At 70.5% G+C, this 55,660-nt stretch carries 56 protein-coding genes (1 of these 56 cut by a window edge); 22 read left to right on the plus strand and 34 right to left on the minus strand.

Annotation, left to right across the window (positions count from 1 at the left end):
• Nucleotides 1-122 precede the first annotated feature (122 nt).
• Entirely contained in the window at nucleotides 123-941 is an 819-nt protein-coding gene (gene map / locus ORI60_RS03310) for a type I methionyl aminopeptidase (RefSeq protein ID WP_266033967.1), read from the minus strand.
• Nucleotides 942-1,149: 208 nt separating this feature from the next.
• Between map and ORI60_RS03315 the strand changes: the two genes are divergently transcribed.
• The 5 genes from ORI60_RS03315 (at nucleotide 1,150) to ORI60_RS03335 (ending at nucleotide 4,147) form a co-directional block, all read left to right on the plus strand.
• Nucleotides 1,150-1,704 carry an EF-hand domain-containing protein gene (locus tag ORI60_RS03315; RefSeq protein ID WP_266033970.1) on the plus strand — a complete coding sequence of 185 codons (555 nt, stop codon included), beginning with the start codon at nucleotides 1,150-1,152 and terminating at the stop codon, nucleotides 1,702-1,704.
• Nucleotides 1,705-1,769: 65 nt separating this feature from the next.
• The gene (locus ORI60_RS03320; RefSeq protein ID WP_266033972.1) at nucleotides 1,770-2,399 is read left to right on the plus strand and encodes a hypothetical protein; all 630 of its coding nucleotides are present in this window, start codon (nucleotides 1,770-1,772) and stop codon (nucleotides 2,397-2,399) included.
• 9 nt (nucleotides 2,400-2,408) lie between these two features.
• Nucleotides 2,409-2,879, plus strand: coding sequence for a MarR family winged helix-turn-helix transcriptional regulator (locus ORI60_RS03325; protein ID WP_266033974.1), 471 nt, complete (start codon nucleotides 2,409-2,411; stop codon nucleotides 2,877-2,879).
• 44 nt (nucleotides 2,880-2,923) lie between these two features.
• Entirely contained in the window at nucleotides 2,924-3,214 is a 291-nt protein-coding gene (locus ORI60_RS03330) for an antibiotic biosynthesis monooxygenase family protein (RefSeq protein ID WP_266033979.1), read from the plus strand.
• A 30-nt stretch (nucleotides 3,215-3,244) separates the two neighbouring features.
• Nucleotides 3,245-4,147, plus strand: a complete 903-nt coding sequence (locus tag ORI60_RS03335; RefSeq protein WP_266033982.1) for an LLM class flavin-dependent oxidoreductase — start codon at nucleotides 3,245-3,247, stop codon at nucleotides 4,145-4,147.
• Here ORI60_RS03335 and ORI60_RS03340 read toward each other — a convergent pair.
• Nucleotides 4,144-5,616 (minus strand): tannase/feruloyl esterase family alpha/beta hydrolase, encoded by a 1,473-nt coding sequence (locus ORI60_RS03340; RefSeq protein ID WP_266033985.1) that lies wholly within the window; start codon nucleotides 5,614-5,616, stop codon nucleotides 4,144-4,146. The genes ORI60_RS03335 and ORI60_RS03340 overlap by 4 nt on opposite strands.
• A gap of 93 nt (nucleotides 5,617-5,709) precedes the next feature.
• On the opposite strand from ORI60_RS03340, the gene ORI60_RS03345 reads away from it, so the two are divergent.
• Complete coding sequence (locus tag ORI60_RS03345) at nucleotides 5,710-7,284, plus strand: serine/threonine-protein kinase (RefSeq protein WP_266033988.1); 1,575 nt, start codon at nucleotides 5,710-5,712, stop codon at nucleotides 7,282-7,284.
• A gap of 125 nt (nucleotides 7,285-7,409) precedes the next feature.
• On the opposite strand, the gene ORI60_RS03350 is transcribed toward ORI60_RS03345, so the two are convergent.
• Entirely contained in the window at nucleotides 7,410-7,604 is a 195-nt protein-coding gene (locus ORI60_RS03350; RefSeq protein WP_266033991.1) for a ferredoxin, read from the minus strand.
• Nucleotides 7,601-8,815 carry a cytochrome P450 gene (locus ORI60_RS03355; RefSeq protein WP_266033994.1) on the minus strand — a complete coding sequence of 405 codons (1,215 nt, stop codon included), beginning with the start codon at nucleotides 8,813-8,815 and terminating at the stop codon, nucleotides 7,601-7,603. Before ORI60_RS03355 ends, ORI60_RS03350 begins: the two co-directional genes overlap by 4 nt.
• A gap of 74 nt (nucleotides 8,816-8,889) precedes the next feature.
• Here ORI60_RS03355 and ORI60_RS03360 point away from each other — a divergent pair, with 74 nt between their 5' ends.
• Entirely contained in the window at nucleotides 8,890-9,528 is a 639-nt protein-coding gene (locus tag ORI60_RS03360) for a TetR family transcriptional regulator (RefSeq protein ID WP_266033997.1), read from the plus strand.
• Nucleotides 9,529-9,578: 50 nt separating this feature from the next.
• On the opposite strand, the gene ORI60_RS03365 is transcribed toward ORI60_RS03360, so the two are convergent.
• Genes ORI60_RS03365 through ORI60_RS03400 form a run of 8 tightly spaced genes read right to left on the minus strand, consistent with a single transcriptional unit; the run spans nucleotide 9,579 to nucleotide 16,768 of the window.
• Nucleotides 9,579-9,893, minus strand: a complete 315-nt coding sequence (locus ORI60_RS03365) for a hypothetical protein (protein WP_266034000.1) — start codon at nucleotides 9,891-9,893, stop codon at nucleotides 9,579-9,581.
• Between the two features lie 47 nt (nucleotides 9,894-9,940).
• Nucleotides 9,941-10,408 carry an SRPBCC domain-containing protein gene (locus ORI60_RS03370; protein ID WP_266034002.1) on the minus strand — a complete coding sequence of 156 codons (468 nt, stop codon included), beginning with the start codon at nucleotides 10,406-10,408 and terminating at the stop codon, nucleotides 9,941-9,943.
• On the minus strand, nucleotides 10,405-11,184 hold the full coding sequence (locus ORI60_RS03375; protein WP_266034004.1) for an SDR family oxidoreductase: 780 nt from the start codon (nucleotides 11,182-11,184) through the stop codon (nucleotides 10,405-10,407). Before ORI60_RS03375 ends, ORI60_RS03370 begins: the two co-directional genes overlap by 4 nt.
• Nucleotides 11,184-12,332 carry a sulfotransferase family protein gene (locus ORI60_RS03380; protein WP_266034006.1) on the minus strand — a complete coding sequence of 383 codons (1,149 nt, stop codon included), beginning with the start codon at nucleotides 12,330-12,332 and terminating at the stop codon, nucleotides 11,184-11,186. The genes ORI60_RS03375 and ORI60_RS03380 overlap by 1 nt, the downstream gene beginning before the upstream one ends.
• The gene (locus tag ORI60_RS03385) at nucleotides 12,329-13,384 is read right to left on the minus strand and encodes a DUF1214 domain-containing protein (protein ID WP_266034009.1); all 1,056 of its coding nucleotides are present in this window, start codon (nucleotides 13,382-13,384) and stop codon (nucleotides 12,329-12,331) included. The genes ORI60_RS03380 and ORI60_RS03385 overlap by 4 nt, the downstream gene beginning before the upstream one ends.
• Nucleotides 13,385-13,443: 59 nt before the next feature.
• A complete protein-coding gene (gene cysC / locus ORI60_RS03390; RefSeq protein WP_266034012.1) occupies nucleotides 13,444-15,219 on the minus strand; it encodes an adenylyl-sulfate kinase in 1,776 nt (591 codons plus the stop codon).
• The gene (gene cysD / locus ORI60_RS03395; RefSeq protein ID WP_266034015.1) at nucleotides 15,219-16,106 is read right to left on the minus strand and encodes a sulfate adenylyltransferase subunit CysD; all 888 of its coding nucleotides are present in this window, start codon (nucleotides 16,104-16,106) and stop codon (nucleotides 15,219-15,221) included. Before cysD ends, cysC begins: the two co-directional genes overlap by 1 nt.
• Nucleotides 16,103-16,768 (minus strand): 3'(2'),5'-bisphosphate nucleotidase CysQ, encoded by a 666-nt coding sequence (locus ORI60_RS03400; protein WP_266034017.1) that lies wholly within the window; start codon nucleotides 16,766-16,768, stop codon nucleotides 16,103-16,105. The genes cysD and ORI60_RS03400 overlap by 4 nt, the downstream gene beginning before the upstream one ends.
• A 74-nt stretch (nucleotides 16,769-16,842) precedes the next feature.
• On the opposite strand from ORI60_RS03400, the gene ORI60_RS03405 reads away from it, so the two are divergent.
• Entirely contained in the window at nucleotides 16,843-17,457 is a 615-nt protein-coding gene (locus ORI60_RS03405; protein ID WP_266034020.1) for a TetR/AcrR family transcriptional regulator, read from the plus strand.
• Here ORI60_RS03405 and ORI60_RS03410 read toward each other — a convergent pair.
• From ORI60_RS03410 to ORI60_RS03430, 5 genes are all read right to left on the minus strand, one after another.
• On the minus strand, nucleotides 17,444-17,977 hold the full coding sequence (locus tag ORI60_RS03410; RefSeq protein WP_266034022.1) for a cysteine dioxygenase family protein: 534 nt from the start codon (nucleotides 17,975-17,977) through the stop codon (nucleotides 17,444-17,446). The genes ORI60_RS03405 and ORI60_RS03410 overlap by 14 nt on opposite strands.
• Before the next feature lie 30 nt (nucleotides 17,978-18,007).
• Nucleotides 18,008-19,003: a YeiH family protein gene (locus ORI60_RS03415; protein ID WP_266034024.1), complete on the minus strand. Its 996-nt coding sequence runs from the start codon at nucleotides 19,001-19,003 to the stop codon at nucleotides 18,008-18,010.
• 69 nt (nucleotides 19,004-19,072) lie between these two features.
• Nucleotides 19,073-19,975 carry a LysR family transcriptional regulator gene (locus ORI60_RS03420; RefSeq protein WP_266034027.1) on the minus strand — a complete coding sequence of 301 codons (903 nt, stop codon included), beginning with the start codon at nucleotides 19,973-19,975 and terminating at the stop codon, nucleotides 19,073-19,075.
• 17 nt (nucleotides 19,976-19,992) lie between these two features.
• Nucleotides 19,993-20,634, minus strand: a complete 642-nt coding sequence (locus ORI60_RS03425) for a hypothetical protein (protein ID WP_266034030.1) — start codon at nucleotides 20,632-20,634, stop codon at nucleotides 19,993-19,995.
• Between the two features lie 68 nt (nucleotides 20,635-20,702).
• Nucleotides 20,703-22,418 carry a S8 family peptidase gene (locus tag ORI60_RS03430; protein ID WP_266034034.1) on the minus strand — a complete coding sequence of 572 codons (1,716 nt, stop codon included), beginning with the start codon at nucleotides 22,416-22,418 and terminating at the stop codon, nucleotides 20,703-20,705.
• 206 nt (nucleotides 22,419-22,624) lie between these two features.
• On the opposite strand from ORI60_RS03430, the gene ORI60_RS03435 reads away from it, so the two are divergent.
• The 3 genes from ORI60_RS03435 to ORI60_RS03445 all read left to right on the plus strand — a co-directional run bounded on the left by ORI60_RS03435 (nucleotide 22,625) and on the right by ORI60_RS03445 (nucleotide 27,133).
• A complete protein-coding gene (locus ORI60_RS03435) occupies nucleotides 22,625-23,845 on the plus strand; it encodes an SEFIR domain-containing protein (protein ID WP_266034036.1) in 1,221 nt (406 codons plus the stop codon).
• 82 nt (nucleotides 23,846-23,927) lie between these two features.
• Nucleotides 23,928-26,030 (plus strand): ATP-binding protein, encoded by a 2,103-nt coding sequence (locus ORI60_RS03440; protein ID WP_266034037.1) that lies wholly within the window; start codon nucleotides 23,928-23,930, stop codon nucleotides 26,028-26,030.
• Between the two features lie 137 nt (nucleotides 26,031-26,167).
• Nucleotides 26,168-27,133, plus strand: coding sequence for a hypothetical protein (locus ORI60_RS03445; RefSeq protein WP_266034039.1), 966 nt, complete (start codon nucleotides 26,168-26,170; stop codon nucleotides 27,131-27,133).
• Here ORI60_RS03445 and ORI60_RS03450 read toward each other — a convergent pair.
• The 9 genes from ORI60_RS03450 to ORI60_RS03490 form a co-directional block, all read right to left on the minus strand.
• Nucleotides 27,124-29,262 (minus strand): ATP-binding cassette domain-containing protein, encoded by a 2,139-nt coding sequence (locus ORI60_RS03450; RefSeq protein WP_266034041.1) that lies wholly within the window; start codon nucleotides 29,260-29,262, stop codon nucleotides 27,124-27,126. The two genes, ORI60_RS03445 and ORI60_RS03450, sit on opposite strands and share 10 nt — an antisense overlap.
• A gap of 3 nt (nucleotides 29,263-29,265) precedes the next feature.
• Nucleotides 29,266-31,092 carry a protein kinase domain-containing protein gene (locus ORI60_RS03455; protein WP_266034044.1) on the minus strand — a complete coding sequence of 609 codons (1,827 nt, stop codon included), beginning with the start codon at nucleotides 31,090-31,092 and terminating at the stop codon, nucleotides 29,266-29,268.
• A 258-nt stretch (nucleotides 31,093-31,350) separates the two neighbouring features.
• Nucleotides 31,351-33,516: an XRE family transcriptional regulator gene (locus ORI60_RS03460; protein ID WP_266034047.1), complete on the minus strand. Its 2,166-nt coding sequence runs from the start codon at nucleotides 33,514-33,516 to the stop codon at nucleotides 31,351-31,353.
• Nucleotides 33,517-33,824: 308 nt separating this feature from the next.
• Nucleotides 33,825-34,922 carry a tetratricopeptide repeat protein gene (locus ORI60_RS03465; protein WP_266034050.1) on the minus strand — a complete coding sequence of 366 codons (1,098 nt, stop codon included), beginning with the start codon at nucleotides 34,920-34,922 and terminating at the stop codon, nucleotides 33,825-33,827.
• Nucleotides 34,909-36,744: a toll/interleukin-1 receptor domain-containing protein gene (locus ORI60_RS03470; protein ID WP_266034053.1), complete on the minus strand. Its 1,836-nt coding sequence runs from the start codon at nucleotides 36,742-36,744 to the stop codon at nucleotides 34,909-34,911. The genes ORI60_RS03465 and ORI60_RS03470 overlap by 14 nt, the downstream gene beginning before the upstream one ends.
• Before the next feature lie 261 nt (nucleotides 36,745-37,005).
• Entirely contained in the window at nucleotides 37,006-37,584 is a 579-nt protein-coding gene (locus ORI60_RS03475; RefSeq protein ID WP_266034056.1) for a TerD family protein, read from the minus strand.
• Nucleotides 37,585-37,618: 34 nt separating this feature from the next.
• A complete protein-coding gene (locus ORI60_RS03480) occupies nucleotides 37,619-38,278 on the minus strand; it encodes a TerD family protein (RefSeq protein WP_266034058.1) in 660 nt (219 codons plus the stop codon).
• Between the two features lie 8 nt (nucleotides 38,279-38,286).
• Nucleotides 38,287-39,351 (minus strand): DUF475 domain-containing protein, encoded by a 1,065-nt coding sequence (locus ORI60_RS03485; protein ID WP_266034062.1) that lies wholly within the window; start codon nucleotides 39,349-39,351, stop codon nucleotides 38,287-38,289.
• 78 nt (nucleotides 39,352-39,429) lie between these two features.
• A complete protein-coding gene (locus ORI60_RS03490) occupies nucleotides 39,430-40,008 on the minus strand; it encodes a TerD family protein (protein ID WP_266034065.1) in 579 nt (192 codons plus the stop codon).
• A gap of 412 nt (nucleotides 40,009-40,420) precedes the next feature.
• Here ORI60_RS03490 and ORI60_RS03495 point away from each other — a divergent pair, with 412 nt between their 5' ends.
• The 3 genes from ORI60_RS03495 to ORI60_RS03505 are packed head-to-tail and all read left to right on the plus strand — an operon-like array spanning nucleotide 40,421 to nucleotide 43,523.
• Nucleotides 40,421-41,332: a toll/interleukin-1 receptor domain-containing protein gene (locus tag ORI60_RS03495; protein WP_266034067.1), complete on the plus strand. Its 912-nt coding sequence runs from the start codon at nucleotides 40,421-40,423 to the stop codon at nucleotides 41,330-41,332.
• Between the two features lie 23 nt (nucleotides 41,333-41,355).
• On the plus strand, nucleotides 41,356-42,177 hold the full coding sequence (locus tag ORI60_RS03500; protein WP_266034069.1) for a hypothetical protein: 822 nt from the start codon (nucleotides 41,356-41,358) through the stop codon (nucleotides 42,175-42,177).
• Complete coding sequence (locus ORI60_RS03505) at nucleotides 42,174-43,523, plus strand: hypothetical protein (protein ID WP_266034071.1); 1,350 nt, start codon at nucleotides 42,174-42,176, stop codon at nucleotides 43,521-43,523. Before ORI60_RS03500 ends, ORI60_RS03505 begins: the two co-directional genes overlap by 4 nt.
• A 42-nt stretch (nucleotides 43,524-43,565) precedes the next feature.
• On the opposite strand, the gene ORI60_RS03510 is transcribed toward ORI60_RS03505, so the two are convergent.
• Nucleotides 43,566-44,879 (minus strand): cytochrome P450, encoded by a 1,314-nt coding sequence (locus ORI60_RS03510; protein WP_266034072.1) that lies wholly within the window; start codon nucleotides 44,877-44,879, stop codon nucleotides 43,566-43,568.
• Between the two features lie 98 nt (nucleotides 44,880-44,977).
• Between ORI60_RS03510 and ORI60_RS03515 the strand changes: the two genes are divergently transcribed.
• Nucleotides 44,978-46,120 carry a HEAT repeat domain-containing protein gene (locus ORI60_RS03515; protein ID WP_266034075.1) on the plus strand — a complete coding sequence of 381 codons (1,143 nt, stop codon included), beginning with the start codon at nucleotides 44,978-44,980 and terminating at the stop codon, nucleotides 46,118-46,120.
• Nucleotides 46,121-46,122: 2 nt separating this feature from the next.
• Here the strand turns inward: ORI60_RS03515 and ORI60_RS03520 are convergent, their stop codons facing one another.
• On the minus strand, nucleotides 46,123-46,863 hold the full coding sequence (locus ORI60_RS03520) for a DeoR/GlpR family DNA-binding transcription regulator (protein WP_266034077.1): 741 nt from the start codon (nucleotides 46,861-46,863) through the stop codon (nucleotides 46,123-46,125).
• A gap of 49 nt (nucleotides 46,864-46,912) precedes the next feature.
• Between ORI60_RS03520 and ORI60_RS03525 the strand changes: the two genes are divergently transcribed.
• Both ORI60_RS03525 and ORI60_RS03530 read left to right on the plus strand, forming a co-directional pair.
• Entirely contained in the window at nucleotides 46,913-47,275 is a 363-nt protein-coding gene (locus ORI60_RS03525) for a DUF4406 domain-containing protein (RefSeq protein ID WP_266034080.1), read from the plus strand.
• A gap of 120 nt (nucleotides 47,276-47,395) precedes the next feature.
• The gene (locus tag ORI60_RS03530) at nucleotides 47,396-48,388 is read left to right on the plus strand and encodes an IS481 family transposase (RefSeq protein ID WP_266035424.1); all 993 of its coding nucleotides are present in this window, start codon (nucleotides 47,396-47,398) and stop codon (nucleotides 48,386-48,388) included.
• Between the two features lie 174 nt (nucleotides 48,389-48,562).
• On the opposite strand, the gene ORI60_RS03535 is transcribed toward ORI60_RS03530, so the two are convergent.
• Nucleotides 48,563-49,159: a phosphoribosylanthranilate isomerase gene (locus ORI60_RS03535; protein WP_266034082.1), complete on the minus strand. Its 597-nt coding sequence runs from the start codon at nucleotides 49,157-49,159 to the stop codon at nucleotides 48,563-48,565.
• A gap of 111 nt (nucleotides 49,160-49,270) precedes the next feature.
• Between ORI60_RS03535 and ORI60_RS03540 the strand changes: the two genes are divergently transcribed.
• Nucleotides 49,271-50,995, plus strand: a complete 1,725-nt coding sequence (locus ORI60_RS03540) for an L-aspartate oxidase (protein ID WP_266034085.1) — start codon at nucleotides 49,271-49,273, stop codon at nucleotides 50,993-50,995.
• Nucleotides 50,996-51,034: 39 nt separating this feature from the next.
• On the opposite strand, the gene ORI60_RS03545 is transcribed toward ORI60_RS03540, so the two are convergent.
• A complete protein-coding gene (locus tag ORI60_RS03545) occupies nucleotides 51,035-51,367 on the minus strand; it encodes a cupin domain-containing protein (RefSeq protein WP_266034087.1) in 333 nt (110 codons plus the stop codon).
• Nucleotides 51,364-51,798 carry a cupin domain-containing protein gene (locus ORI60_RS03550; RefSeq protein ID WP_266034090.1) on the minus strand — a complete coding sequence of 145 codons (435 nt, stop codon included), beginning with the start codon at nucleotides 51,796-51,798 and terminating at the stop codon, nucleotides 51,364-51,366. Before ORI60_RS03550 ends, ORI60_RS03545 begins: the two co-directional genes overlap by 4 nt.
• 76 nt (nucleotides 51,799-51,874) lie before the next feature.
• Between ORI60_RS03550 and ORI60_RS03555 the strand changes: the two genes are divergently transcribed.
• Nucleotides 51,875-52,042 (plus strand): hypothetical protein, encoded by a 168-nt coding sequence (locus ORI60_RS03555; RefSeq protein ID WP_266034095.1) that lies wholly within the window; start codon nucleotides 51,875-51,877, stop codon nucleotides 52,040-52,042.
• A 15-nt stretch (nucleotides 52,043-52,057) separates the two neighbouring features.
• On the opposite strand, the gene ORI60_RS03560 is transcribed toward ORI60_RS03555, so the two are convergent.
• Entirely contained in the window at nucleotides 52,058-52,636 is a 579-nt protein-coding gene (locus ORI60_RS03560) for a DUF4360 domain-containing protein (RefSeq protein WP_266034099.1), read from the minus strand.
• A gap of 78 nt (nucleotides 52,637-52,714) precedes the next feature.
• Nucleotides 52,715-53,539, minus strand: coding sequence for a class II glutamine amidotransferase (locus tag ORI60_RS03565; protein ID WP_266034102.1), 825 nt, complete (start codon nucleotides 53,537-53,539; stop codon nucleotides 52,715-52,717).
• Nucleotides 53,540-53,636: 97 nt separating this feature from the next.
• Between ORI60_RS03565 and ORI60_RS03570 the strand changes: the two genes are divergently transcribed.
• The gene (locus ORI60_RS03570; protein ID WP_266034105.1) at nucleotides 53,637-54,023 is read left to right on the plus strand and encodes a hypothetical protein; all 387 of its coding nucleotides are present in this window, start codon (nucleotides 53,637-53,639) and stop codon (nucleotides 54,021-54,023) included.
• A gap of 25 nt (nucleotides 54,024-54,048) precedes the next feature.
• Here ORI60_RS03570 and ORI60_RS03575 read toward each other — a convergent pair whose 3' ends face one another.
• Complete coding sequence (locus ORI60_RS03575) at nucleotides 54,049-54,537, minus strand: GlcG/HbpS family heme-binding protein (protein ID WP_266034107.1); 489 nt, start codon at nucleotides 54,535-54,537, stop codon at nucleotides 54,049-54,051.
• A 111-nt stretch (nucleotides 54,538-54,648) separates the two neighbouring features.
• Here ORI60_RS03575 and ORI60_RS03580 point away from each other — a divergent pair, with 111 nt between their 5' ends.
• Nucleotides 54,649-55,611: a sensor histidine kinase gene (locus ORI60_RS03580; RefSeq protein ID WP_266034109.1), complete on the plus strand. Its 963-nt coding sequence runs from the start codon at nucleotides 54,649-54,651 to the stop codon at nucleotides 55,609-55,611.
• Nucleotides 55,608-55,660: the 5' end (the start) of a response regulator gene (locus ORI60_RS03585; protein WP_266034111.1), read on the plus strand. 553 nt of this gene lie beyond the right edge of the window; the window shows 53 of its 606 coding nt (coding positions 1-53); its start codon is at nucleotides 55,608-55,610; its stop codon lies beyond the right edge, outside the window. Before ORI60_RS03580 ends, ORI60_RS03585 begins: the two co-directional genes overlap by 4 nt.

Here is a 55,660-nt window from a genome sequence, read left to right on the forward strand (position 1 = left end):
ATCGAGGGCCTCCTGGTAGCCGGTGCAGATGTCGCAATCCACACCGAACCCGGAGGCCCTCCCTCATTCCAAGATCATCCGATCACGTGTCGGACCGTTCGCAACGTCTCGGGTCAGTACACCTAGGGCAGGCGTGCCTGCGATGCGCCAGAATCGGTCTGGGCCTTGAGCTCGCTCTTGCGGCGGGTCAGCACGAGCGGCCCGTCCTCGGTGATCGCGACGGTGTGCTCCGAATGGGCCGTGCGCGAACCGTCCGCCGAGCGCAGCGTCCAGCCGTCCTCGTCGTAGATGATCTGGTCGGTCGTCGCGGCGAGCCACGGCTCGATGGCGATGGTCAGGCCGGGCTTGAGCTTCATGCCGTGCCGGCGCCTGCCGTTGTTCGCCACGTGCGGGGCCTCGTGCATGGTGCGGCCGATGCCGTGCCCGCCGAACTCCAGGTTGGGCGTGTAGCCGAACTGGCCGCAGACCTCGCCGATCGCCGCGGAGATGTCGCCGAGCTTGTTGCCCGCCTGCGCCACCTCGATCGCCGCCGCCAGTGCCACCTCGGTGGCACGGACCAGGCGCTGGTCCTCCTCGCGGGGCGTGCCGACGATGACGGTCATGGCCGAGTCGGCCGCCCACCCGTCGATGGTGACGGCGATGTCCATGGTCAGCACGTCACCGTCCTGCAGCACGTAGCTCTTGGGCAGTCCGTGCAGCACGGCGTCGTTGACGGCGAGGCAGGTCACGTTGCGGAACGGGCCGCGGCCGAACGATGGCGAGTAGTCCCAGTAGCAGGACACCGCGCCGCGCTCTTCGAGCATGTGGCGCGCGTGGTGTTCGAGGTCGAGGAGGTTCACCCCTACCGCGGCCCTGGAGGAGAGCTCGTCGAGCACCTCCGCGATGAACTGGCCGGTGACGTGCATGCGCTCGATCTCGGCGGGTGACTTGAGCTCGATCAACGTGTTCCTCCATCAGCGGGTACCGGTATAACTATACCGGCGCGGGAGGTGCGCTGCTCAAGGGGTCGGTCCGCTGTTCCACCATGCGCGCTCGCGGGCCGGGGGTCAACGCCTTCCCGCGGGCCCCGGTACCGGGCGGCTGAAGAACACCACCCGGGTGGGGGATGCGCGTTGCGCGCGTGCGGCGAGGTCACCACAGTGCCTGGTCATGAAGCAGGTGCTGCAGCACAGGATCGACTCGACCTTCGCCCACTACGACGTCAACCGCAACGGCGTCATCGAACTGGCGGACGTCTACGCGCTGGCCGACCGGCTGCTGCGGGCGTTCGGCGAACCGGCGTCCTCGGAACGCGGCCGCGAGCTCGTGGAGGCCTACGACCGGTTCTGGGAGATGCTGGCCGGCCACTGCGACACGGACCGCGACGGCAAGATCGGCCCGGTGGAGTACCGCGACGCCATGACCGAGGCGTTCGTCGAGGGCGGCCCGATCAACATGGACTTCCTCGAGGTCGTCCAGTCCCTGCTCGACCTCATGGACACGAACGGCGACGGCCGCGTGGACGCGTCCGAGTTCGGCGTTCTCCTCAAGGCGCGTGGTCTCTCGGAGGAGGAGTGCGGCCGTGCGTTCGCGCACCTCGACACCGACGGTGACGGTGCGATCAGCGTGCACGAGTACGTGACGGCGGTGCGCGACTACTACACGAACCCGGCCGAGGACACGCCTGGCAGCTGGCTGTACCCGAGGGCGCTGCAGCGCGCCTGATTCCGGGGTGCCGGTATAGTCATTGATTGTGACTATCACGATCAATGACTAGCTGGGAGTCTGTCATGACCACCACCACGCTCGATCACGAGGCGGTGTTCGAGCACGCCTGGGCCGCGCCCGGCCACACGAGGGCGGACCTGCCGGCGGTGCGGGTCAACGAGGTGCTGCGCGAGCGCTACCTGGTGACACCGCCGGTCGAGTACACCGGCACGCTGCTCTGGGACATGGAGGTGCGCAAGGCCAAGGCGCCGGACGTCTTCATCCCGACGGTCGTCCTGCCGGGCGCGGAGAGGTTCCCGAGCGTCTGGCGGGGCCGGGTCGAGGAGTTCACGCGGGTGTCCGAGCAGCGGCTGTGGGCGGACCCCTCGCGCACCGCGCGGGTCGTCGAACACGTGCGGCTGGACCACGCGAACCGCCGCGCGTTCTTCCTGGGCGACGAGCGCTGGGAGGCTCCGGACGGGCGCGTGTTCACGGCGGGGGCGGGACAGCCGGTCTTCCACGTCGAGCACTCGGTGGGCGGCACGGAGGCGGCCCCGCTCAACCTGTGGCGGATCGTGAACCTCACCGGGGAGTTCGATCCCGTTCTCGCGGCCGCGTTCGACGAGCTGGCGAGCGACCGCTACCTGAGGGTGTTCGTCGAGGTGCACCTGCGGGAGGTCCTCGGGCGTCACCTCGTGCGCCGCACGGCCTAGGGTGGGCTGATGGTCACCCGCGCGGAACGCAACGCCTCGAACCCCGATCTGGGAGTCCTGTCGGGCCGCCTGCTGTTCGCGGTGCAGCGCGAGCTGTTCCAGACCCTCGCCGACATGGGGTTCGGCGACCTGAAGCACCGGCACGGCGCGGTGCTCGCCTACCTCGACCCCGACGGGGTGCGTGCGACGGATCTCGCGCACCTTTCCGGGCAGCACAAGCAGATCGTCGGCACGCTGATCGACGAGCTGGAGGCGCTCGGGTACGTCGAGCGCAGGCCGGACCCGCGCGACCGCAGGGCGAAACTGGTCTGCCCCACCGAACGCGGCCTCGCGCAGATGCGTGCCGCGGACCAGGTCATGGCCGCGATCCAGGACCGGCACGCCGCACGGCTCGGCAAGGGCGAGTACACGCGCTTCAAGCGCGTGCTGGCGGACATCACCGAGCACCAGCGCCTGGCTGTTCAGTCCTCAAAGGACTGAACGGCGCTCTGGTTTTAGTAACAAATCTTGACTATCATAAGGTCATGACCACTGCTGTGGAGCTGACCCGTTTCCGCGTGGCGCCCGAGAACGTCGAGGCGCTGCTCGCCGCCCGGCCGGGGATGATCGCCGACTTCGAGGCCGACCGGGAGGGGTTCCTGGGCGCCCGGCTGGTGCGGCTGCCCGGCGGCGAATGGCTCGACATCGTCGAGTGGCGATCCTCGGAGGACTACGCCGCGTCCAGCCGGAAGGGACCGAACCTGCCCGGCGTCAAGGCGTTCTTCGACGCGATCGACTCGCTCGTCACCGCGGAGGAAGGCGTGCTCTCCGAGTAGGGGAGCGCGTCCGGACAGGGGGAGACAGCAGTGCTGCAGGCACTCAGCTTCGGCGTCTCGGTCGTACCGACCGTCGACATCGACGAGAACCGGGCCGTCGTCGCGGCGGCCGAGCAGGCGGGGCTCGACCTCGTCGGCGTGCAGGACCACCCGTACGTCGCCGACCACCTCGACGCGTTCGCCCTCATCGGGGACTTCATCGCGCGCACCGGGAAGATCTCGTTCTTTCCCGACGTGGCGAACCTGCCGTTGAGGCCCGCGCCGATGCTGGCGCGCCAGGCGAGCGCGCTCAGCCGCCTGTCGGGCGGCCGGTTCCACCTCGGACTCGGTGCGGGCGGGTACTGGGACGCGATCACCAAGCTCGGCGTGCCCCGGCGCAGTCCCAAAGAAGCGCTGGACGCACAGGCCGAGGCGATCGCGTTGCTGCGCGGGCTCTGGCAGCCGCGCGGCCACCACGTGACCGCGTCCGGGGACTACTACTCGGTCGACCACATGGCCTCGCAGGAGCCCGGTCCCGGCGGTGTCGAGATCTGGATCGGCGCGCAGGGGCCGCGCAGCCTCGCGCTGACCGGACGGGTGGCGGACGGCTGGGCCGCGCCGATCCCGTCCTACCTGCCGTACGAGAAGTGGGCGGAGAGCAATGCGCTCATCGACCGGGTGGCCACCGACGCGGGCCGTGAGCCGGGGCAGGTGCGCCGGATCGCACAGCTAGTCGGCACCGTCACGGACACGGCCGGTCCGGTCGTCCTCCACGGGGCGGAGCCGATCCGCACGGACGCGCGGGGCTGGGCGGACGTGCTGACCCGGCTCGCCGCCCAGTCGTTCACCGGTTTCGTGCTGTGGCCGGAGGACGACGCCGCCGACCAGGCGCGCCGCTTCGGTGAAGAGGTCGCGCCGGCCGTGCGCGTGCGGTTGGGCCAGAAGCCCGGCTAGACGCAGCGGTAGCTGGACGCCGCCTTCGGGTCGCCGTGGACGTACCGGGACGTCCGCGGGTACGGGCAGAGGTTGCGGGCCGAGTCGGCCGTCGCGGCGGTGAGGGTGGCGGGTGCCTTACCGCGTTCGACCCAGTCGACGAGCTGCCCCAGGGCGTTCGTGGGCTGCGGTCCGCCGCCGCCGAGGCAGTGGTCGACACCGGGAGCGGTGAACAGGCGGTAGAAGTCGTTCACGTACCCCATGCGCCGCTCGACCTGGTCGCGGTACCTCAGCGTGCCGCCGGGCGGGATCAGCTGGTCGTTGGTGCCCACGAACGTGATCAGCTTGCCGCCCGCGCGCCGGAACGCCGACAGGTCGGGGTCGGAGGTGCCGATGACGCCGTCGAACTCGCGGACCGACTGCCGGAACAGGTCGCGGTACTGCGCGTAGGTGAGCTTCGAGGTGTCGAAACCGGGCTGCTTCAACAGGAAGCTCTGCACCCACTGCGCGGCGACGGGGAAGCCGGGGCCGGGGAAGCCGGGGATCGTGCCCGCGAGCCACACCGGATCGGCGCCCTTCGGCAGGCCCGGCCAGAGGCTGCGGCCGCGTTCATCGGTCGGGCCGTCCCAGATCTTGCGCATGACGTCGGCGTCGGCCTTCGTCACGACGACCTCGACGCCCTCGCACACGATCTTCCTGCCGATGAGCTGCCGCGGGTCGTAGCTGCAGCGGTCCGGGCGGTCGACGATGCCGTTCGTGACACCGTCCTGGGGGTCGCACGCCTCGATCGCGGCCTTGCGGAACGCGTCCAGCACGCAGTTGCCGACGACGTGCCCGTCGTTGCTCTGCACGATCTGCGGCCACAGCGTCGCGACGGCGAACTGGGACCAGTTCACGGCGGGCGCGTTGGCGAGGATGCCGTCGTAGTCGTCCGGGAAGCGTTGTGCCTCCAGGTAACCCTGGCGGCCGCCGGTCGAGCAGCCGTTCCAGTACGAGTACGTGACCGGGCGCTGGTAGTGCTGGCGCACGACCTGCTTGGCGATCACGGCCGCCTCGTGCACCGAGCGGCTCGCGAAGTTGGTCAGCAGCGTCTGGTCGATCTCGCCGTTCTCGACCGCCCAGCTGGTGTCGAGGCCGCCCAGCACACCGGCGTCGGTCGTCACGGCCGCGTAACCGCCCTGCAGGGCCTGGGTGAACGGCGCCCCGGTGTCACCCGCGGCGTACGCGCTGCCGCCGACGCCCTGCAGCCGGCCCGTCCAGTTCTGGGGCAGGCCGACGACGACCTTCACGTGGTCGTCGGTGTGCGTGAGCGTCACGGTGATCTCGCAGTGCCCGGGACGGCTCACGGCGTCCACGGACTCGATCTTCGCACCGGCCGGGGCGGTGACCGCGACCGTCGTGCAGTTCTGGGTGCTCGCCGACGCCGGCGCGAGCGGCACCAGTCCTGTCAGGAGCAGCGTTGTCGCCAACAGCTTCATCAGTCGTCTCACGCCGCGCGACGGTAAGCGGGCTCGTCACGGCGTCGCGCCCGTCAGGTGACGCTGCCCGTGTACGTCACTGGACCGGGTGACAGACTGCCGCGCATGCGCGAGGTGGGCAACAGACGCTATCGGCTGGTCCGCGAGCTGGGCCGCGGCGGCATGGGGGCCGTGTGGCTCGGCCAGGACACCGTCCTCGGCCGCGACGTCGCCGTCAAGGAACTGCTGCTGGCCGGCAACGTGCCGGACGCGGAACGCGCCGTGTATCAGCAAAGGGTGCTGCGCGAGGCACGCATCGCCTCGCAACTCCAGGACCCCGCCGTCGTCACCGTCTACGACCTCATCTCCGAGGACGACCAGACGTTCATCGTGATGGAACTGATCAACGCCCCCACGCTGGAGGAGTCGGTCGAGCTCGACGGGCCGCTCGGGACGCGGGAGGCGGCCACGCTGGCCCGGCAGCTGCTGGGCGCGCTGGAGGTGGCGCACTCGTCCGGCGTCGTGCACCGGGACGTCAAGCCCGGCAACGTGATGGTGCCCGGCAGGGGCACCGCGAAGCTCACCGACTTCGGCATCGCCCAGTCCGTCGACGACCCCCGGCTCACGGCCACCGGCACGTTGATCGGCTCGCCCGCCTACATGTCCCCGGAACGTCTCGCGGGCGGCGAGGCCTCGCCCGCCTGGGACCTCTGGGCGCTGGGAGCGACGCTGTTCTTCGCCGTGGAGGGGCGCGGCGCGTTCGACCGCCCGACGACCTCGGCGACGATCCTCGCGGTGATGAACGAACGCCCGGTGCCGCGGGTCGGTGGTCCGCTCGGCGAGCTGATCACCGGCCTGATGGAACCCGATCCCGCACGCCGCCCCGGCGTCGCCAGGGCGCACGAGCTGGTCGAGCACGCCCTGGCCTCCGCGGAGCTCCACCCGGCCAGGCCGCCCGTGGTCACCGGTCCCGTGAGTGATGGCGGACCGACCGTGGCGGGCCCGACGCTCGGCGCGCTGTCCGGCGGTGCGGCCCTGCCCACCTCCGGACCGGTGGCCATCGGCCAGTTCGCTCCCGCCCCGGTGTTCCCGGTTCCCCCTCGACGCAAGCGGTCCGCGGGCCTGGTCCTGTCGGCGACACTGGTCCCGCTGTTCCTCGTCGGCGCGCTGGTCCTGGTGTACTTCACCGTCTTCAAGCCGATGTTCGCGAACATCGGCCGAGGCGTGCCTGACGGGCCCGCGAGCACCGCCGCGATGCAGCCGGTCCTGACCATCGGCCCGGACGGCGACCTGAAGGACGGCACGCTCTCGCTGGCGTTCCGGAACTCCTGCCTCACCTGGCTACCCGCGAAGGACGCCCCGAAGATCCAGGCCAGGAACCGCGTCGGCTGCTACGCCGAGCACGACGTCGAGCTGCTCGACACCGTCCTGGCCGACACCGAGACCGAGAAGGACGTGCCGTACCCCGGCGTCGAGCAGCTCACCAAGGTCGGTGGCACCGGCTGCACGCGGACCTTCCTGTCGGACGAGGTGAACGGCCAGGACAAGGAGAAGACCCTGCGGTACTGGGTGATCATCCCGACCGCACAGGCCTGGAAGGTCAAGACGGAGAACGGGTACCGGACGTCGAGTCGCCTCATCCACTGCTTCGTGGGGCGGGCGGACGGCGCCAAGCTGGTCGAGCCGCTCATGAAGGACTGACCGTCACATCCGCCTGCGGGCGCTCCCGGTCCGCGAGCACCCCTGTCGACACGACGACGCCGGCGCACCGGCCGGCTGTTCACGCCCGGTGCGCCGCACGACTCGTACTTCGCGGCCGGCTGAGGTCAGTCCTCGACCTGGATCGCCGACGCCGGGCACACCGCCGCCGCGTGCCGGACGTCGGCCAGGCGCTCCGCCGGAGGGCTCGCGTTCAGCAGGTCGACCAGACCGTCGTCGTCGCGCTGGTCGAACACGTCGTCCGCGGCCAGCACGCACTGCCCGGCCCCGACGCACTTCCCCTGGTCCACCACGATGTTCACGCCGACCTCCACGTGACGGGCAGCTCCGCCACGCCGCCGGTGAGCGTCGCGCGGACCTGCAGCTGGTCGAGTTCCTTGGCCAGCCGCATCGACGGCAGGCGCTTGGCGAGCGCGGCGAACACCACGCGCAGCTCCGTGCGGGCGAGCGAGGCGCCGATGCAGAAGTGCGCGCCGTGGCCGAAGCCGAGGTGTGTCCTCTCCGGACGGTCGGGGTCGAACTCCTCGGCGTGGGAGTACACGGTCGCGTCGCGGTTGGCCGCGTTGGTCGACAGCACCAGCGCGTCACCGGCCTTGATGGTCACGCCCGCGATGTCGACGTCCTCACGCGCGTACCGCAGCAGGCCGAGGTCGCCGGGGGCGCCGAGGCGCATGACCTCCTCGACCACCGCGTCGACGCGGCCGTCCGGGTCGGCGACGAGGGCGTCCCAGCGCGACCGCTCGGTGAGCAGGAACAGCACGCCCAGGCCGATGCGGTTGACCGTGGTCTCGTGGCCCGCGAACAGCAGTCCGACGCACAGCCGGACCATCTCCACGTAGTCGAACGACGGGTCCTCGGCCTGCGCGCGCACGAGGTCGGAGATCACGTCCTCGCCGAGCGCGCCGCGCTTGGTCTCGACGAGCCCGACCATGTACCGGAAGAACTCCTCGCGCGCCTTGTGCGCCTCCTCGCCGATCTCGGTGCCCGCCATCCGCTCGGACAGCGACGCGAACAGCTCGTTGTCCTCCTCGGGAACGCCGAGCAGACGGCAGATCATGGCCACCGGCAACGGGAACGCGAGTCCGCGGTGCAGGTCGACCACGCCGGTCCTCTCGTGCTCGGCGATCAACGCGTCCAGGCAGCTGTCGACCAGCTGCTCCATGTTCTCGCCCAGCAACCGCATCCGCTTGGCGGAGAACGCGGGGGTGAGCAGGCGGCGCATGCGCGTGTGGTCGGCCTCCTCCGTCGTGAACTCGCCGGTCGGGCCGTCCTGCACGGCGGCGGTCGAGATGCGGGAGGCCTTCTCCGGCTCCGGGTGGGAACGGCCGAAGCGCTTGTCGCCCAGCAGGAGGCGGACCTCCTCGTAGCGGGTCACGAGCCAGGCGGGGTCACCCGCCGGTGTCGTCACGGGCGCGATCGGCGCCTCGCGGCGCAGCACCTCGTAGAGCGGAGCGAGTTCGAGGACGTTCGGCCTGGCCAGCGGCAGCTTCAGGCGCTCTGCGTCAATGCTCATGCACTGACCGTAGCGCTTAATGGCAGATGGTGCCAATAAATGTTCGCGGTCAGGTGACGTGGTTGAATCGCCCGATGACGGACGTTGCGACAGAAAAGCCTCGCCGGGGCAGGCCGCCGGTCAGCGCCGAGCAACGTCAGCGTCAGCGGCTCGACCTCTCGCGGCACGCGGTCCGGTTGTTCGCCGAGCAGGGGGTCGCCGCCACGTCGGGCGAGCAGATCGCCCAGGCCGCGGGCGTCTCCGAACGCACGTTCTGGCGCTACTTCCCGCACAAGGAGAGCTGCGTCGAACCGTTGCTGACCAAGATGGTCGACGCCTTCTGCGCCGTGGTGCGCGCCTGGCCGCGCGAACTCGAGCTGATCGACCACCTGCGCGAGGCGTACAGCCCGTTGCTGGACGCGGCGTCCGACGAGGACATCGAAGCGGTCCTCGCCGTCGTGCGGCTGACCCACGGCGAACAGGCGCTGCGCGCCGCCTACCTGATGTTGCGCGAACGGGCGGAGGACGCGCTCGCGGACGTGCTCGCCGAACGGGCGGGGCTGTCGCGGGACGCCATCGAGGTGAGGGTGCAGGCCGCCGCCATGAGCGCGGTGCTCAAGGTCGCCACCGACGACGTGGCCAGGTCGGCGGCGGACGGCGTCACGAGGGAGACCCTCGACGGGCATCGCGAGCAGATCGCCGCCGCGCTGCGCGGTCTGTCGCAGATGCTCTAGGTCGCGTCCCGGAAGTTCGTCCGGTGGCAGGCGCGGGCGAGAGACCCGGCCTACACCGTGAGGTTCGAAAGCGCCCACAGGAACACGACGACCAGCGTGATCACGACGAGCACGCCGACCGTGCCGGCCAGAGCCATGCCCGTCCCGGCGGAGCGCCACGGCGCGGGCGCGGCCACCTTCACCACGAGGCCCGCGATGAGCGAGCCGAGCGCGATCCAGATGAACGAGTAGGCGTATTCACCGCCCTGCCAGCCGAACGAGTCCAGGGCGTCGTTCAGGAACGCGGCGACGGTCAGGACGAGCAGCACGGTCGTGGTGGCGAACCCGGCCCCTGCGGCGAGGCGGCCACGGTCGATTTCGGTCACACGTCGAGAGTGCCGCCGCTGGTGTGCGGCGGCATCGGTACAACTACTCACACTTCGAGCAGGGAAGCGACTCGCTCCTTCAACGCGTGCGCGACCGAGTCGAAGCCGTTCTTCACGTAGGCGCCCTGTGCCGCGAACACCGCGTCGGCGTACTTGCCCGTGAACGTCTCGAAGGTGCGGTAGCTGCACCGCTCCGGCCCGAGCGGCGTGATCAGCTGGTCGCGCACCCCGAGCAGGCCGGGGAAGGTGTCGCCGGTGTCGTAGCGCAGCAACCGGGGCGGTTCGACCACGCGGATGTACTCGCGGCTGACGAACGTCCCCTCGCCGCCGTCCGGGCGGGGCAGCGTGAGGTCGATCGGCGCGCCGACGGCGAGCGTCGTGGACACGGCCAGCGTGTACGGATTCCACTGTGGATAGTGCGGGTAGTCGAGCAGGACGTCCCACACGAACGCGGCGGGCGCGTCGATCTCGACGACGACGGACTCGATCACGTGGCTCTCGGTCAGGTGGCTCATGCCGGCATGTACTCCCCGCCGTTGACGTCGAGCACGGCACCGGTGACCTCGGAGGCGTGCCGGGACAACAGGAACAGGACCGCTCCGGCGCAGGCGTCGTCGGTCGGGATGCGGCCCAGCGGGTTGCGGGCGGCGATCTCGTCGTAGACGTCCTGCTCGCTCGTCCCGCGCGCCTCGGCGGTGAACTTGAGGTAGAAGCGCACGCCCGGTCCGTCCAGCCAGCCCATCACGGCCTGGTTCGCGCGGATGCCGTGCTCGCCCAGCTCCAGCGCCAGGAACTGGGTCGCGGTCGCCATCGCGGCCTTCGCCACGGCGTACCCGCCCTCGCCGCGCATGGGTTTGCGGGTGGTCATCGTGCCCACGTTGACGATCGAACCGCGTCCGGCGGCCTTCATGTGCGGCACCACCGCGCGGGTCACGTTCAGCGCGCCGAACAGGATGATGTCCATCGACCGGCGGACCGCCTTCTCCGGCGTGTCCAGCAGGTCGAACCAGCCGGGGTGCCCGAACGCCGAGTTCACCAGCCCGGTGATGGTGCCGAACCGCTCGACGGCGGTCTCGGCCAGCACGGCCACCTCCTCGGGGCGCCGCACGTCGCACTGCACGCCGACGGCCTCGCCACCGGCCGCGGCGACGTCCTTCTCCACCTGCTTCATCACCTCGGCGGAGCGTGCGGCCATCACGACCTTCGCCCCCTCGGCGGCGGCGCGGACGGCGAGCTTCGAGCCCAGGCCGGGGCCGACGCCGGTGATCACCACGACCTCGTCTTGCAGCATCACAGGTAGACCTCCGAGTAGAAGGCGAAGTCGCGGCGCAGCTGGTCCTCGGACAGCCCGAAGTCCGGTGGCGCGTAGGAGTGCGAGCCGTGCCGTTCGGTGCGGTTCTGCGCCAGGTAGGCCTCGAACGCGGTGTCGTCGGCGGGACCGGCGGGCAGCCCCAGTGCTTCCAGCACCTGGCGGGCGACCTCCAGCGGTGTGCTGACGGTGTCGGCGAACCGCACGTCCACGAACCGCTCGGGACGTGCGGACCGGGCCGCGGCGAAACCCTCCAGCGTCGTGGCGAACCTGCGCGACCAGTACCGTCCGATCCGGACCGGATCGACGTTCTCGCTGTACTGCGAGGACATCGCGCGCACCATCGACGCGTACGACGGCACGGCGTTGACGGGGGAGCGGTGCGTCATCACGATCTTGCAGCCGGCGAACTCGTCCAGCACGGTGTCCACCGCGGTCAGGTGGTGCGGCGACTTGAGCACCCACGGCATCGAGCGGGAGGTGTTCTGCCACTGCAACACCTGCAGCCACTCGCGCAGCTCCCGGTAGGCGGGCCTCTGGTCGGCCGAGCGCAGCCAGTCGCCGTAGGCTGGCACCCAGTAGAACGAGTCGAAGCTCATCGACACGAACGTCCGGTCCAGCAGGATCACGTCCTCCTCCGGCCCGTCCCAGACGACCGTGTGCAGGTCGCCGAAGTCGGGGGAGAGCTGCGCGAACATCTTCATGCGTTCCTGCGCGCGGCGTTTGCGCTGCTCGGCGTCCGGGCCCTCGCCGGGGAACGGCAGCGGGTACGCGACCTCCCACGACAGCGTGGACGTCACCTGGGGCGAGGCGGCGAGCAGCCGGTGCAGCAGCGTCGAGCCGGTGCGGGGCAGGCCGCAGATCTCGGCGGCCACCCGGACCTCGACGTCGAGCACCTCGGGGTTGCGGCGCTGGAGCTCCCGCAACCGCAGGCGGTCGGCCAGCAGCGCGGTCAGCCTGTTCCGGGTCAGCTCGAAGCCCAGTGGCGACAGCGCGGCCTCGGTGTTGAGGCTGCGCACGAGCACGTCCAGCGGCTCGCGGAACCAGTCGTCGCCGAAGTCCGAGAGCCCCGTCTTGGCACACGCCCCGTCGAGCAGCTCCGGCACGTTCAGCGCGGTCGTGACCGTCATCGAACCTCCTCCAGGGGGACCACCCGGCACTTCGGGATCGGGTGGGCCGACGCGCCGAGCCAGCGCAGCAACGCGGTGCCCGAGCTGTGGCCGCAGGTGTCGATCCAGTTGCCGGTACCGGGATCCTCTGCGGCCACCACGATCGTCAGCCGGCCTCCGGACAACGCCGCCGTGTGCTTGTTGAGCGTGATCCTGCGGTGGTGGTCCAGCGACTCCATCCACCAGTTGCCGAGCTGGAAGTTCCAGTACGGGCAGTCCGGCACGTCGGTCTCGATCACCCACGCCTCGCCGGGCCGCAGCGTCCAGTACCCGTGCAGGTAGAAGATCTCCGGATCGCCGCCGGCGCGCTGGAACATCTCCTGGCCGAAGTCGGGCAGCTCGTTGGGGCGCGTCATGAACATGCGCGTCCAGTGCGCGAACGTGGCCGCGGTGCCGTGCACCGACAAAGCCGCCCGCCGCAACGCCTTGGCGAGGAACTCCGGCGTCAGGGGAGCGGGTTCCGCGGGCCCGCCGATCTGTTCGACGTGCCACCGGCCGGGTGTCTCGGTGGTGCGGTCGAGATAGGTCTGGCGCACCACCAGGCCGGTGGAGTCGGGCGCGAGCGGCAGCCAGTTCCCGGCCTGGGGCTCGGCGCTGGCGATGATCTCCACGGTGCCGTCCGGCGCGAGCGCGAGGTCGGCATCGGACAGCTCACCGGTCGACGCCATCGTGCCGTCCTTGGCGTACCGGTTGGCCTTCGACCCGATGCTGAAGTACGCGATGGTGCCGCGCGTCCCGGTGATCCGGTAGGTCCGGTCGCCGCGGATGTTCGCGGACAGGTAGACGTTGTCCGGGTTGTCCGCGCCGATCTTCACGAGGTCGAGCTCGTGGAAGCGCGGGAAGTCGGGATCGGCGTTGTCCAGGCAGGAGTACAGCATCTCGCGGGTGAGCCGGGCGAGGTACCGGTAGCCCTCCGCGCGGTCCAGCGGGGTGTCCGGCGCCTGGTCGGATCCGATCACCTCACCGGCCTTCTCCAACGCCTGGCAGAACTGCGACCACGCCTGATCCGGCACCGGAAGCCTCCCGAACTTAGAACGTGTTCTAGCTGAACGTACACGATTCTGGACAACGTTCAACAGACGCCGAGCGTGCGCAGCCGGGCCACCACGGCGTCGGCGGCGGCCTGCGGGCTCAACGTCGTCGTGTCGAGCCGCACCTCGGGTTCCAGCGGTGGTTCGTAGGGCGAGTCGATGCCGGTGAAGTTCGCCAGCTCACCCCTGCGGGCCTTGCGGTAGAGGCCTTTCGGGTCTCGTGCCTCGGCCACGGCCAGCGGGGTGTCCACGAAGACCTCGCAGAACTCGTTCTCGCCGACCAGGTCCCGCGCCAGCGCCCGCTCGGCCCGGAACGGTGAGATGAACGAGACCAGCACGATCAGCCCGGCGTCGACCATCAGCGCGGCTACCTCGGCGATGCGCCGGATGTTCTCGACGCGGTCGGCGTCGGTGAACCCGAGGTCGGAGTTGAGCCCGTGCCGCACGTTGTCGCCGTCGAGCAGGAACGTGTGCCTGCCCTCGGCGTGCAGCACCTTCTCGACCAGGTCGGCGATCGTGGACTTGCCCGCGCCGGACAACCCCGTCAGCCACACCACGCACGGACGATGCCCGTTGCGCGCGATCCGGGCCTGCTTGTCGACGGTGAGCGTCTGCCAGCGCACGTTCGCCGGGCGCAGTGCGAAGTCGATCATCCCGGCGCCGACCGTGGCGTTGGAGAGCCGGTCGAGCACCACGAACGAGCCGAGATCGCGGTTCGCGCGGTAGGTCTCGAACGGCACTGGCGCGTCGAAGTGCACGTTGTCGACGCCGATCTCGTTGAGCGCCAACGCCTTGGTGGCCGTGAAGCCGACCGTGCGCGCGCCGATCTTCGCCAGGTACTGCCGGCCGGGCAGCAGTCCGTTCTCGTGCAGCCACACCAGCCGCGCCTGGAACGAGTCCGCGCTGCGCGGCGGGTCCTGCGCGTCGCCCAGGACGTCACCCCGGCTGGCGTCCACGTCGTCCGCCAGCACCACGGTGACCGACGATCCGGCCGGCGCCTCGTCCAGGTCGCCGTCCATGGTGACGATCCGCGCCACGCTGGTGGTCCGGTTGCCGAGACCGACCGTCTCGCCTCGCCGGAGCGTCCCGCCCAGCACGCGTCCGGACAGCCCGCGGAACGTCGCGTCCGGCCTGTTCACCCACTGCACGAGGAAACGGGACGCCGCGTCCCGTCTCGTGTGCGGGTCCACCGACTCCAGCCACTGCAGCAGGGTCGGGCCGACGTACCAGGGCGTCAGCTCGCTGCGACCGACCACGTTGACGCCCTCGGTCGCCGACATCGGCACACAGGTGATCTCCGCGAAGTCCAGGTCGGCGGCGAACTCCGCGAACGACGCGCTCACCTCGTCGAACAGCTCCCGCGAGTAGTCCGCGAGATCGAGTTTGTTCACGGCCAGAACCACGTGCCTGATGCCCAGCAACGACACGATGCGCGCGTGCCGGCGCGTCTGGCTGAGCACGCCCTTGCGGGCGTCGAGCAGCAGGACCGCCGCATCGGCGGTGGACGCGCCGGTGACCATGTTGCGCGTGTACTGCTCGTGCCCGGGGGTGTCCGCGACGATGAACCGCCGCGCCTCGGTGGCGAAGAACCGGTAGGCGACGTCGATCGTGATGCCCTGCTCGCGTTCGGCGGCCAGCCCGTCCACCAGCAGTGCGAAGTCCAGCTCGCCGCCGCGCGTGCCGACCCGGCGCGAGTCCGCCTCCAGGGCCGCGAGGTGGTCGGCGTACAGCAGCTTCGACTCGTACAGCAGCCGCCCGATCAGCGTGCTCTTCCCGTCGTCCACGCTGCCGCAGGTGATGAACCGCAGAAGCTCCATCAGAAGTACCCCTCCCGCTTCTTGCGCTCCATCGACCCGCTCTGGTCGTGGTCGATCACCCGCCCCTGCCGCTCCGACGTCGTCGCGGCCCGCATCTCCTCGACTATCTCCGCGACCGTGCGCGCCTCGCTGCGCACCGCGCCCGTCAGCGGATAGCAGCCGAGCGTCCGGAACCGGATCAGCTCGTGGCGCGGCTCCTCGTGCAACGGCATCCGGTCGTCGTCGACCATGATCAGCGTGCCGTCGCGGTCGACCACCGGGCGCACGGCCGCGAAGTACAGCGGCACAACGGGAATCCGCTCCCGCTCGACGTAGCGCCACACGTCGAGCTCGGTCCAGTTCGACAGCGGGAAGACCCTGATGCTCTCGCCGGGCGCGACCCGCGTGTTGTAGAGCCGCCACAGTTCGGGCCGCTGGTTCTTCGGGTCCCACTGGTGCTGCGCGGTCCGGAACGAGAACACCCTCTCCTTGGCGCGCGAGGCCTCCTCGTCGCGTCGCGCGCCGCCGAAGGCGACGTCGAACCGGTGCTCGTCCAGCGCCTGCCGCAGCCCCTGGGTCTTCCACAGGTCGGTGTGCCGCGCGGAACCGTGGTCGAACGGGTTGATGCCCGCGGCCACGCAGTCCGGGTTGCGGTGCACGATCAGCTCCAGCCCGAGTGAGGCGGCCGTCGCGTCCCGGAACTCGATCATCTCCCGGAACTTCCACGTGGTGTCGACGTGCAACAACGGGAACGGCGGCTTCGACGGGTAGAAGGCCTTGCGCGCCAGGTGGAGCAGCACCGAGCTGTCCTTGCCGATCGAGTACAGCAGCACCGGTCGCTCGCTCTCCGCCACGGCCTCGCGGAAGATGTCGATGCTGTCGGCCTCCAGCTGGTCGAGGTGGTTCACGTGAGCACCCCCGCGAGTTCCGGCCGGCAGATCAGCAGGTCCGGCAGCCAGGGATCGGGCTGGTTGTAGACGAGCGGCCGTCCGTCGGCTCGGGAGGCGTGCAGCCCGGCCGCGCGGGCCACGTGGACGGGTGCGGCCGAGTCCCACTCGTACATGCCGCCCGCGTGCAGGTAGGCGTCCGCCTCGCCGCGCACGACGGCCATCGTCTTCGCGCCCGCGCTGCCCATCGGCACCAGCACGGCGTTGATCGTCTCGGCGATCCGCCGTGCGTGTGCGGGCGGCCGGGTGCGGCTGACCACGATCCGGATCCGCCGGTGCGACACCCTGGGGACGGGCCGGAAAGCGGGCACCGCCACGGCTCCCGCGACGAGCTCGCCGCGCTCCCAGAGCGCCACGTGCACGGCCCAGTCGGTGCGGCCGGGCTCGGAGTACTCGCGGCTGCCGTCCAGCGGATCGATGATCCACACCCGGTCGGCGGCCAGCCTGCGCGGATCGTCGGGTGCCTCCTCCGACAGCACCGAGTCGGCCGGGCGGTGCTCACCCAGCTGTGCGGCCAGGAAGATCTGCGCGACGTGGTCCCCGTCGTGCGGTCTCACGCTGAGCAGCAAACGGCCCGTCTCAGTGACCAGTCGTCTTGCCAGCTCCGCATCGGTCTCCGCCATGCACCCGAGCGTAGCGACCAAACCGAACAACGTTCAATATGCTTCTGAACGTTGTTCAAAGTAGGCTGAACGCCGTGAGCACCGAGCAAACGGCCTGGGGTGACGCGGAGGGCAGGCGGCGCGACATCCTGTCGTCCGCCGAGCTGATCCTCGAGGAGCAGGGCTACGCGGGCCTGACCATGCGCGCGATCGCGGTCGGCGCCGGCGTCAGCTCCGGCACCGTGTACCAGTACTTCTCCGGCAAGGAGGACGTCTTCGCGGCGTTGATGGAACGGCGCCTGGACGAGCTGCAGCGCACTCTCGCCACCGTCGACCGCGGTCTCGGCATCGCGGGCGTGCTGAAGGAGGTCGAGCCGCAGATCACCGAACTGTGGCGGCGGTTCGGCCGGTCGGCCGCGCAGTGGGAGGCCAAGGTGCTCTCCGGCGGCCGCCGGGGCAAGGAGGTCGCCGGATCGGCGCAGGACTACCGCAAGACGCTCAAGGCGCTCGCGAAGGCGTTGACCGAGACCGCCGAGGCGTGCGGCCAGGAGCTGATCGACGATCCCGCGCTGCCGCACTGGGTCTGGGACTCGCTGATCGGCCTGGCGGACGACCTGCTGCTGCAGGGCGCCCGCATCAACCGGGTCAAGCCGGCTCAGCTGGTCGAGTTCGCCACCGGTGCGATCGAGCGGGGGATCATCGCCCGCTGACGGGCTGGTCGTAGCGCCGCCGGATGCTCGTGCCGAGGACGCTGACGTCGGCCCCGTAGACGTGGATCGAGATCGCCACGGAGCTGGAGTTGTTGCACACCTTGTGGATGTCGCCCGGAGGCACCAGGTAGGACGCCACGCCCTCCGGGGTTTTGTTGACCCGCAACGGGATCAGCCGATCGCCGTGCAGCCGGTAGGTGGTCTCCTCCTCCTCGCCGACGTACGTGCCGACGACGCACCACGAGACGTGGTCGTGGATGCAGGTCTCCTGACCCGGCAGCCACACCAGTGCGACGACCGAGAAACTCCCGTCCGGCTCGACGTGCAGGACGTGCTGGCGGTAGGCGTTCGGGTCGGGTTCCCGCTGCGCCGCGCTCAGCAGGAACGGGTCGGTGAGGTGGCCCTCCAGGGTCCGCGCCACCCGAGCGGCGACGGCCCCGTCGTCGCCACCACCGGCGATCGCGGCCCGGAGCGAGCCCACCAGAAGCGTGGCCGTGGGGGAGAGCAGGCTGTGCGTCATGAGCGGGTCCTCCTCTGAGGAAAGCGGAGATCAGCCGATCAACACCGTGCCGGTCAGCACCAGGACGACGATCACCGTGGTCGAGAGCAGGCCCAGCAGCAGCACCGCCGGGCCGGAGCGAATGAGGGAACGCAGGCGCACCGCCGTGCCGAGCGCGAACATGCCCGCAGCCAGCAGCACGGTGTCCACGAACGTCGCCGCCGACAGCACGACGTCGGGCAGCAGGCCGGTCGCCCGCACCGCCGCCATCGCGAGGAAACCGAGCACGAACAACGGCACGATCGGCGGGCGCTGCCCGGACGCCGGGTACTTGAGGCGCTCGGCGAAGCTGACGGCGGCGAGCATCGGCGCGAGCAGCACGACCCGCGTCAGCTTCACCGCGACGGCGATGGCCAGAGCGCCGGTGACAGGTCCGGCGGCGGCCACGACCTGCGCGACCTCGTGCACGCTGCCGCCCGCCCACACCCCGTACTGCGCGGGCGTGAGGCCGGTCGGCCCGAACAGCGCGGGCAGGCCGAACATCGCGACGGTGCCGAAGAGCGTGACCAGGCCGAGCGCCTTCGCCACGTCCTCCTCGTCCTGCCGGCGGACGCTGTTCATCGCGGCCACCGCGGACGCGCCGCAGATCGAGAACCCGGTCGCGATGAGCAACGACAGGCCCTCGCTCACCCCGAGCACCCGCCCGAGCCAGCGCGTCACGACGAACGTGACGACCACGGCGACCACCGCGAGCACCAGGATCTCGTAGCCGAGCTTCAGCACGTCCTGGAACACGAGCTTCAACCCGAGCAGCACGACACCCAGGCGCAGCAGGCGGCGTCCGGCGAACTTCATCCCCGGGGCGACCGACGGCGGCAGCGTCACGACGTTCGCCACGACGGCGCCGAGCAGCACCGCGACGGTGAGCGCGCTGACCGAGGGCTGCAGCCAGGACACGACCATCGCGACCGCGACACCGGCCGCGACCAGCGCGAGGCCGGGCAACACCGAGTCGGCCGTGCGCGGAGTCGTCCTGACGATGCCCATACCGACAACGATGGCCAGCACGGGCTATGCGCAGTAGATGACCATTTCTTGGAGGCCTATAAGGCGCGCTTATGCCTTGGCCGACGCGGAGATCAGCGCGTCCACGGTCGCGCGCATGATCGGCAGCCGGATGAGGTCCGGCCAGGTGTAGAGCGCGGTGAGCCGTTGCGCCGCGGACTCCACCTCCACCGCGGTCAGACCGGGGTGCTGCAGGAACGACAGCAGCAGCCTGGGCACCAGCGCGACGCCCAGACCAGCGGTGACGAGACTCTGGATGGCCAGGTTGTCGTCGGTCGAGCAGGTGATGTCCGGGACGAACCCGGCCGCCCCGCACGCCTGGTGCAACGCGCGCTGGCAGCGCACGCAACCGGCGATCCAGCGTTCCTCCGCCGCCTCGGCCAGCGACACCCGCTCACGCCCGGCGAGCCGGTGACCGGTGGGCACGAGCAACGCCAGCGGCTCCCGCAGCAACGGCACGCTCAGCATGCCGTTCACGGTGGCCTCGTCCTGCGGTTCGTCGAGGTAGCTGAAGCTCAGCACCAGGTCGACCTCGCCGCGCCGCAGCAGTGCGAACGAGTCCGGCGGCTCCTCCTCGACCAGTTCGAGCCGCAGCTGAGGCCGTTCCTCGGCCAGGATCGCCGCCGCCGCGGGCACGAGTGACACGTTGGCGCTCGGGAACGCGCAGATCCGGATCGTGCCGATGTCGTGCGTGGCTATCGCGCTGACCTGCTGGTGGGTCGTGGCCAGCCGGTCCAGCAGGTCCGACCCGCGTTCCGCCAGGATCCGGCCGGCCTCGGTGAGGTGCAGCCCCCGGCCCGTCCGCACGAACAGCGGCCCGCCCACCTGCCGCTCCAGCGCGCGCATCTGCTGGCTGACGGCGGGCTGGGAGCAGTGCAGCAGGCGCGCGGCGGCGCTGAACGAGCCGGTCTTCGCCACGGTGGCGAAGACCTCGAGCTGGCGGGTGTCGAACACCCTCGCACTGTAGGGCTCTATTTCCCGGTGACGAGCGAGTCGAGCGTCGCGCCGTTGTGCTCACCGCAGTGCCGCCGGGAGGCGTCGAGCGTCGTCGGCTTGTCCGCCTCGGCGGGTGTGCCGACCTGCCCGAAGAGCCGTCTGAGCAGCTCGACCTGTTCGTCGGCGCCCGCACGGAGGAAGTCGCCGCAGCTGGACTTGACGGTGAGCCGGCCGTCCGAGGGCATCAGGTCCACCGGCCCGAGGACGAACAGGAACGCGATGATGACCGCGAGTCCGAACCCGATGACCGCGCCGCTGGCGGAGCTCTTGCGCGGGGCGAGCCAGTTCTGGGCCTGCTCGACGAACGGCTCGGCGGGGGAGAGGTCGGTGTCGATCCAGAACTCGAGGCTGTCGCCGCCGGTCACGTCGAACTGGACGTGCCCGGCGGCGAGCATGATGCGCACGATCTGCCCGCGGTCGTACGAACCCGACCAGAACGGCTCCGGCCGCACGAGCACCAGCCGGTCGGGCAGCAGGAACACGACGTCGCGCTCGCCCCTGGCCAGGCGCTCGGTCTGGCCGGGACCGACGATCGTGCCTGCCAGCCGGGCCATCACGAGGGCGTGTTCGTGCTCGTCGAGGGCCTCGGCGGCCGCCGACCACAGATCGGGTTCCACGTCACTGCTATCGCTGCAGGCAGGGACGTTAGTTAGCCGTGGCCGCCGAGGTTCCTCCGAATGCCGTTCTAGAAGGTCAGCTTCCAGGAGTTGATGTAGCCGACGTCCTGCGCCGCGACGTCCTTGACCTGCAGTTTCCAGGTCCCGTTCGCCACCTCGCTCGACGCGTTGACCGTGTAGGTCGCGACGAGGTTGTCGGCGGAATCACTGCTGGAGCCCTTGAGCCGGTACGCCGTGCCGTCCGGGGCGACCAGGTCGACGACCAGGTCACCTCGGTAGGTGTGCACGATGTTGACGTCGACCTTCAGCGTGGCCGGGGCGTTGCCCGTGACGCCGGAGACCGTGACGGAGCTGGTCACGGCCGCGCCGTTGTCCGGGATCTGCACGTCGGCGGTGTTCTCGAACTCCTTGCCGCCGGGCGGGGTGCCGCCGACCGCCGCCAGCGCGTCCACGCGGCCCTCACCGAAGAAGTTGTTCTTCGCCGTGGTGCCGCTGCACCGGCTGTCGGTGCAGTTGAGGTCGTCCGCCTGGGTCGCCAGCAGCGTGCGCAGCTGGGCAGGGGTGGCGGTGGGGTTGGCCGACTTGAGCAGCGCGGCGACGCCCGCGACGTGCGGGGACGCCATCGACGTGCCGGACTTGGTACCGAAGCGGCCACCGGGCACCGTGGAGTAGACGCTGTCGCCGGGCGCCGCGATGTGGATCTTGTCGGTGCCGTAGTTGGAGAACGACGACTTGCTGTTCGTCGAGCTGATCGACGCGACGCTGACGACGCCGGCGACCTCGGTCGGAACGCTCAGGCACGCGTTGGTGACGGTGCGCTGCGCGGGCGTGGAGTCGTTGGGGCTGGTCGAGTCGCTGCTCTTGTTCGCGAGGTTGTAGTTCTCGTTGCCCGCCGCCGCGACGTTGAGCACGCCCTTGCCCTCGGCGTAGGCCACCGCGCGCTTCACGCCTTCGAGGATCGCGTCCTGGTCGGCGTTGTCCGGGCAGTTGAACAGCCACGGGTCGGTGTAGTAGCTGTTGTTGGTCACCTCGAAGCCGCGGTCACCCGAGAAGACCATGGCGCAGATCGTGTTCTCGGGGAAGAACAACCCGGACGGCTTCTCGGCGATGCGCACCGAGGCGATCTTCACGTTGGGAGCGACACCGACCATGCCGCTGCCGTTCTTGGCCGCCGCGATCGTGCCGGCCACGTGAGTGCCGTGAGTGTCGCTGTCACGCCATGAACCGGTACGCGTGTCGAGCTTGCCGTAGGCGCAGGAGGCGGAGTTGGCGGTGTCGAAGTTCGGCTTCAGGTCGGGGTGCAGGTCGTCGACACCCGTGTCGAGCACGCCGACCGTGACGTCGCGCGACCCCGTGTTGACCAGCCAAGCCTTGTCGGCGCCGATCTGGCTCATGTCCGCGCGCAGCGGTTCAGTGGTCGGTTGCGCGGCCTGCGACGGCGCCGCGGGAACCGGCGGATTCGCCGCCTCGGCCGGGATGTCGCTGGTGCGCGTGGCACCGACCTTCTGCACACCGCTGACGGTGCGCATCTTGCTGGCGAAGTCAGCGGCGCCCGAGTGCGCGACGATGACACCGATGGCGTCGTACTTCGTCCACACAGTGCCACCGTTGGTGCTCACAGCCGTCTCGGCGCCGGAAGTGGCACCGGGCGCCGTGATGACGAGATAGGCACGCGTACCCGCGGCGGGTGCGGCAGCGGCGGGGGTGGCCGCCACCAGCACACCGGCGCCCACGGCCGCGGCGATGACCGCGGCGCGCAGACGAGATCGTGAACCCAGGAACACGGATTCCTCCAACTCCTAAGCGGGCGATGCCCGCGCACTTCGCGCGGGTGCAGGGGCCCGTCGAAGTCCTTAGAGGAGTTTGAAGGGCGTTCGGGACGCGGCAACTCGAAGATGCCCCGTTCGGCTCACTACGAACGTCGCACGTCAGGCGTGGGCCGCCGGGTCGTTCGGGGCCGGGCGAAACTGGCGGATTAAGCTTCGTGGCGATGGTTGCACCAGAGCCGGACGCGTTCACGGCGTTCATCGCCTACACCCACGATTCACAGCAGCACAAGGATGACGTGCTCGCCCTTGCGACGCTGCTGGTGCACAACGGCGTCCAAGTCGAGCTCGACCAGTGGGCCGAGGGGCGGCGGCAGGACTGGTACGCCTGGGCGCTCGAACACATCCCCGCTTCGGACTACACGATCATCGTCGCGTCGCCGCAGTGCAAGATCGTCGGCGACGGACGAGGCCCTGCCACGGAGAACCGCGGCGCGCGAGCCGAGATGGCCGTGATCCGCGATCTCCTCCAGGACGATCGTGCGAAGTGGCTGCCGAGGCTGCTGCCGGTCGTCCTGCCAGGGCGTGACGTGGCCGAGATTCCGCTGTTCCTGCAGCCTCGCGCGGCTGATCACTACCTGGTCGAGCTGACGAACGAGGGCATCGAAGACCTGCTCCGCACAATCTACGGGGAGCCGCGAGTTCTCCGTCCGGCTCTCGGGCAGCGGCCTGTCTTCTCCCAGCGGGTTCCCGGTGCGGTTGCGCCCCCTCCTCGGACAGCCGAGCCGTCGTGGCAGGTTCTGCCTGACCCGGTCGAAGTTCTGTGGCGCAAGGACCTTGAAGCCTTGGCGAGGTCGTGGCCAAGCCAGTGGCCGGGCACGCTCGAGGTGCATCTGGTTCCGGTTGCCAACGCCAGGATCTCGATGAGTCAACTGCGCAGCCTTGAACACCGGTTGCCGGTGTACGTGGCTGAGCGGGGGATCCTCAATCTGCATGCTGATGTCGACACCTTCTCCGGAGAGGAGGTCGTCCGGGTTTCGTCGCGAGATCCGTTCCGCACGGACGGTGGCGGCATGGCGGTGCTGAGGAGCGGCCAGCGTTCGGCGTGGATGGCCTTGCCGCGAGGACAGATCGGCGAGGTGCTGATTCGCGACGACGTCGTGCGCAAGATCCAGCTCATGCTGTCTGCGCTCGCGGAACTCGGTCCTGGTCTCCCCGAGGTGGTGGTGCCGACTGTTGGCATCGATCCGGTCGGTCTTGTCCGACGAGGCGAGGTCCACGACCTCACCAGCAATCATGCGAGCATGCCGATGAGCGGATCGTCCGTGGTCAGGCTTCGTGCCGACCAGGCCGTGAGTTCGGCAGACCTCGTCGCGATGACCGGCCAGATCGCGGTCGAGCTGGCCGAACAGCTGCTCGCGAAGTTCCCGGCGCCCGATCGTTGAACCCGCAGTGCACGTCCGGCGGTGTGCCTACCAGGCCCACCTGTGTTGTCGTGATCACCGTGGCGGTGGCGGGGGGTGGCTCATGACGACGCGCAACGTGGTGACGGGGACGGCGTCCGGCGTCGTCGTGCAGGCCGGGACGATCACCGGCGACCTGCACCTGCACGCGGCACCCGGTGAGCATTCGGTGGTGCCGAAGCAGCTTCCGCCTGTGCCGAGGGGCTTCACCGGACGCGAGGACGTGCTCGTGGCGCTCGACGCGGCGGCGGAGGGTGGCTCCGGCACGTTGCCGCTGGTGGTCCTGTCCGGCATGGGCGGGGTGGGGAAGACGACCGTCGCCGTGTGCTGGGCGCACAAGGCGATGGAGGACTTCCCCGACGGGCAGTTGTACGTCGACCTGTCCGGGTACGGGGTGGGCGTGCCGGTGACGCCCGGTGAGGCGCTGGGTGCGTTCCTGCGGGCGCTCGGGGTGCCGGCGGAGACCATTCCGGCCGAGGTGGCCGAGCGGACCGCGATGTTCCGGTCGCTGGTGAGCGGGCGGCGGCTGTTGTTGTTGCTGGACAACGCCCGCTCCGAGGACCAGGTGCGGCCGTTGCTGCCCGGTACGGGGTCGTGCGCCGTGGTGATCACCAGCCGGGCGAAGCTGACCGGCCTCGTCGTGGACCACGGCGCCGAGCAGGTGCGGCTGGACGTGTTCAGCGAGCAGGAAGCCCTGGAGGCGCTGCACACGTTGATCGGGCCGCGGCTGCGGGCCGAACCCGCGGCCGCGGTGGACCTGGCACGGCGGTGCGCGTACCTCCCGCTGGCCCTGCGGATCGCGTCCGGGCTGGTGCTGAACTCGCACGACGTGACGGTCGCCGAACTCGCCGAGGAGCTCGCCGACGAGCAGGTGCGGCTGGACGTGCTCGACACCGGGGACGACCCGCGCACCGCGGTGCGTTCGGTGTTCTCCTGGTCCTACCGCCAGCTGCCCGCGGACGCGGCGCGGCTGTTCCGGCTGCTCGGCCTCGCGCCGGGCAGGGAGTTCGACAAGCGCGCGCTGGCCGCCTTGCTGGACGTCCCGGTCACGGCGGCGAGCCGGACCGCCGGTGCGCTGGCGCGGGCACGGCTCGTGCGCGAACGGTCGCAGGGCCGCGTCGAGATGCACGACCTGCTGCGGGTCTACGCGGCGGAGCTGGCGCGGCAGGAGGACACCGACGGCGACCAGGCCATGACGCGCTACTTCGACCACCACCTGCACACGGCGGAACTGGCGGACCGCCTGCTCACCCCGCACCGCTACCGCCTCACCCTCGACGGCACGCCGCGGCACACCCCGAACTTCGCCACCCGCGAGGAGGCGCTCGCCTGGCTGAACGCGGGCCGGGAGGCCTTCGTCGGGCTGCTCCGCGCCGGCGACCCGGAACTCGACGGGCGGCGGTGGCAGCTCGCCTACACGTTGCGCGGGTTCTTCTTCCTCACCAAGGACTGGGACGCGTGGATCGACACGCACGAACTGGCGCTCGCCGCGACCCTGCGGCTCGGTGACGGCCGCGCCGAGGCGTTGACGCACAACAACCTCGGCATGGCCCTGCTCGAACGCGGCGACGGCGAGGCCGCCGAGCCGCACTTCGTCCGCGCGCGGGAACTGTTCGAAGAGGCGGGCGACCTGCGTGGCGTGAGCAACGCCCTCGGCAACGAGGCGTGGGTCCTGCACCAGCGCCAGAAGCACGCCGAGGCACTGGAGGTCGCCGCACAGGCGCTGGAGAACTACCGGCAGCTCGGCGCGCACCTCAACGCGGGCATCACGTTGCGCGGCATGGCGACCTTCGCGGCCAAGCTGTCCCTGTTCGAGCAGGCGAGGGAACACCTGGCCGAGGCGATGGAGCTGTTCGCCGCGCCCGGCGCCGAACTGGACGTGCTGATGGCACTCAACTCCCTGGGGGAGGTGCACAACGAGGCGGGCGAACCGGGAGAGGCCGCGGGTGCCCACCGGCGAGCACTCACGCTGGCGCGGCAGCTGGGAAGCGACTACGAACTGGCGCGTGCGCACTTCGGCCTCGGCAGATCGGCGCTGGCCACGGGGGACAACACCGCGGCACGGCAGGAGATGCTGCGGGCGCAGGAGCTCTACGCCGGGCTCGGTGCGCAGGAGGCCTACGACGCCGAGAAGTTCATCGATCTGATCCCCGGCGACGCCGAGTGAGGCGCGGGGAAGTGGACACGACCCCGGCTCGATGAGCCATCCGTTCGGGTGATGTGGATGCAGGACTGGACAACGAGCCGGAGGGCGCCGTGATCAACGGGGCTAAACTCCACGCCCGTTGGCGTGCCGGAGGTGTGATGGGTGTCCCCGCCGAACAGCTCGTGAACGAGCTGAAGGCTCTGCGCAAAGGCCTTGGCGTCGAGACGGACGACATCGGGGCGCGGGTGGGGCGCGCCCTGCAACGGGTGTGCGGTGTCGAGGACGGCGACACCGGCGAGCGCGTCCGCCGCAAGGTGCGCGACCAGCTGAACGCGCTGATCGACCAGTGCCACCCGGAGCAGCAGAACCTGCTGCGGGCGGCACTCGGGCTCGACTCCGCCGCACCGCGGATGTACCAGGAGCGGATCAAGGAGATCGCGGAGACGGCGTTCGTCGACCCGCGGACCGTCCAGCGCAGGATCGACAGCGCCCTCGTCCGGCTCACCCAGCTCGCGCTCGAGACGCGGCGGCTGGTGGACGTGCGCAAGCGCCCTCCCTGGCACACCCTCGACCTGCGGGTCGTGATGAGCTTCGACCTGCGGGTGCCCGAGGTGTACGAGACCCGCCGGATCGTCGCAGGGCAGGACGGTGTCGAGGAGGTCGAGGTCGGCCTGACGCTGACCCCGCCCCCGGACTGGACCGGCTCCGGCAGCATCGAGGACCTGGGCGTCGACCTGCTCTACGGCGGTGAGCTCAGCGACGGGATCATGAAGGCGCGCAACCGCATCGGGTTCGTGCTGCGGCTGCCCGAGCCGCTGGCCCGGGGCGACGAGCACGAGTACGCGTTCCGCGTGAAGGTGCCGGTGGAACGCGGCATCGCCCCGCACTACGTGTGCACCCCGCGCTACCAGTGCGACAGGTTCTCCCTGCACGTCCGCTTCGGCGCGGCGCTGCGCCCGCAGCGGGTGTGGCGGCTGACCGGCGTTCCCCCGCTGGAACTGGACGATCCGGTGTGGACCGGCGACCTCGTCGAACCGAACAGGTTCGGCGAGGTGCACACGAGCTTCGACGACCTGGAACCGCAGCTGTCCTACGGTTTCGGGTGGGGCACCGATCAGCCCTGACGGACCCTGCGCACCCGGCGTCCCAGCCCGTACAGCGGCAGGAGCGTCATGCCGAGCAACACCGAGGCGGAGAGCGCCAGGGACTCGGGTTCGTGCTCCCACAACGAGTCCTTCGGCGACGGCGACGCGCGTTCGGTCAGGCCGACCACGGACGCGCCGGCGGCGTAACCCCACCGGCTCGGCGCCGACCAGGAGAGCTGTTCCAGCACCGGGCGGTCCGCCACCGGGATCATCCCGCCGCACAGCACGAGTTGCAGCATCACCGTCACGACGAGCACGGGCATCACCTGCTCGGCGCTGCGGACCACCGCCGAGGCGAACAACGCGATGGCGGCCGACGCGAACGCGGTGCACCACAGGGCGAGGCCGAGTTCGAGCACGGCGTGGTGCAGCACCACCGGGTCGTCCGGACCGGGTTTGACCCGGACGGCGACCGCGACCAGCACGGCGGCCTGGACCGCGCTGACGATCCCGAAGACCACCGCCTTGCTCAGCGTGTAAGCCCGAGGGGCGAGGCCGGCGGCTCGTTCGCGCGCGAGGATCGCCCGCTCCGCCACCACCTCGCGGGCCGCGCCCGCGCCGCCCGCGAACGCGGCGCCGACGAAGAGCAGCACCAGGACCTGCGCCGCCTCCTGGGGTTCCGCGGCGTCGGGAGGCCCGAGGCCTCCGGTTCCGGGGACGACGAGTGCGAGAAGCCCCAGCACCACCGGGAGCAGCAGCAGGAACAACGCGTAGCCGGGATCGGCCGCGATGAGCCGGAAGTGCCGTGACACCAGCGTCACCGCCTGGTGCGACCACGGACGCGCGATCGTGTGAGGAGCCGCGGCGGGACGGGGCGGCGCCGGTTCGGACGGTGTCGCCGCAGCCGCGGGCGGGTGCAGCAGGACGGCCTCGTACACGTCGGCCCAGTCGTGGGTGCCGAAGTGGCTGAAGAGCTCAGCCGGCGGCCCCGAGTACACCGGCACGCCACCGGGGGCGAGCAGGAGGATCCGGTCGCACAGGTCGAGGCACGAGAGGTTGTGCGTGACCACGACGACCGCCCGCCCCGCGTTCGCGATCTTCCGCAGCCCGGACATGACCTGCCGGTCCAGAGCGGGATCGAGTCCCGACGTCGGCTCGTCCAGCAGGAGCAGCGGTGGTTCGGTGATCAGTTCCAGCGCGATCGACACCCGCTTGCGCTGGCCGCCCGACATCTTGCTGAGCCGGGTGGCCCTGTGAGCGTCCATGTCCACTTCGGACAAGGCCTGTCCCACGCGGGTGTGCCGCTCGCCACGCGATGTGTCGGGAGGCAGGCGCAGGCGTGCCGCGTAGTGCATCGCGTGCCGTGCGGTGAGCTTCGTGTGCAGGACGTCCTCCTGCGGCACCACGCCGATGCGGCACCGCACCTCGTCACCGCCCGCGTGCACGTCGTGGCCGTCGAACGTGACGGTGCCACTGCTCGGAACCAGTTGCCCTGTCAGCACTTTGAGGAACGTCGACTTGCCGGCACCGGAAGGGCCGATCACCGCGACGAGCTCGCCCGGACCGACGTCGAGGTCCACACCGGACAGCAAGCGCTTCCCGCCCGGCAGCTGGTGCTCGACGTCCCGCACGACGAGCCGGTGGGCGCCCGCCGCGGGGGAGAAGCCGTCCTCCGTGACGGCGACGTCCGTGGCGCCGAACGTGAGCACGGCGCCAGGGGAGACCAGCTCGTCACCGACCGGAAGCCCGTGGTGCAGCACGGGGTTGATGCCGAGCGGTGTGATCCGCCACCCCGCACCCTCCCTCGTCGCGACCGCGTGCCGGCGTGACGCCAGCGGGTCGTCCAGCACCACGTCGTTGTCCGCCGCTCGCCCGATGCTGACCGAACCGGTGCCGCGGTCCCGCAGCGACACCTCGCAACTGCTCGACAGCAGCACCTTCACCGCGCCGCGGAGGCGGTGCTCGCGGACCGGCTGGTCGCCGATCCGCGTACCGCCGGTGCTGTCGTCGTCGTGCAGCACCCAGCCGTTGTCGTAACCGATCCGCAGGTGCACGCGGGACACCCGCGGATCGTCGAGCACGACGTCGCACTCCTTGCCGCGCCCGATCACCAGGCCGGTGCCCGCCGGGAACGTCCACGTGCGACCGCCGGAGCTGACCTCGAGCACGGTCTACCTCGTCGTCGTGGTGGTAGTGGTGGTCGCGCTTCGGGTGGAGGTCGGCGGCAGGCCGGAGGTCGGCACCTCGCCGGCGACGCCGAGCAGCTTGGCCTCACCGAGCACCCAGGCGTTCGCGGTGTAGCAGGTCTCCCGGTTGCGGAGTGGCTGCCACTGGATCTTCAGTCTGAGCACCTTGGTGACGTCCACGTCGAAGTCCACCACCTCGCCGAGCTTGACCGTGGCCGTCTTGAGCAGCCGGCCCTCGTCGGCGAAGACCTCGAACTGCACCTGAAGTCCGGACGCGGCGGAATCGTTGCTCATGCCCGCCGTCGCCACGAACCGCCGGTAGCCCTGGTTCAGGTTGTACTCCACGCTGTCCTTGCTGGAACAGCCGTCAACCGAGGCGTAGACCGAGTGGGGGTAGGACTTGTCCTTCATCCCGACGACCTCGCCGTCGCTGTCGGTCCACCGCCCGGACGCGGGGGTCAGAGCGTCCAAATAGGTCGTGAAGGCGGGCCGTGCGACGGTGAGCGTGACCTTCTTGCCCACCGCGCCACCGGGTTCCGGGTCCTGCTTGGTCACCGTGCCGTCGGGCTTGGTGCTGTCGAAGACCTCTTCGACGACCAGGTCGAGGCTGGCCGGCAGCTCGTCCCGTGCGGCGCCGAGCAGCTTCCCCACGAGGTTGGGCATCTCGCTGAGCTGCGTGACCCTGGTGGACGTCGGCGTGCTGGAGGTGCTCTTCGTCGTCGTGACGGTGACCGACGTCGCGGCGCCGTCATCACCTGAGCTGCTCGTGTTGACCGGTTTCTCGCTGCTCGACGCGAACAGGTACGTGCCGGTGGCGGCGACGGCCGCGACCACCACGATCGCCCCGGCCACTCGCAGCTTGCGCATGATCGATCTCCTCGCGGGAGGCGGCGTGGCGGAACGGGGAAAGGCACCGGGCAGCAACGTTTCCGCCTCGTTGCCCATCGGCCGTCCGGGAGGCGGCACCACCAGGTGCTCCGCCACCGGGGCGTTGCGCTGGTACAGGACCGTCGCGAGCTCGTCCAGCCGGCCCGCGACCACGGCGGCGTCCGGCCGTGCGAGGGGGTTCTTCGACAGCAGCTGGGCGATGACGGCCCAGAGCTCCTCGGTGATGCCGGGAGGCTTGCCCGGCAACAACTGCGCGTGCCCCATGAGGGTCTGCGGGATCGACGGCGACGCGAACGGCGTGACACCACAGGTCAGTTCGTAGAGGACGACGCCCAGCGCGTACACGTCGACGGCGGGGGACACCGGTCCTCCGGCGGCCGTCTCCGGCGCCATGTACTCGACCGTGCCGACCCGCGAGGTGCTGGTGCGCGTGCCCGCGGACGCCACCACCGTCGCGATGCCGAAGTCGGTCAGCTTCGGGACCCGTTCCGCCGTGCTGGAGTCCATCAGGACGTTCTCCGGCTTGACGTCCCCGTGCACGATCCCGCGAGCGTGGGCCGAGGCCAGCGCCCTGGCGACGCCGGCACCGATCCGCGCGACCTCGGACGGCAGCAGGCGCCCGGCCGCTTCCAGCACCTGCCTCAGGTCACCGCCGGGCACCAGGTCCATGACGAACGCGACGGTCTCGCCCTCGACGACCAGGTCGTGCACCCGGACGAGGTTCGGTCCCTCCAGCTTCTGCAGGATGGCCCACTCCTGGTGGAACCGCGCGATGATCCCGCTGTCGTCGCTGAGGTCGCTGCGCAGCTTCTTGACCGCGAACTCGCGCCCGTCGACGTGCCTGCCCAGGTACACCCGCCCCATCCGGCCGGCGCCGATCTGCTCACCCAGGCGGTAGTTGCTGCCGAGAGGTTGTTCGTCCATGTCCGTGGATTCCCGTCATTGCGAGTTGTTCCTGCCGCGTTCGTTCTCCGCCGCTGCCCGAATGGCGCGCACGGTATCGGCGAACGGGATGCCGGAACCGGCGAAGAACACATCCTGAACGACCATCGTGAAGTCGTCTTCGAGCGTTACGAATAAAAGGGCGTGGTTGTTGAGTCGTGTCCTCGGGTGCGGAAGAGGACAAATAGTGGACAGAATATTCGGGGCGTCGGGCACAATAATGCCAGTCGAATTCGAATATCACGCCCTGGTCAGTTCTTCGCGTGCCCGTGCCTCCCACACGACCACCGGGACGAGGTCCGCGTAGTGCTCGGCCGCCTGCGCCCACCACACGGCCGCCCCGTCGTGGTCGCCCGCGCGTCCGGCCAGGTTGCCCAGCCCCGTCAGCGCACGGGCGCGCTCGTACCCGTTGTCCGCCAGCTCGGCCAGGTCGGCGGCTTCGGCGTACAGGTCCCGCGCCCTGGCCGCGGCCCCCGCGCGGTACTCGACCCAGGCGAGGCAGTTGATGCCCCTGACCACGTCGATCGGCGCCGCCGCCGATCGACGGGCCTCCGTCGCGTGCGCGCGGGCCTCGTCGAACCTGTCCAGGCAGGTCAGCGCGAACGCGATGCCGCGCAGCGTGATGACCGTGTTGCGGTCCCGTCCGGTCCGCCGGTACTCGGCGAGAGCGGCGGTGAGCCCCTCCAGCGACGCCGGGACCTCGTCCTGGTGCATCCGGGCCCAGGCCAGGCTGGCCGAGGCGTCGACCGCGCCCGGCTTGTCGCCCGCCTCGACGAACGACCTGAGCGCCCGCTCGTGGCAGTCGACGGACTCCGCCACCTGCCCCATCTCCAGCCGGGCCATGCCGATCCCGTTGAGCACCCTGCCCGTGGCGGCCGGATCACCCGCCGCGGCGGTCAGCGCGGCCAGGTGCATGTGGATCCACGAGTCGTACAGCTTCTCCTGGAAGAAGAAGCCCCTCACCGCGAGAGCGAGCTGCCAGCAGCGCCGGTCGGTCACCAGGTCGGTCAGCCGGACGAGCGTCGGCCACTGCGACCGCATCCACGCCAGCGCGCCGGCCGCGTCCTCGAACGGGGCTTCCGAGTGCAGGGTCGCCTCGATCGCGGGGCGGTGACGTGCCGGTTCGAGCAGCTTGTCGGCGGCGATCGCGGCGGCCAGGTAGTGGTCGGTGAGCCGGTCGAACGCGAGGCGGGACACCTCGTCCGCCGGGCGCACGTGCTGCATGGCGTAGGTGTGCACGAGGTCGTGCAGGCGCACCTGCTCGTCCTCCGACCTGGAGACCAGGTGGGCCTCGTGCAGGCCGTCGAGCAGCAGGTCGGTGTCTCCCGGAGCGAGCCCCGCGACCGCCTGGACCGACGGCACCGGCATGGTCGTGCTGGGGTGGTTCGCCATCAGCCCGAGCAGCTCGCGCTGCTCGGGAGGCAGCAGGTCGCAGGTGATGGCGAGCGCGGCGCTGACGCCCCGCTCGGTCTCCTCGAGGTAGGTGAGCTTGGTCGAGCGGTCGGCCAGCCGTTGCAGGAACCGCCGGGCGCTCCAGCCGCCGCGCAGGATCCTGGCCGCGGCGATCCGGATCGCGAGCGGCAGGTGCCCGCAGTGCGCGACGATCGCGGCCGCGTCCGGCTCGTCGACCGTGGTCGTGCCGTGCATCAACGACTGGAACAGGCGCAACGCCTCCGCGGGGGACAGCGCGTCGATGTCGAGGTGCCAGGCGTCGTCCAGCGCCGGCAGCCGCCACCGGCTGGTGATGATCACCCGGCTGCGGCCCTCCGCGGGCAGCAGCGGCCGCACCTGGCCGGCGTGCCGCACGTTGTCCAGCACGACCAGCACGTCCCGGTTGCGCAGCGTGTCGCGCAGCAGGTTGACGCGGCCGTCCGGGTCCGCCGGGATGAGGTCGTGCGTCGTGTCGAGCGACTGCAGCAGGTGGTAGGCCGTTTCCGCGGGTGACTGCGGGTGCATGCCGGGGCTGTGCCCGCGCAGGTCGAACAGCAGGCACCCGTCCAGGAAGGAGTCCGCGGCCGTCCGGGCCGCGGCCACGGCGAGCGCCGTCTTGCCCGATCCCGCCATGCCGCTGATGACGGCGACCCTGATGTTCTGGCGCTCGCCGAGCACCGCGCCCAGGGCGGTGAGCTCGGGGCCGCGTCCGACGAAGTGGGGTGTGTGCGCGGGCAGGCCCATGAGGCCGCGGGGCTTGCGCCGGGCCGGTTGGGCGTCCGCGATGGCGATGAGCTCGCCGTTCGCGCCCAGGACCTGGTCGTAGGCGGCGGCGAGTTCGCGGTTCGCCTGGGTGCGGCCGGTTTCGACCTTGCTCAGGTGGCCTTTGGTGAAGTGCACCAGTTTGGCCATCTTGTCCAGTGAGTAGCCGGCCGACTCGCGTCTGCGCCTGAGTTCGGGTCCCAATTCCACCATGCCTGTCGCTCTCTTTTCGAACCGCGAACCGGTGAGGCGGCCTGCGGGCGGGAGGCCCGCAGGTCCGCCGTTCCCGTTCAGCCGAGCAGGGTGCTCAGCACGACGATGATGAAGTGCGTGTGCATGACAGGTCCCTTCAGTCGATTCGGGTTTCAGGTCCTCGCGAGGCGTTTCGCATCGATGTGGAGATCGTGCGAGCCGTCCTGTGCCGCGAGGAACCGGTTTCCGCTGGAAAGAAACACTTGGAAACCGGGAAACCCGTTTTCAGCTGCCGTTTCCCGCGACCGCGGGAAACGGGGGGACCTGGATCAGCCTCCGGTCTTGCGGGTGAGGCTTTCGATCGTGCTCGCGAGACGGAGCAGCGGGCTGGGCAGCCGGAGCAGCCCTTGCGCGACCCGTGCCATCGACGCCCACTGCTGCCAGGCCCCGTGCTGGGCGACGAGGACGGGTGCCGCCTCGTCGATCAGCGTCCGAGCCCGGTCGAGCTCGTGCGCCTTCAGCAGGCAGACGCCCAGCTGGAACCGGGTCAGCTGGGCCTCGGGGTGCTGCCGGCCCAGCACCTCGACGTGGCGGGGCAGCAGGTCTTCGTAGATCTTCCTGGCCGCTGCCCAGTCGCCCTTGTTCGCGGTGGCCAGGCCGATGTAGAGCCTGACCCGCATCGCCAGGGGATGCCGAGGGCCGAGTTGGGCGTGGATGCGCCGCTCGGCGTCGGTGAGCACCTCCAGGGCGTCGCCCGGGCGTGAGTTGTTGTGCAGCGTCAACCCGTGCAGGACCTGGAGGTCGAGCGTCAGCGGGTTGTTCTCGCCGTACCACTCGACGGACTCGCGGAGCGCCCCGGCCACCTTCTTCGTGGCGAGCTGCCACTCCTGAGGCCGGGCTTTGCGCTCCGACCACGCGAGCACGAGCTCGCCCTCCGCCTCGACGGCGACGGCGTCGCGCGCCAGGTGGTGCCGTGGAAGACCGGCCTCCCCGAGCACGCGGACGACCTGGTCGGCCGTCGCCCTCGACTCGATCACCTTCCCGGTGAGGAGCTGGAGCCTCGCCGCCTCGATCGCGACGCGGGGCCAGGGCCCGAGATGGGTACCGGTCGGGTGTTCGGCGCGCAGTGCCGACCACAGCCCCGTGATCCCCTCGAACGCCTCCTTGTACCGGCCACGTCTGCGCAGCGCGGCCATCCGCATCAGCACGGTGTGGTTGCGTTCTTCCTCCGGCATCCAGACGGGCGCGAAGCCGAACTGCCCCACGAGTTCGTGCTCGTGGAAGACCTCGTCGGCCTTGGCGATGTCCCCGTCCAGGTCGTGTGCGCGGGCGGCCAGGAAACGCGCCCGGTACTCGGTGTGGCCGTCGGAGCCCCCGGTCAGTCCTCCGGTGAGCCGCAGAACCTCCTGCGTGTCACCGGTTTCCACCGCGAGTCTGGCCGCGGCGAGCACGTCGCGGGCCCGGGGGCGGGGGCCACGGGCGCGCCCGGCCGGCCCCCGGGCCGCGCGGGCCCCGCGCCCGGCGGGCGGCGCCCCCCCCCCCGCGGGGGGGCGCCGCCCCCCCCCCCCCCCCCACGGCCGCACGCCGTGCCGCTCGTGCCGCGAGCAGGTCTCCGTGCTCCTCGTACACCTCCGCGACCGCGCGGAGCAGCTCGAGCCGGCGGCTCGTGGGCACGGCCGGGTGCTCGGCGATCTTGACCGCGTGTGCGCACATGTCGGCCGACTTCGTCTTCAACGCGGACAGCACGACACCCGAGGCCTGGTGCGCCAGGGTGTCGAGCAGCGAGTGGTCGAGGTCCTGCCGTGCCGCGCCGGCGACCAGCGCGTGCAGCTGCCACAGCTGCCTGCGCGTGCCCTCACCGTGGTGGACGCGGTGCAGCAGGCAGTACGCGTCGAGTTCGTCGAGGGCCTCGGCCACGAGCACCGGCGCTCGCTCGCCCAGCAGCGCGGACAGGCCCTGCACCAGCAGGTCGCCGCCGAACGGCGCCCTGGCGAGCAGGGAGGCGAAGCCGAGCAGCACTCGTGCGTGCTGGCTGCGGGCCCGGACGATCGGTGTGAGGGTGTCGACGATCGAGTCCGCGTCTTCCTGGAACTGGTGCAGCGCACCGGTCCCCTGCCCGCTGCGCAACGACCGGACGGCGGCGGTGATGATCAGCGGGTGGCCGTGCGAGCGCTCGACCAGCTCCGCGATCGCCGACCGTTCGCCGTCGCCGAGATCGGGCCACTGCGCGGCGAACAGTTCCTCCGCCTCGACCTGGGTGATGCCGTCGAGAGGGACCGCGGGCACCGGCCAGTCCGGCCTCGCGGTGCGGCTGGTGAGGACGGTCCGGACGAACGGGGACGGGACGATCAGCTCGTCGAGCACGTCGTTGGCCAATCCGTCCGGCACGTCGTCGATCACCCACAGCACGTTCTTCCTGGCGGCGGTGATCCTCTCGCCCACCGTGGCCAGTGCCTGCCGCAGGTCCAGGCCGTTCAGGCCCGTGCCGAAGCGCTCGCGCGCCACGCGGTTCAGCTCCGCCGCCCAGTGCGCGCGGACGTCGCCGACCAGGTCGCCGAACCCGGTCCACTCCTGACCACCGGGATAGGCGTCGCGGAACAGGAACCCGTACTGCTCCGCGAGCGCGGTCTTGCCCATGCCGGGCGGTGCCTTGACCAGTGCGACGGAGTGCGACTTCGGTGCTTGTGCGGCGAAGAGGTCGTTGCCCCGCAGGGCGCTGTGGACGTCCCACAGCGCGGGGTAGCGGCCGACGAAGCGCCGGGGATGGCGGAGGCGTTCGTGGAACTCGTGCGCGGAGGCGTCCGGGACGCCTCCCATCGGCGCGGTCAGCCGGCTCGCCTTGCCGAGCACGGCTTCGGCCAGCGCGTCCACATCGGAGTCGTGCCGCCACGCGAGGTAGGCGGCGTCGGTGAGCTCCACCGGGTGGATGTGCCGGTCGTCGCCCTCCGGGTTGACCACGGCGATCCGGGCCGCCGGGTGCTCGCCGTGGTGCAACGCGGACAGGAACGCCCTGGTGAGCTCCCACTGGCACGCGTAGCGCGTCGGATAGCGGCGGGAGTAGTACGCCACCAGCAGGTGGGACCTGTCGAGCTCCCGGCGCAGGTTCTCCGTGATGGGGTCGAACACGTGGATGTCGCGGTCCCTGAACACGTCGATCCCGCGGGCGTTCAAGCCCGCCTCGATGACGTCGACAGCCGCCTCGTCTGCCCACGTGTAGCTCAGGAAGATCCGCGGTCGTGCTGCGGTCATCGTTGCGTGCCTCCGCTCGTCGTCCCACCAACCATGCCCGCGGGCACACGACACAAGCCAGGCGAAAAGATGACAGAAGTCCGTCAGATTCCTGGCGCCGTGTGTGATCGTTCATCCACGAATCGGTGCGGTGTCAGCACTTTCTCTCCGGGGCCGTCGTTTCGCGTACTGGTGGTCGGAGATGCCGCCGGATCCGTTACGCGATCACTCGATCGGATCAGCGGGCGGGGAGCCGGTTCCCGCGGCTCCCCGCCCGCCCGGTCAGAGGGCACCGGCGATCGCGGGCAGCAGTTCGTGGAAGGTGCGTCCCGAGGCGGGAATGCCGAGTGCGGTCATCGACCAGCCGGAACCCTCCCGCGTCACCTTGGCCATGATCTGGGCGTTGTGCCTGCCGGAGCCCGAGAGGCTGTACTTGGCGACCTCGGCACCGCCGCCCGCCTCGTCCACCAGGCGGCAGAACGCGTTCTCGATCTGCGAGAAGTCCTGGCCGGTGAACGAGTTCACGGTGAACACGAGGGTCTTCACCTCGGCGGGCACCCGTGCGAGGTCGACCCGGATCGACTCGTCGTCGCCGTCTCCCGCACCGGTGCGGTTGTCACCGGTGTGCACGACGGCCCCGTCCCTGCTCCTGAGCTGGCGGAACCAGATCTGGTCGACGAGCTTGCCGCCGGCGTCGAAGAGCAGCGCTGACGCGTCGAGGTCGATGTCCTGGTCGCGCAGGCCGAACAGGCCCCTCTTCTTCACGGCGTCCCAGCCGAGGCCCATGCGGACGTTCGTGAGCGTGCCGCCGTCCTGCTTGCGCAGGGAGACCTTCTGGCCCTTGGTCAAGGTGATGGTCATGCCGGACTGCCTTTCGGTGGTGGTTGGCTCGGTGTCACTTGCGGCCTGCCGTCCAGCGCAGGCCCCAGCCGTACTCCTGGTCCAGCCGCTGCTGCCCGCCGTCGAGGTAGCGGACCTCGCGGCGCACGGTGAGACCATGTTCACCCGACTGCTCGATCATGGCGACGGCGCACATCCGTGCGTTGTCACGGGGTTCGTCGAGCCGTACCTCGATGGCGGGGCCCGTCGCCGGGTGCAGTGTCACGACGCCGTCGGCCGCCGCCCAGTTGGGCACGCCCTCGTAGATGAAGGCGAACACGACGATGCGCCGGATGCGGGTGGCGTGCGCGAGGTCCACGAACAGGTTCTCGCCCGCGGTGCCGGCGCCGGAGCGGTCGTCACCGTCGAGCCAGACGACCTTGTCCCACACGCCTTCCGGGCTCGCGCTGAACGAGTTCCCGAGTGCCTGCACGACGCCTTTGGAGCCGTCGGTGAACTCGTAGAGACAACCGAGGTCGAGGTCGATGGCGGCCGGGGCCAGCCATTGGCGCAGGAGTCCTCCCGCGCTCTTCGGTGCCGGGCGGGCGTTCCAGTTCAGGTTGACCCGCAGCACGCCCGTCGCCTGCTTGTGCAGCGAGACGCTCGGCTTGGACTTGGTGAGCAGGACGGTTCCGGTGGACCCTCCCGCGGGGCGTTTCGTGTAGTCGATTGCCATGACACACCTCAGGTTCCGGCGGTTTCCAGGGATCGGCCGGCCGCTGTGGCGCGCTTGTTGCGGACGACCGAGGAGACGAACGCGAGCAGGATGAAACTGATCCCGATGAGGCCGGTCACCAGTTCGGGGATCTCGAACCTGATGGTGCCCAGCAGGAGGACGGCGAGCGCGCCGATCGCCCAGTGGGCGCCGTGCTCCAGGTACACGTACTCCTCCAGAGTCCGTTGCCGGACCAGGAAAACGGTCAGCGAGCGCACGAACGTGGCACCGATCAGTCCGAGTCCTACCGCGATGATGATCGGGTCGGAGGTGATCGCGAAGGCGCCCACGACACCGTCGAAGCTGAACGTCGCGTCGAGCACTTCCAGGTACAGGAAGGACATGAACGCGGCCTTGCCCACCTTGACCCTCAGCGAGCCGCCGCCGTGCCGGTCCGGGTCGAACCTCGAGCTCAGCGCCTTGACGAGCACGTAGGTGAGCAGTCCGAACACCCCGGACAGCACGACCGTGGTCGACTTGCCTTCCGGTGCGAACTCCAGTGCCGCCACGCCGATCACCAGCAGGGCCACCGCGATCGAGAGCTGTTCGAGCTGGCCGATGCGGGCGAGCGGCCGTTCCACCCAGCCCATCCACGTGATCTCGCGCCGTTCGAAGACGAAGTCGCAGAACAACGTCAGCAGGAAGATGCCGCCGAACGCGGCGATCGCGGGATGCGCGTCGTGCAGGATGTAGCCGTACGTTCCCGGGGTGTGCGGATCACCGCCCTCCATCGCCAGCGAGATCGCCGACGTGGGGGAGAGGCCGGCGGTCACGCCCACGACGAGCAACGGGAACGCGAGGCGCATGCCGAAGACGGCGATCAGGATGCCGACCGTGAGGAAGAGTTTCTGCCAGAAGGCGCTCATCGTCTTGAGCACCGTCGCGTTCACGACGGCGTTGTCGAACGAGAGCGTCAGTTCCAGCACGCCGAGGATCGCGGCGAGGGCGAGGCCCGCCGGGCCGGCGTAGAGGTAGGCGCCGACGAGTCCGACGGCGGTGACGGCGAGCGAGCCGCCGAACGTCCTGAGCCACATGGGTTTCTCCGACGGGATGTGGGTGGGCCGCGCGGGGCGCGGCCCACCGCCTTCGTGCGCGAGGGGCGGAAAGGACCGTCAGGCCACGTTCACGCCGTAGTCGCGGGCGATGCCGGACAGACCGGCCGCGTAGCCCTGACCGACGGCGCGGAACTTCCACTCGGCACCCGCGCGGTACAGCTCGCCGAAGAGCATCGCCGTCTCGGTGGAGGCGTCCTCGCTCAGGTCGTACCGGGTGATCTCCGCGCCACCGTCCTGGTTGACCACGCGGATGAACGCGTTGCGCACCTGGCCGAACGACTGCGATCTGGCCTCGGCGTCGTGAATGGACACCGCGAACACGATCTTGTCGCACTCGGCGGGCACCCCGGCGAGGTCGACCTTCAACGACTCGTCGTCGCCGTCGCCCTCGCCGGTCAGGTTGTCGCCGGTGTGCTCGACCGAGCCCTCGGGGCTCTTGAGGTTGTTGAAGAAGATGAAGTGGGCGTCGGACATGACCTTGCCGGAGGCGTTGCACATCAGTGCGCTCGCGTCGAGGTCGAAGTCCGAGCCGCTGGTCGACCGCGCGTCCCAGCCGAGCCCGACGAGAACCGCGGTGAGGCCGGGGGCCTGCTTCGTGAGCGAGACGTTGCCACCCTTGGTGAGCATTACGGTCATTGCTTCCTCCTGTTGTTCACGGCAGCCTTCAGAACGGCTTCTGCTATTGGCCGACGGATATCGCCGGTGATTTAACGGCGACTGTCGAACGCGTTGTGAACATCGGAGGCACGGGGAAGCCGTTACCGGTTGACAGAGGTGGGTGTGGACGTTGTCATGAAAGCGTCCAGTATTTGTCGTGTCGGGTTCGAACTGGACACGAGGACTGGTCAGTGATCGAAAAGCGGCTGGTCCAGGCGTGGACGAGGTGCTGTGACGCCCTGTTTTCGCAGGTACCGGAAGTATTCTTGATCGCTCCGAATTTCGCTCGTGAGCGAATCGGCGGTCGAACGAGTCGTGTGCGTTCTGGATTGTGGGATGTGGAATGCTTGGCGCCCGGTCGTTGTTCACTCGGAAGGTCGACGAGGTGCTGATGTCCGATCGTGAAACCTATGACGTCGCTGTGTCGTTCTCTGGCGCGCAGCGCAGCTTGGCGGAGAATTATGTGCGTGCCTGCGAGGCCCTTGGGCTGAGCGTCTTCTACGACAAGAACGTCTCGGCCCAAATGTGGGGGCGCAACTTCATCGTCGAGTTCCGCAGGATCTACGGCAAGGGCATCGCGCGGTACGTCGTGCCGTTCTTCTCCCGCGAGTACCTCGGCGGCTCCTACCCGATGGACGAGTACAACGCCGCGCTCACCTGGTCGATCGAACTGCGCGAGGACGCGTACATCCTGCCGATCATGGTGGGGGACGTGCGGGTGCCGGAGGAACTGCTGAGCTCGGCCACCGCGCACCTGCGCGCCGAGGACTGGACGCCGGAGGAACTCGCGAAGATCACCGCCGAACGCGTCCGCAGCACCGTGCCCGCCGCCACCGCGCCGGTTCCCGCCACGCCTGCCCGGGGCGTCCTCCTGCCGCGGATCGCGCCGGGCAGCTTCAGCCCCTACGAGACCCTGGAGAACGCGCTCTCCGTTGTGGGTGAACGGTTCCAGGCCAACGCCGGCGCGCTGGAGCAGTACGGGTACACCTGCAGGGTGCGGACTCCCGACCACGCGGTGGAGGTGCGAGTCGAGAAGCGCGGCACGCCGGTGTACGGACTGCAGGTGTGGTTCGACGAGTCCTACCGGCAGGACCAGTTGGCGGTGGGCTACGGCGCGCCCTCGTACCGGGGGAGCGCGAAGAACGGCTGGGCCACGGCGGAGTGGGACAAGCAGCACGAGGAGGCGCGGCTGAAGTTCATCGACGGCCTGCAGGGCGCGGGCAGCACGCTCCTGACGGCCGAAGGGTTCTTCGACGCCCTGTGGCGCAAGGTCGTGCTGTACATCGAGCAGACGCACCGGTGATGGGCCCTGGGAGGAATGAGCGCATGACGGACGGCTTCCCCCTCGACCTCGGGTCCAGCAGCGATGACGAGCTGTACGTCCTGCTGGGCGCCGAGCTCGACGGCGCGGGCGTGGGCATCTCGCCCGCGGACCGCGAGCGCTACCAGCGGTTCGCCCGGACCTGGCTCGACAACAAGAGGTCGCAGCTGTGGCGGAGGATCCAGGGGAGCGAGACCTACCGCCTGTGGCTGGACTCGGCGGGACCGGGCCAGGTCGTCGACCCCGACACCGTCGACCGGGTCCTGGGCGAGCAGGAGGGCTGGGACCCGCGCCCGGCGGCCGTGCTGGCCCTGTTGCTGGTGCGGGAGAAGTGCGCGGAGGTCGTCGGCTCCTACGACATCGCGGTGGCGTTCGCGCAGGAGCAGCGCGACTACGTGCACGCGCTCGTGGTGGCCGCGAAGGCGTTGGCGCTCAAGGTGTTCTACGAGCCCGACATGACGAACGCCTGGTGGGGACTCAACTTCGTGCAGGAGCGGCGCAAGGTCTACGGCCAGCGCGCGCTGCACTTCGTGCCGTTCATCTCCACCAAGTACCTCAGCGACGGGATACCGCTCGACGGGTTCTCGGCGGCGATGGTCCGCGCGATCGAACGCGGCGACCGGTACATCCTCCCGGTCCTCGTGGGTGACGTCGCGGTGCCGCCGGAGCTGTTGTCGCCGCACATCGGCGTCATGCGGGCCGACGACCACTCGCCGGAGGAGCTCGCCGCCCACATGCGGGTCGTGGTGGACGACTCGCGGCGGCGCGGCATGGCGGCCCGCGACTTCGGCGCCGTCGTGCACGACGCGCAACGGGAGCTCCGATGACCGGCGAGTCGCAGGCCGCGCGCCGGGCCCGCCTGTTCGACCACGACTGGGACCAGATCCACGCCGACCTCGCGCACCGGCACGCGGAGGCGGGCAACACCTCCGGTGTCGCGACGCTCGAGGCGGCGCTCGCCGGCTATCTCGCGACGCCCGGCCGGCCGGGCGTCGTCAACCCGGTGGCGGGATTCCTGGAGGCCGCCACCGAGGACGTGATCGCCGGGATGATCGACACCGGCTTCGACGCACGACGGCTCTCCACCGCTCATCTCCTGCTGTCGTCGAGGAACGACGTCTGTGCCGAGACACGACCGTTCGACGACGGCTCGTCGCTCGTCGTGGTGTCCGATTCGCTGCTCACGTTGTGCGCCTTCTACTGCCGGTGCGCGGGGCTGGTGCTCAGCGGGGAGGACGGCCTGGACGCCGCGACCATCGCCGGGATGTTGCGCTACTACCACGTCCAGCAGCGGGTTCACGGCCTCGCGGGCATGCTCGCGTTCGAGGTGCCGGGCCGGGCCGCGGAACTCACCTCGGCCCTGGTGACCCAGGCGGCGCGGTTCGTCGCGGGCCACGAGCTCGTCCACCACGCGCTCGGGCACGGTTCGGAGCTGTCCGGGTTCCACCCCGGCGAACACCTCCCGGTGTGCTCGGGCGACCAGCTCCGGGAGTACCAGGCCGACGCCGGAGCCCACACGGCGCTGCTGCGGACGTGCGAGAAGGAAGCCGGCGACGCGCAGGCGCTGGCCCTGTGGGGCGCGCTCGCGGCTGTGCTCGCCGTCTACTCGTCGGAGAAGGCGTTGTTCGTCCGCAACGGCGGCACCCATCCTCCCGCGCTCGACAGGATCCGGATGCTCCTGGCCCAGGTCGGCGAGAGCGTGCGCGGGCGGGCCCGGATGCTGCTGGGGCCGCTGCTGGAGGCGACGGACGCCGCCACCGTGTTCGCGGTGCGAGCCGAGCTCTTCGACGGTGATCAGGTGCTGGCGTCCCCTTTCGTCAGCACTCCGCTGACACGGGGCTACCTCGAGCAGATCTCCTTGTTCGACGCCCTCATGAGCCATCCGCACCAGAAACTCGTGGAAGGCGTCGAACGACTGGACCCGGCCACACCGCGGCTGGCCGGGGGAACGCGGCTGGCGGCCGCCGGACGTGCGGCGGAGGCCTTCGAAAGCTGGGGAGTGGACCCCGAAGTGGGGCAACGGCTGCTGAACCCGGCCATTCCGCTGACCTTCCACAGCCTGCGGATGGCGATGAAGAAGGCGTTCACCGACCTCGGCGTGCAGAAGGACTCGGTCCTGGCCGCGTCGGTCGTCGCCGCCACACTTCTGGAGCCCTCCCTCAGGACGCCGTGACAGCAGCGGAGCACTCCGCCGATGCGTCCGGCCGGGTCCGCGTCACCGGCCGATCGCGGTGAGGCTGGTGGGCAGGCGTTCGAAGCCGCGCAGGATGCGGGTCGGCCGGCGGCGCGCGCCGGGAAGGGGTGCCAGGTCAGGGAAGCGGTCGAAGATCGTGCGCAGTCCTATCTCACCCTCCATGCGGGCGAGCTGGGCGCCGAGGCAGTAGTGGCGGCCCGCGCCGAACGACACGTGGTCGCGGGCGTTGGCGCGGCCGACGTCGAACGCCGACGGGTTCTCGAACACGGACGGGTCGCGGTTGGCCCCGGCGAGCACGGTGGTGACGAGCTGGCCCCGGCGCACCGGGATGCCGGCGATCGTCGTGTCGCGGGCGCACATGCGGCCGGTCAGCAGGACCGGTGGGTCGTGGCGCAGCACCTCGTCCACGGCGTTGGCCCACAGCGAGGGTTGCGCGCGGAGGGCTTCCAGTTGGGCGGGGTGCCTGGTGAGCAACGAGATGCCGTTGCCGAGGAGGTTGACGGTGGTCTCGAAACCGGCGGCCAGCACCAGGCCGGCGGTGGCCTTGAGCTCGCGTTCGGACAGGCCCTCACCGTCCTCGCGGGCGGTGATCAGGCGGCTCAGCAGGTTGTCGCCGGGGTGGGCGCGCAGGGCTTCCAAATGTCGGGAGAGCCAGGCGTCGAACGAGCTGAGCGTCGTCTCCACGCTGCGGAACACGCGCCACGACAGGCCCAGGTCGAGGCTGGGTGCGGCGGCCGCGCCGAGGGCCAGGACCGTCGCGCGTTCCTGTGGTGGCACGCCGAGGATCTCGCTGATCACGGTGACCGGCAGCAGACCGCAGTAGGTCTCGATCAGGTCGACCGGGCGCGCGGGGTCGAGGCCGTCGAGCAGCTCGTCGGCGATCTCCTGGGTGCGGACGCGGAGCTGTTCGACGGCGCGCGCGGTGAAGACGCGGGTGACGAGCTTGCGGTAGCGGGTGTGCGCCGGGGGTTCGACGGCGAGCAGCGACGGTGGCTGGACCGGGTGCAGGACCTCGGTGGCGGACCACGCGGCGAGCTTGCCGAGGATGCCGGCGCCGAAGCGCGGGCGGGCCGTCACGAACGCGTCGTCGGACAGGACCGCCTTGACCACCTCGTGCCGCGTGGTGGTGTGGCCGATCCTCGTGGCGGCGAGGGGGCCTCGGGCGCGGATCTCGTCGAACAGGCCCGTCAGGTCGGCGCCGGTGGAGGCCTCGACGGTGATGCGGCCCTGCAGGTCGCCGCGGCGGGCGGCCAGGCGCAGGACGGCACGCGGCAGGGCGTGGCCGATGCTCCAGCGCACCGCCGGCTTGACGTGCTCCTCAGCCAGGCTCGTCACGGTTCGCCAGCGTGCCCAGTACGCCGCTGTGAGTCAAGGTCTCGCCCGTCCGGCCGAACGGCGAGTCCACTTCGGACCACCGAGTAGCCTGCCGCGCCATGGAGATCCGGGCGCTGCTCGACCGCATGGAGCACGACAGCTGGAAGAGCGAGGTCGACGACTTCGTGCGCGAGCAGGGGATCTCGACGTTCGGCGAGCTGGTGGACGTGATCACCACGTCGGACGACAGCCAGGTCGTGAGCCGGGGGTACCGGGTGTTCTCCTTGGCCAAGGCGGACGACGAGGTCTACCTCGGTCTGCTGCGGCACCCGCACCACGGCATCCGCCGGGCGGCGGCGAGCATGTTCCGGGGCGAGACGGCGTTCCGGCACGCCACGGCACTCCTGCCCCTCCTCGCCGACGAGGACCACTACGCGCAACGGGAAGCGTTGTGGGCGTTCGGGAGCATGGGCCCGGAGGTGCTGCCGTTGTTGCAGGAAACGCGCCGCACGGCCAAAGGCGCGCTGCGCAGGGGCGCGCTGATCGGCATCGCCGAGGTCGCCGGCCCGGACGCGTTCCTGCCGGAGGACCGCAGGGTGGTCGACCGGTTCATCGGCCACAAGCTCGAGGACGACATGTACAGCGTCGACGAGATGCACCTCTGCGGCGGCTGGTACGCGATCAGGACCGACGACCAGGCGGCGGTCCTCGGGGTCTGCGGTCTGCAGGACCCGGTGCCGGTGACGAAGGTGCTGGGCGCCCAGGCCTGGAACAACGACCAGCACGCGTGGGAGAAGGACGGCGAGCACGTCCGGTGCGCCAGGGTCTACGTCACGGGCGCGTGGGACGGCTGGACGCTGGTGTTCGGCGAGCCGTTCGAGCACGGAACCCGTCCGGTGACCGAGATCTGCGCGGTGCTGAGCGCGGTGTTCGGCGAGGCGCACTACTACGCCGAGAGCTGTGGCGACGGCTGGACGGCATGGTGCGTCGCGCGGCAGGGCGAGATCGTCCGCTACTACGACGCGTTCAAGGAGGACGAGCAGATCGGCGAACTCGACGTCGAAGACGGCTGGTGCCTGCCGCACGACACCAGCGACGAGAACGAGGACCTCGAGGACATCTGGGCCACCGACGTCGGCGAGGAGCTGTCGGTCAACCCGCGCTACTTCGAGGGTGACGTCGAGGGCCACGGAGTTCTCGCGCTGACCCGGTGCGGCCGGACCTACGGCTCTCCCAAGGGCTATCTGCGGATCGTGCTCTGACGTCAGGCCTGGACGACGGGTACCTCCAGCGCGCGCACCGTCTCGTTGTCCGCGTCCGTGATCACACCGGCGACGTCGGCGAACGGCAGCACGGAGAACCTCGACGCCGTGCCAATCTTCTCCGAACTGGCCAGCACGTAGGTGTCCGCCGCCTGGTGGGCGAGCGCGCGTTTCATCGCGGCCTCGTCCGCGTCACCGGTCGTGAGGCCCGCTTCGGGGTGCACGCCCGTGACACCGAGGAAGAAGAGGTCCGCGTGCACGCCCCGTGCGGCCTCCACGGCGGCGGCGCCGCAGGCGACCATCGAGTGCTTGAAGAGCCGGCCGCCGATGACGTACACCTCCACGTCCCGGTGCTCCTCCAACGCGCTCGCGATCGTCGGGCTGTGCGTGACGACCGTTGCGTGCAGATCGAGCGGTAGGGCGCGCACGACGGCAAGTGTGGTCGTGCCGCCGTCGAGGATCACGGTGCTGCCCGGTTCGATCAACGCCGCCGCCGCCCGTGCGACCCGTTGCTTGCCATCGACCTGCACGCCCTGACGCGTGGCGTAGTCGGCGATGGCGGGGGAGACGGGCAGTGCGCCGCCGTACACGCGTTGGCAGAGCCCTGCCGCGGCCATGTCGCGCAGGTCGCGGCGGATCGTGTCCTCGGAGATGCCGACTTCGGCGGCGAGGTCCTTGGCGACGATCCGGCCGTCGGTGCGCAGTCGTTCGAGCAGCAGGTCACGACGCTGGGCGGCCAACATGCACGTTTCTCCTTGTTTTTGCCGAGTGTTGCACATTATGGTCGGAGCCATGCTGATTCTGATCGCAGGGCCCTACCGCTCCGGCACCGGGGACGACCCCGAGTTGATGGCGCGCAACCTCGAACGGCTGGAGGAGGCCGCGTGGCCGCTGTTCCGCAGCGGGCACGTCCCGATGATCGGCGAGTGGGTGGCGCTGCCCGTGCTGCGCGGCGCCGGTGGCAGCTCGCCGACCGACCCGATCGCGTCGGAGATCATGTACCCGGCCGCGGAACGCCTGCTGCGGCACTGCGAGGCGGTGCTGCGCCTGCCCGGTGAGTCGACCGGTGCGGACGAGGACGTGCGGATCGCACGCGAGCGCGGGCTGCCGGTCTACCACCGGGTCGAGGACGTCCCCGGCTACCGCGCCGCCTAGGTGTACTGACCCGAGACGTTGCGAACGGTCCGACACGTGATCGGATGATCTTGGAATGAGGGAGGGCCTCCGGGTTCGGTGTGGATTGCGACATCTGCACCGGCTACCAGGAGGCCCTCGATCACTCACGCTAACGCACCGCTGACCGAGCTGGGCAGGCTGCGCCTGGCCCGGTGTGTCGTCGACGATGAATGGCCGCTGCGGCGCGCCGCTGAACGGTTCCAGGTCTCGGTGAGCACCGCGCAACGCTGGGCCACGCGCTACCGCGCCGGCGGCGCGGTAGCGATGACCGACCGATCCTCACGCCCGCACTCCAGCCCCGCTCGCACCTGTCCGCGACGGGAACGACGAGTCGTCAAGGTCCGGCTGGAGCGCCGGTGGGGACCGGCGCGTATCGCCTACCTGCTCGGCCTCAACCCCTCCACCGTGCACCGGATCCTGCGCCGCTACCGGCTGAGCCGGCTACGGCATCTGGACCGGGCCACCGGGCAGCCGATCCGCCGCTACGAACACCCCACCCCCGGTGACCTCGTCCACGTCGACATCAAGAAGCTGGGCAACATCCCCGACGGCGGCGGACACCGCGTCACCAGCAGGCAAGCCGGGCAGCGTCACCGCACCCGCACACCCGGCAAGACCCTCAACCGCAACGGCAACAGCCACGTCGGCTACAGCTACCTGCACAACGCCGTGGACGATCACTCCCGGCTGGCCTACAGCGAGATCCTGCCCGACGAACGCAAGGAAACCGCCGCCGCGTTCTGGCAGCGAGCCCAGCTCTTCTTCACCACCAACGGGATCACCGTCATCCGGGTACTCACCGACAACGGCTCCTGCTACAAGTCCCGGCTCTGGCGCGACACCCTCGCCGCGGCCGGCATCACTCACAAACGCACCCGCCCCTACCGGCCCCAAACCAACGGAAAAGTCGAACGCTTCAACCGCACCCTGCTCGACGAATGGGCCTACGCCCGCCCCTACCGCACCGAAACCGAACGCCGCGAAGCCTTCCCACGATGGCTGCATCTCTACAATCACCACCGCGGGCACACCGCACTCAAAGGCCTACCACCCGCCAGCCGCGTTCCTAACCTCTCGGGTCAGTACACCTAGGTCGTGTCCCGGAAGTTCGTCCGGTGGCAGGCGCGGGCGAGAGACCCGGAGACGGCGCCGCCGCGATGCCCTCATACCGGGCGTATTCGGGCGTTGCGGCGGTGTCGTCTCCGGGGCCCTCGGCTGCCACTGCCGCCCGACGGGACTTCCGGGACCCGGCCTAGCGTCTCGCTGTCAGCCGCGCGCGGCCAGGACGAACTCGCGCATCCGGCCGTGGTCCTTCACGCCGCGGCTCGACTCGATGCCGCTGGACACGTCCACGCCCCACGGCCGCGCCACGCTGATCGCCCCGGCGACCGTCTCCGGCGACAACCCGCCCGCCAGCACCCACTTGCCGGTGGGCGGGTTGCCGGCGAGGCGTGTGATGTCCCACTGCTCGCCCGATCCGGCGACGGGGGAGTCGATCAGCAGCAGTTCCTCGCCGAACGCTCCGGTGCGCACGTCGGTCTCGGGGCCGAGCGCCGTGGCCCTCACCAGTCCGAACGGCAACCCGGCCAGTTCGTCGAACGCTTCCTTCGGGTAGTCGCCGTGCAGCTGCAACGCGCGCACGCCCGTCTTCAGCGCCATCTCGCCCGCCTCGGCGGCCGGGATGCCGCGCACCACGGCGACGGTCAGGACGTCCGCCGGCACCTCGGCGACGAGCCGCGCCGCCAGGTCGACGTCGATCTGGCGCGGACTTGTCGTGAGCACGAACCCGACGGCGTCGGCCCCCGTCTCGACCGCGACGGTGACATCGGACTCGGTGCGCAGGCCGCACAGCTTCACGAACACACCACCGATCCTACTGATGTGGCCACGGACGCACTGTCGCGCGGCTAACAGTCACAAGCCGAACCGCTGCCCGGTCCTACTTAATGGAAGAGACGGGCAACGGAGGCCGTGATGACTGAACATCAGCTAGCCACATCGGTTTTGGTGATCGGCAGCGGTGGCGCGGGACTGCGCGCCGCCATCGAGCTCGCCGAACGAGGCATCGACGTGCTGGTCGTGGGCAAGCGCCCCAAGGCCGACGCGCACACCGCGCTCGCCGCCGGCGGCATCAACGCGGCGCTGGCCACGATGGACCCTTCGGACACGTGGCAGCAGCACGCGGCGGACACCATCAAGGAGAGCTACCTGCTCGCCAACCCGGAGATCGTGCGGGTCGTGGCCGAGCAGGCGGCGCGCGGAATCGCTGACCTGGAACGCTGGGGCATGCCGTTCGCGCGGGAGGACGACGGGCGCATCTCGCAGCGGTTCTTCGGCGCGCACACGTTCCGCCGCACGTCGTTCGCCGGCGACTACACCGGCCTGGAGATCCAGCGCACGCTGGTGAACCGGGCCGCGCAGCTCGACATCCCGATCCACGACACCTGCTACATCACCCGAATCCTGGTGCACGACAACGTCGTCTTCGGCGCCTACGGGTTCGACCTGAACACGGGTGAGCGGTACGTCTTCCACGCGGACGCCGTGATCCTCGCGGCCGGCGGGCACACCCGCATCTGGCGCCGCACGTCGAGCCGCCGCGACGAGAACACCGGCGACTCGTTCCGGCTGGCGGTGCTCGCGGGCGGCAGGATCCGCGACCCCGAGCTGGTGCAGTTCCACCCGTCCGGCCTGATCGAACCGGAGAACGCGGCGGGCACCCTGGTCTCGGAGGCGGCTCGCGGTGAGGGCGGCATCCTGACCAACGCGTCCGGCGAGCGGTTCATGGCCCGCTACGACCCGGAGCGGATGGAACTGTCCACACGCGACAGGGTCGCGCTCGCCGCGTACACCGAGATCAAGGAGGGTCGCGGCACCCCGAACGGCGGAGTGTGGCTGGACGTGTCGCACCTGCCGCGCGAGCAGATCATGCAACGACTGCCCAGGGTGTACCAGACGCTGCTCGAACTGCAGATGAAGGACATCACCAGGGAGGCCGTCGAGATCGCGCCGACCGCCCACTACTCGATGGGCGGCGTGTGGGTGTCGCCCGAGGACCACTCGACGGGCGTGACGGGCCTGTACGCGATCGGCGAGGCGTCCAGCGGCCTGCACGGCGCGAACCGGCTCGGCGGCAACTCGCTCATCGAACTGCTGGTCTACGGCCGGATCGTCGGCGAGGCCGCGGCCGGGTACTCGGCTTCCCTGCAGGCGCAACGGCGTTCGCGCGCCGCGGTCGACGAGGCGCGGTCCGAAGTGGACGATCTGCTCGCCGCCGACGGCCAGGAGAACGTCCGTGCCCTGCAACGCGCGCTGCGCAACACCATGACCGAGCACGCGGGCGTCGTCCGCGACGAAGCCGGTCTGCGCAAGGGGCTCGCCGAGCTGGACGAGCTGGAGAACCGCATCCGCGACGTCGGCGTGCACCCCGACCTCGCCGGGTTCGGGGACCTCGCCCACGCCTTCGACCTGCTGGCTTCGGCGCTCTCCGCCCGCGCGACCCTGGAGTGCGCCCTCGAACGCCGCGAGACGCGCGGCTGCCACAACCGGTCCGACCACCCGGACCTCGACCCCGCGCAGCAGGTGAACCTCGTGTGGGCGGGCCCCGGCCAGGTCGTCCGGGAGGAGATCCCTCCGGTGCCGGACGAGATCGCGTCGCTGATGCGGGAGGTCGACACGGCCGGCAAGCTGGTCGAGTGACGGTCGAGGGGCGGGGGCCTTCCCCGCCCCTCGTGCTCGTCACGGCAGCCGCAACGCCGTGGTGAACAGGAAGGCGCTGTCCTCCAGCGCCTCGACCCGGTGGCGGCGCCGCGGCATCGTCAGCAGGTCGCCGGGCGACGCCTCCCACGAGTCCGGCCCGGCCACCAGCCGGACGCGGCCGAGCAGCACCTGCACGGTCACCTCACCGGGGTGCTCGTGCTCGTGCAGGTGCTCGCCCGCGCGCAACGCCATCACCGTCTGCCGCAACGCCGCCTCGTGTCCACCGTGGACGGTGACGGCGCTGCGCCCGCTCGAAGCCGCGCGGGCGACGCCGAGGTGGTCGCGCGCCAGCGCGTTCAGCGACGTCCTCACGGCCGGGGTGCCCTGAGGTGTCGGCGCGCCCGCAGCTCGTCCGGTTCCACGACGGTCAGCATCGGCTGACCGGGCGCGCAGAACATCGTGACCACGAAAGCGGACTCCTCGTCCGCCAGGTGGTTGCCGTCCTGGTAGTGGATGACGTCGCCGCCCGGCTCCCAGAACGTCTCGCCCGCGCGGACGACCCGCTCCGGCTCGCCTTCCAGCTCGAAGACGATGGCGCCCTTCACGACGTAGCCGTACGCGGGCCCGGAATGCCGGTGCGGCGGCGCGCCGGGACTCGACGGCGGCAGCGTCACGAGGATCGTCATGGCCTCGGCGCCGTCCGGGATCCGCGGTGCTCCCGGCACGGTGCCGATGACCTCGATCTTCGGCGGCGGGCCGCTCTTGTCCGGGTTGTCGAGCTGATGGGTGTGTTCGTGGCTCATGTCAGAACAGACCGCACAACCCACCGATCTGTGACAGCGTCGGGACTCCCGCCGAAAGGAGGCGACGCGGGACTTCGTGCTCGCCCACGTCGACTGGTTCGCCGCCGTCGGCGAACCGGCGGTCAGCACGCTGCTGGAACGCGCGGACGAACTGGCCGGGGTCGTCGCGCCGAGGTGGTTCCCCGGCGCGACCGAACGGCCCGGCGAGATCTGGGTGGTGCTGTACCGCGCCGTCACGCGCTGACCACCGGGACCGGACTCAGCAGCGCCTGGTCCACACGACGCCCCGGCTCGACTCCACGATCACGAAGCTGAGCCGGTCGGGGTCCGACGTGCCGAGCGCGACGCGGACCTCGGCGTTGACGTTGATGTTCCGCTTCTCGCCGCACGGCACCCACTGGATCTCGGCCGCGTCCGGGCGGTAGCGGGTCTGCCAGTCGCCGCTGAACGGCCCGGTGAACGTCTGGGTCACCGTCGCGGTGGGGGAGGTGCCCTGCAGGTAGGTGCTGATCCGGCTGAGCCCGGTCGCTCCGTCCTGCAGGTGGGCGTAGCCCTCGTAGGTGGTCCGCGCGAGGCCGTAGGTGTAGCCCTGCGGCGCGTTCACCCGCAGGTTGACCTGGCAGTTCTTGCGCTGGTCGAGCGGGGACGAGCCGTTGCCCGCCCGCGCCAGGAAGGTGTGGTACCCGATCGTGAACGTTCTGTCGTCCGTCTGGACGTCGGCGTCGCCGGCCGGGCAGCCCGAACCGTTGACGGTGACGACTTCGAGGAACGGCGCCGGCTGCTCGGCCGGTGCCAGAGCGGACAGGGCGACGAGTGCTGCCGCTGCCGTGGTGAGCATGGGGGAACCTCTCCGGGGAGTCGGGGCGGCGGCTGCCTCAGACGGTAGCGGCGACGCGCCTGACGGTTCCCTGACGATTCACGGCTTGAAGGGCAGCAGCTCCTCCTCGACGCCGGTCCTGACCACCACGCACGTCGACTCCGGCACCTCCCGCCACGCCCCGACCAGGTCGCCCAGCGGCTCGGACACGATCAGCCGGGAGTCGTCGGTGAGGTCGTGCAGCGCCGGGTTGTCCGGGTACTGGCGGCGCAGGGTCGACACGTCGGTGCTGTGGAACAACGACCGCGACTTGCCCCGGCTCGAGTACCGGAACGCCCAGGTCGTCGAGCCGTCCGTGACCGCGACCGTCATCTGGACCGGGTACTCCACGCCGGCCCGCCTGCCGACGTCCTCGACGAACTCCACCATGCGCGCCACCCCGGCCGGCGGGTCCTGCTCCAGCCCGAAGCTGACGGCCAGGTAGAACATGACCTCCGAGTCCGTCGACCCCTCGATCAACGGGAACAGCACGGGGTCGATCGCCAGCATCAGCTCGCGCCGCACCAGCGGGAACTTCGCGATCAGTCCGTTGTGCATCCACAACCAGCTGCCGTACCGGAACGGGTGGCAGTTCGACCGCTGCACCGCCCCGCCCGTGGAGGCCCGCACGTGCGCGAACACCCGGTCGACGGTGATCTGCGCGGACAGTTCCCGCAGGTTGCGGTCGTTCCACGCCGGTTCTGTGCTCAGGAAGAGACCGGGCGTGCTCGTGCTGCCGTACCAGCCGATGCCGAACCCGTCACCGTTCACGGCCGTCGCGCCCAGCCGGGCGTGCTTCGACTGCATGACGAGCGAGTTCTCGGGCGCGTAGAGGAGTTCCTCCAGCAAGACCGGCGAACCGGAATACGCGAGCCACCTGCACATGTCGGACCTCCTGACCACCCGGCGCTACATGGGAACACGTAGCAGACCGGAATGGGAGGTTTGCGGCGACGCGCCTTCCTCGGGCAGCATGGCTGGGGTGACGGTCCCTCCCGGCTTACGGCCCCCGCCCTACGAACAGCCGCGCGGGAACTTCGAGACGATCGAGGTGTACGCGCCCGTCGCGCAGGTACCGGTCCCGGCAGAGCCCGCCCCGGAGCCCGAGGAACGCTCCGACCTCGCCGTCATCGGCCCGATCGCCGCGCTGGTGCTCGCCCTGACGATCAGCACCCTGATCCTCGAACACCCGGCCGCCCGCGCCGTCGCCGCCGGTCTCGCCACCATCGGCCTGATCGTGGCCGTCGCGCTCATGCTGATGGGCAAGAAGCCGCAGCCCGGCCGGCACGTGGCCCGGCACGCCGTCGACCCCGAGGCGACCGAGCGGATCGCTCCTCCCGGCTGGGGCGCGACCGACCGGCGCCGCTGACCGGCGCCGATCGGCTCCCGCGGACTCACTTCAGGGTCGCGAGACCGGCCTTCGCGTACTTCTCGTCCAGGTCGCCGCTGGGCGCGCCGCCGACGCCGATGCCCGCGACGGACGTGCCGTCGACCGTCACCGGCACACCGCCACCCAGGAACAACGTGCCGGGGATGTCGCGCAGCGTCGCGCCCTGCCCGGTGACGCGGCCGGCGAGCTCCGAGGTCGGGGCGTTGAACGACACCGCGGTGAACGCCTTGCGGCGTGCCGACTCCTCAGTCTGCGGGCCCGCGCCGTCGCCGGCGAGCAGCACCACGACGTCGCCGCCGCGGTCCACCACGGCGACCGTGACGCGCTGGTTCTCCTTCTCGGCGGCGTCGAGCGTGGCCTGGGCGGCCCTGATCGCCGCGTCGATGGTCAGCACCTTCTCCGTGCGGGTGGTGGTGCGCTGGTCGGCTGCCGCGTAGCCGCCGCCGATGCTCAGCACGACGAGGGTGGCGACTGCGATCTTCTTGAGGTCCATGGCCACCACGGTGCTCCGGCCGGGGCGGCTTTCCCTGGTGGTGACGGTTGAACCTCGGTTCAACCCATCGGTTGACCCGTGCCGGTGCGCCGCTCGCCTACAGTCGCCGACGTGTGGCTGCACAGGGCGATGCACGCGGGCTTCTACGTGCTGCTGACGGCGTCGGCGGCGCGGTACGTCGCGTACCACGGCGCCGACCTCCTCGTGCTCGGCCTCGCTCTCGCGCTGGGGCTCGGGTATCCGGCGAGCGTGCGGTGGACGCGGGCGCTGCCGCTCGTGCTCGCCGTGTGGCTGGTGCTGGTGTGGCTGGCGCCGAGCTTCGGCTGGTGCGCGATCCCGTTGTTCTTCCAGTGCCTGCGCCAGCTCAGGCCGCGCGTGGCGCTGCCGATCGCGGCGGTGCTGACCGCGGCCGTCGTGCTGGCCCAGATCAGGCTGGCGGCGACGTTCGACCCGTCGCTGGTGCTCGGCCCGGTCGGCGTCGCGGTGCTGACGGCGGCGGTGTTCTTCGACCGCGCCCGCCTGCTGCACGAGGCCGGGGTGCTGGAGGAACGCCAGCGCCTCGCGCGCGAGATCCACGACACCCTGGCCCAGGGCTTCTCCAGCATCAACCTGCTGCTGTCGCTCGGCGAGACCGGGAAGGCGGCCGAGGTCGCGCGGGAGAACCTGGGCGAGGCGCGGCGGTTCGTCCGCGACCTGTCGCCGATCCACGGCACACTGGTCGACGCGCTGCACCGGCTCTGCCCGCACGTGGAGGTGGACGGCGATCCGTACGCGCTGAGCGTGCAGACCGAGGTGGCGTTGCTGCGAGCCGCACAGGGCGCGGTGGCGAACGTCGCCGAACACGCGGGTGCCAGCCGGGTGGCGATCACGTTGTCGTACCTCGGGGACGCTGTGACGCTCGACGTCGTGGACGACGGCCGCGGCTTCGACCCGGCGGCGGTGAAGGCGGCGGACGGCCGCGGCTACGGGCTGGCGTCCATCCGCGGGCGCATCACCGAGCTGGGCGGCACGGTGTCCGTGGAGAGCGCGCCGGGAGAGGGGACCGCGGTGGCGGTGACGGTGCCGACGCCATGAGGGTGCTGGTGGTGGACGACCACCCGGTGGTCCGGTTCGGGCTCGCCGG

This window comes from Lentzea sp. NEAU-D7, assembly GCF_026242055.1.
Taxonomy (GTDB): domain Bacteria; phylum Actinomycetota; class Actinomycetes; order Mycobacteriales; family Pseudonocardiaceae; genus Lentzea.

Excerpts from the sequence above, each read along its gene's own strand:
- ORI60_RS03320 (WP_266033972.1), top strand. The coding sequence starts at position 1,770 with ATGACCACCACCACGCTCGATCACGAGGCGGTGTTCGAGCACGCCTGG.
- ORI60_RS03440 (WP_266034037.1), top strand. The coding sequence starts at position 23,928 with ATGACGACGCGCAACGTGGTGACGGGGACGGCGTCCGGCGTCGTCGTG.
- ORI60_RS03540 (WP_266034085.1), top strand. The coding sequence starts at position 49,271 with ATGACTGAACATCAGCTAGCCACATCGGTTTTGGTGATCGGCAGCGGT.
- ORI60_RS03415 (WP_266034024.1), bottom strand. The coding sequence starts at position 19,003 with ATGGGCATCGTCAGGACGACTCCGCGCACGGCCGACTCGGTGTTGCCC.
- ORI60_RS03410 (WP_266034022.1), bottom strand. The coding sequence starts at position 17,977 with ATGACGCACAGCCTGCTCTCCCCCACGGCCACGCTTCTGGTGGGCTCG.
- ORI60_RS03375 (WP_266034004.1), bottom strand. The coding sequence starts at position 11,184 with ATGCTGCAAGACGAGGTCGTGGTGATCACCGGCGTCGGCCCCGGCCTG.
- ORI60_RS03315 (WP_266033970.1), top strand. The coding sequence starts at position 1,150 with ATGAAGCAGGTGCTGCAGCACAGGATCGACTCGACCTTCGCCCACTAC.
- ORI60_RS03565 (WP_266034102.1), bottom strand. The coding sequence starts at position 53,539 with ATGTGCAGGTGGCTCGCGTATTCCGGTTCGCCGGTCTTGCTGGAGGAA.
- ORI60_RS03480 (WP_266034058.1), bottom strand. The coding sequence starts at position 38,278 with ATGGCAATCGACTACACGAAACGCCCCGCGGGAGGGTCCACCGGAACC.
- ORI60_RS03445 (WP_266034039.1), top strand. The coding sequence starts at position 26,168 with ATGGGTGTCCCCGCCGAACAGCTCGTGAACGAGCTGAAGGCTCTGCGC.
- ORI60_RS03380 (WP_266034006.1), bottom strand. The coding sequence starts at position 12,332 with ATGACGGTCACGACCGCGCTGAACGTGCCGGAGCTGCTCGACGGGGCG.
- ORI60_RS03500 (WP_266034069.1), top strand. The coding sequence starts at position 41,356 with ATGACGGACGGCTTCCCCCTCGACCTCGGGTCCAGCAGCGATGACGAG.
- ORI60_RS03330 (WP_266033979.1), top strand. The coding sequence starts at position 2,924 with ATGACCACTGCTGTGGAGCTGACCCGTTTCCGCGTGGCGCCCGAGAAC.
- ORI60_RS03345 (WP_266033988.1), top strand. The coding sequence starts at position 5,710 with ATGCGCGAGGTGGGCAACAGACGCTATCGGCTGGTCCGCGAGCTGGGC.
- ORI60_RS03520 (WP_266034077.1), bottom strand. The coding sequence starts at position 46,863 with ATGTTGGCCGCCCAGCGTCGTGACCTGCTGCTCGAACGACTGCGCACC.
- ORI60_RS03515 (WP_266034075.1), top strand. The coding sequence starts at position 44,978 with ATGGAGATCCGGGCGCTGCTCGACCGCATGGAGCACGACAGCTGGAAG.
- ORI60_RS03475 (WP_266034056.1), bottom strand. The coding sequence starts at position 37,584 with ATGACCATCACCTTGACCAAGGGCCAGAAGGTCTCCCTGCGCAAGCAG.
- ORI60_RS03470 (WP_266034053.1), bottom strand. The coding sequence starts at position 36,744 with ATGACCGCAGCACGACCGCGGATCTTCCTGAGCTACACGTGGGCAGAC.
- ORI60_RS03560 (WP_266034099.1), bottom strand. The coding sequence starts at position 52,636 with ATGCTCACCACGGCAGCGGCAGCACTCGTCGCCCTGTCCGCTCTGGCA.
- cysC (WP_266034012.1), bottom strand. The coding sequence starts at position 15,219 with ATGGAGCTTCTGCGGTTCATCACCTGCGGCAGCGTGGACGACGGGAAG.
- ORI60_RS03325 (WP_266033974.1), top strand. The coding sequence starts at position 2,409 with ATGGTCACCCGCGCGGAACGCAACGCCTCGAACCCCGATCTGGGAGTC.
- ORI60_RS03355 (WP_266033994.1), bottom strand. The coding sequence starts at position 8,815 with ATGAGCATTGACGCAGAGCGCCTGAAGCTGCCGCTGGCCAGGCCGAAC.
- ORI60_RS03435 (WP_266034036.1), top strand. The coding sequence starts at position 22,625 with ATGGTTGCACCAGAGCCGGACGCGTTCACGGCGTTCATCGCCTACACC.
- ORI60_RS03460 (WP_266034047.1), bottom strand. The coding sequence starts at position 33,516 with ATGGTGGAATTGGGACCCGAACTCAGGCGCAGACGCGAGTCGGCCGGC.
- ORI60_RS03490 (WP_266034065.1), bottom strand. The coding sequence starts at position 40,008 with ATGACCGTAATGCTCACCAAGGGTGGCAACGTCTCGCTCACGAAGCAG.
- ORI60_RS03505 (WP_266034071.1), top strand. The coding sequence starts at position 42,174 with ATGACCGGCGAGTCGCAGGCCGCGCGCCGGGCCCGCCTGTTCGACCAC.
- ORI60_RS03370 (WP_266034002.1), bottom strand. The coding sequence starts at position 10,408 with ATGAGCCACCTGACCGAGAGCCACGTGATCGAGTCCGTCGTCGTCGAG.
- ORI60_RS03485 (WP_266034062.1), bottom strand. The coding sequence starts at position 39,351 with ATGTGGCTCAGGACGTTCGGCGGCTCGCTCGCCGTCACCGCCGTCGGA.
- ORI60_RS03550 (WP_266034090.1), bottom strand. The coding sequence starts at position 51,798 with ATGAGCCACGAACACACCCATCAGCTCGACAACCCGGACAAGAGCGGC.
- ORI60_RS03525 (WP_266034080.1), top strand. The coding sequence starts at position 46,913 with ATGCTGATTCTGATCGCAGGGCCCTACCGCTCCGGCACCGGGGACGAC.
- ORI60_RS03455 (WP_266034044.1), bottom strand. The coding sequence starts at position 31,092 with ATGGACGAACAACCTCTCGGCAGCAACTACCGCCTGGGTGAGCAGATC.
- ORI60_RS03495 (WP_266034067.1), top strand. The coding sequence starts at position 40,421 with ATGTCCGATCGTGAAACCTATGACGTCGCTGTGTCGTTCTCTGGCGCG.
- ORI60_RS03400 (WP_266034017.1), bottom strand. The coding sequence starts at position 16,768 with ATGGCGGAGACCGATGCGGAGCTGGCAAGACGACTGGTCACTGAGACG.
- ORI60_RS03360 (WP_266033997.1), top strand. The coding sequence starts at position 8,890 with ATGACGGACGTTGCGACAGAAAAGCCTCGCCGGGGCAGGCCGCCGGTC.
- ORI60_RS03575 (WP_266034107.1), bottom strand. The coding sequence starts at position 54,537 with ATGGACCTCAAGAAGATCGCAGTCGCCACCCTCGTCGTGCTGAGCATC.